This window comes from Novosphingobium kalidii, from assembly GCF_040534015.1.
GTDB classification, from domain to species: Bacteria; Pseudomonadota; Alphaproteobacteria; order Sphingomonadales; family Sphingomonadaceae; genus Novosphingobium; species Novosphingobium kalidii.
In genome coordinates this window covers 1-56,447 of record NZ_JBEWLY010000001.1, presented here as the reverse complement: position 1 = coordinate 56,447, position 56,447 = coordinate 1, and the positions used below count along the sequence as shown (strand labels likewise).

The 56,447-nt window shown below is 63.1% G+C and carries 49 protein-coding genes, 1 tRNA gene and 3 pseudogenes (1 of these 53 running past the window's edge); 24 read left to right on the top strand and 29 right to left on the bottom strand.

Annotation, left to right across the window (positions count from 1 at the left end):
* From ABVV53_RS00275 to pnp, 11 genes are all read left to right on the top strand, one after another.
* Positions 1-831: the 3' portion of an acyltransferase family protein gene (locus ABVV53_RS00275; RefSeq protein ID WP_353982318.1), read on the top strand. The gene continues 219 nt to the left of window position 1, outside the view; 831 of the gene's 1,050 nt are visible here — the last part of the coding sequence; its start codon lies beyond the left edge, outside the window; its stop codon occupies positions 829-831.
* A gap of 222 nt (positions 832-1,053) precedes the next feature.
* Positions 1,054-1,614: a ribosome maturation protein RimP gene (rimP, locus tag ABVV53_RS00270; protein ID WP_353982317.1), complete on the top strand. Its 561-nt coding sequence runs from the start codon at positions 1,054-1,056 to the stop codon at positions 1,612-1,614.
* A 4-nt stretch (positions 1,615-1,618) separates the two neighbouring features.
* The gene (nusA, locus tag ABVV53_RS00265; protein ID WP_353982316.1) at positions 1,619-3,256 is read left to right on the top strand and encodes a transcription termination factor NusA; all 1,638 of its coding nucleotides are present in this window, start codon (positions 1,619-1,621) and stop codon (positions 3,254-3,256) included.
* Positions 3,237-4,025 carry a DUF448 domain-containing protein gene (locus ABVV53_RS00260; protein ID WP_353982314.1) on the top strand — a complete coding sequence of 263 codons (789 nt, stop codon included), beginning with the start codon at positions 3,237-3,239 and terminating at the stop codon, positions 4,023-4,025. Before nusA ends, ABVV53_RS00260 begins: the two co-directional genes overlap by 20 nt.
* Positions 4,026-4,048: 23 nt before the next feature.
* Positions 4,049-6,757, top strand: coding sequence for a translation initiation factor IF-2 (gene infB / locus ABVV53_RS00255; protein ID WP_353982313.1), 2,709 nt, complete (start codon positions 4,049-4,051; stop codon positions 6,755-6,757).
* A 116-nt stretch (positions 6,758-6,873) separates the two neighbouring features.
* Positions 6,874-7,422, top strand: coding sequence for a DUF1697 domain-containing protein (locus ABVV53_RS00250; protein WP_353982312.1), 549 nt, complete (start codon positions 6,874-6,876; stop codon positions 7,420-7,422).
* A gap of 59 nt (positions 7,423-7,481) precedes the next feature.
* A complete protein-coding gene (gene rbfA, locus ABVV53_RS00245; RefSeq protein WP_353982400.1) occupies positions 7,482-7,874 on the top strand; it encodes a 30S ribosome-binding factor RbfA in 393 nt (130 codons plus the stop codon).
* Between the two features lie 71 nt (positions 7,875-7,945).
* Positions 7,946-8,626, top strand: coding sequence for a site-2 protease family protein (locus ABVV53_RS00240; RefSeq protein WP_353982311.1), 681 nt, complete (start codon positions 7,946-7,948; stop codon positions 8,624-8,626).
* Between the two features lie 11 nt (positions 8,627-8,637).
* Positions 8,638-9,564, top strand: a complete 927-nt coding sequence (truB, locus tag ABVV53_RS00235; RefSeq protein WP_353982310.1) for a tRNA pseudouridine(55) synthase TruB — start codon at positions 8,638-8,640, stop codon at positions 9,562-9,564.
* A gap of 5 nt (positions 9,565-9,569) precedes the next feature.
* A complete protein-coding gene (gene rpsO / locus ABVV53_RS00230; RefSeq protein WP_353982309.1) occupies positions 9,570-9,839 on the top strand; it encodes a 30S ribosomal protein S15 in 270 nt (89 codons plus the stop codon).
* Between the two features lie 191 nt (positions 9,840-10,030).
* Positions 10,031-12,364 (top strand): polyribonucleotide nucleotidyltransferase, encoded by a 2,334-nt coding sequence (gene pnp / locus ABVV53_RS00225; RefSeq protein WP_353982308.1) that lies wholly within the window; start codon positions 10,031-10,033, stop codon positions 12,362-12,364.
* 146 nt (positions 12,365-12,510) lie between these two features.
* Here the strand turns inward: pnp and ABVV53_RS00220 are convergent, their stop codons facing one another.
* Positions 12,511-13,785 (bottom strand): sensor domain-containing diguanylate cyclase, encoded by a 1,275-nt coding sequence (locus ABVV53_RS00220; RefSeq protein ID WP_353982307.1) that lies wholly within the window; start codon positions 13,783-13,785, stop codon positions 12,511-12,513.
* A gap of 138 nt (positions 13,786-13,923) precedes the next feature.
* Positions 13,924-15,048: a GGDEF domain-containing protein gene (locus ABVV53_RS00215; RefSeq protein WP_353982306.1), complete on the bottom strand. Its 1,125-nt coding sequence runs from the start codon at positions 15,046-15,048 to the stop codon at positions 13,924-13,926.
* A 180-nt stretch (positions 15,049-15,228) separates the two neighbouring features.
* Here ABVV53_RS00215 and ABVV53_RS00210 point away from each other — a divergent pair, with 180 nt between their 5' ends.
* The gene (locus ABVV53_RS00210; RefSeq protein ID WP_353982305.1) at positions 15,229-16,353 is read left to right on the top strand and encodes a L,D-transpeptidase family protein; all 1,125 of its coding nucleotides are present in this window, start codon (positions 15,229-15,231) and stop codon (positions 16,351-16,353) included.
* A gap of 38 nt (positions 16,354-16,391) precedes the next feature.
* Here ABVV53_RS00210 and ABVV53_RS00205 read toward each other — a convergent pair whose 3' ends face one another.
* Both ABVV53_RS00205 and ABVV53_RS00200 read right to left on the bottom strand, forming a co-directional pair.
* Entirely contained in the window at positions 16,392-17,150 is a 759-nt protein-coding gene (locus ABVV53_RS00205) for a peptidylprolyl isomerase (RefSeq protein WP_353982304.1), read from the bottom strand.
* A gap of 148 nt (positions 17,151-17,298) precedes the next feature.
* Positions 17,299-18,000: a GcrA family cell cycle regulator gene (locus ABVV53_RS00200; RefSeq protein WP_353982303.1), complete on the bottom strand. Its 702-nt coding sequence runs from the start codon at positions 17,998-18,000 to the stop codon at positions 17,299-17,301.
* Positions 18,001-18,100: 100 nt separating this feature from the next.
* Here ABVV53_RS00200 and ABVV53_RS00195 point away from each other — a divergent pair, with 100 nt between their 5' ends.
* Positions 18,101-18,979: an ABC transporter permease gene (locus ABVV53_RS00195; RefSeq protein ID WP_419956723.1), complete on the top strand. Its 879-nt coding sequence runs from the start codon at positions 18,101-18,103 to the stop codon at positions 18,977-18,979.
* Positions 18,980-19,071: 92 nt separating this feature from the next.
* Here the strand turns inward: ABVV53_RS00195 and hspQ are convergent, their stop codons facing one another.
* Complete coding sequence (gene hspQ, locus ABVV53_RS00190) at positions 19,072-19,452, bottom strand: heat shock protein HspQ (RefSeq protein WP_353982302.1); 381 nt, start codon at positions 19,450-19,452, stop codon at positions 19,072-19,074.
* Between the two features lie 153 nt (positions 19,453-19,605).
* On the opposite strand from hspQ, the gene ABVV53_RS00185 reads away from it, so the two are divergent.
* Positions 19,606-19,695: transfer RNA gene (locus tag ABVV53_RS00185), tRNA-Ser, on the top strand.
* Between the two features lie 576 nt (positions 19,696-20,271).
* Here the strand turns inward: ABVV53_RS00185 and ABVV53_RS00180 are convergent.
* The 4 genes and pseudogenes from ABVV53_RS00180 to ABVV53_RS00165 form a co-directional block, all read right to left on the bottom strand.
* Positions 20,272-21,312 (bottom strand): annotated as a pseudogene (locus tag ABVV53_RS00180) (recombinase family protein); the annotation flags it as partial.
* The gene (locus tag ABVV53_RS00175; protein ID WP_353982301.1) at positions 21,309-21,698 is read right to left on the bottom strand and encodes an HVO_A0114 family putative DNA-binding protein; all 390 of its coding nucleotides are present in this window, start codon (positions 21,696-21,698) and stop codon (positions 21,309-21,311) included. The pseudogene ABVV53_RS00180 and the gene ABVV53_RS00175, both read right to left, overlap by 4 nt.
* Positions 21,695-22,048 (bottom strand): toxin-antitoxin system TumE family protein, encoded by a 354-nt coding sequence (locus ABVV53_RS00170; protein ID WP_353982300.1) that lies wholly within the window; start codon positions 22,046-22,048, stop codon positions 21,695-21,697. The genes ABVV53_RS00175 and ABVV53_RS00170 overlap by 4 nt, the downstream gene beginning before the upstream one ends.
* Positions 22,045-22,362 carry a hypothetical protein gene (locus ABVV53_RS00165; RefSeq protein WP_353982299.1) on the bottom strand — a complete coding sequence of 106 codons (318 nt, stop codon included), beginning with the start codon at positions 22,360-22,362 and terminating at the stop codon, positions 22,045-22,047. The genes ABVV53_RS00170 and ABVV53_RS00165 overlap by 4 nt, the downstream gene beginning before the upstream one ends.
* 358 nt (positions 22,363-22,720) lie before the next feature.
* On the opposite strand from ABVV53_RS00165, the gene ABVV53_RS00160 reads away from it, so the two are divergent.
* The gene (locus tag ABVV53_RS00160; RefSeq protein WP_353982298.1) at positions 22,721-23,152 is read left to right on the top strand and encodes a VOC family protein; all 432 of its coding nucleotides are present in this window, start codon (positions 22,721-22,723) and stop codon (positions 23,150-23,152) included.
* An 86-nt stretch (positions 23,153-23,238) separates the two neighbouring features.
* Here the strand turns inward: ABVV53_RS00160 and ABVV53_RS00155 are convergent, their stop codons facing one another.
* The 16 genes and pseudogenes from ABVV53_RS00155 to ABVV53_RS00080 form a co-directional block, all read right to left on the bottom strand.
* Positions 23,239-23,466 carry a DUF2274 domain-containing protein gene (locus ABVV53_RS00155; protein ID WP_353982297.1) on the bottom strand — a complete coding sequence of 76 codons (228 nt, stop codon included), beginning with the start codon at positions 23,464-23,466 and terminating at the stop codon, positions 23,239-23,241.
* Between the two features lie 3 nt (positions 23,467-23,469).
* On the bottom strand, positions 23,470-24,579 hold the full coding sequence (locus tag ABVV53_RS00150) for a TraB/TrbI/VirB10 family type IV secretion system protein (RefSeq protein ID WP_474100907.1): 1,110 nt from the start codon (positions 24,577-24,579) through the stop codon (positions 23,470-23,472).
* 35 nt (positions 24,580-24,614) lie between these two features.
* Positions 24,615-25,607 carry a P-type conjugative transfer protein TrbG gene (trbG, locus tag ABVV53_RS00145; protein WP_353982295.1) on the bottom strand — a complete coding sequence of 331 codons (993 nt, stop codon included), beginning with the start codon at positions 25,605-25,607 and terminating at the stop codon, positions 24,615-24,617.
* On the bottom strand, positions 25,604-26,293 hold the full coding sequence (gene trbF / locus ABVV53_RS00140; RefSeq protein WP_353982294.1) for a conjugal transfer protein TrbF: 690 nt from the start codon (positions 26,291-26,293) through the stop codon (positions 25,604-25,606). The genes trbG and trbF overlap by 4 nt, the downstream gene beginning before the upstream one ends.
* A complete protein-coding gene (gene trbL, locus ABVV53_RS00135) occupies positions 26,290-27,657 on the bottom strand; it encodes a P-type conjugative transfer protein TrbL (RefSeq protein ID WP_353982293.1) in 1,368 nt (455 codons plus the stop codon). Before trbL ends, trbF begins: the two co-directional genes overlap by 4 nt.
* A 2-nt stretch (positions 27,658-27,659) precedes the next feature.
* A complete protein-coding gene (gene trbK-alt, locus ABVV53_RS00130) occupies positions 27,660-27,926 on the bottom strand; it encodes a putative entry exclusion protein TrbK-alt (protein WP_353982292.1) in 267 nt (88 codons plus the stop codon).
* Between the two features lie 14 nt (positions 27,927-27,940).
* Entirely contained in the window at positions 27,941-28,705 is a 765-nt protein-coding gene (trbJ, locus tag ABVV53_RS00125; RefSeq protein WP_353982291.1) for a P-type conjugative transfer protein TrbJ, read from the bottom strand.
* A pseudogene (gene trbE / locus ABVV53_RS00120) lies at positions 28,702-31,183 on the bottom strand (conjugal transfer protein TrbE). The gene trbJ and the pseudogene trbE overlap by 4 nt, the downstream one beginning before the upstream one ends.
* Positions 31,184-31,193: 10 nt before the next feature.
* Positions 31,194-31,475, bottom strand: a complete 282-nt coding sequence (locus tag ABVV53_RS00115) for a VirB3 family type IV secretion system protein (protein ID WP_353982290.1) — start codon at positions 31,473-31,475, stop codon at positions 31,194-31,196.
* Positions 31,475-31,807 (bottom strand): TrbC/VirB2 family type IV secretion system protein, encoded by a 333-nt coding sequence (locus ABVV53_RS00110; protein WP_353982289.1) that lies wholly within the window; start codon positions 31,805-31,807, stop codon positions 31,475-31,477. The genes ABVV53_RS00115 and ABVV53_RS00110 overlap by 1 nt, the downstream gene beginning before the upstream one ends.
* Complete coding sequence (gene trbB, locus ABVV53_RS00105; protein WP_353982288.1) at positions 31,804-32,784, bottom strand: P-type conjugative transfer ATPase TrbB; 981 nt, start codon at positions 32,782-32,784, stop codon at positions 31,804-31,806. The genes ABVV53_RS00110 and trbB overlap by 4 nt, the downstream gene beginning before the upstream one ends.
* A 145-nt stretch (positions 32,785-32,929) precedes the next feature.
* Entirely contained in the window at positions 32,930-33,391 is a 462-nt protein-coding gene (locus ABVV53_RS00100; protein WP_353982287.1) for a ribbon-helix-helix domain-containing protein, read from the bottom strand.
* A 10-nt stretch (positions 33,392-33,401) separates the two neighbouring features.
* Positions 33,402-35,390 carry a conjugal transfer protein TraG gene (locus ABVV53_RS00095; protein ID WP_353982286.1) on the bottom strand — a complete coding sequence of 663 codons (1,989 nt, stop codon included), beginning with the start codon at positions 35,388-35,390 and terminating at the stop codon, positions 33,402-33,404.
* Between the two features lie 183 nt (positions 35,391-35,573).
* Positions 35,574-36,539 (bottom strand): LysR family transcriptional regulator, encoded by a 966-nt coding sequence (locus ABVV53_RS00090; protein WP_353982285.1) that lies wholly within the window; start codon positions 36,537-36,539, stop codon positions 35,574-35,576.
* Between the two features lie 3 nt (positions 36,540-36,542).
* Positions 36,543-37,466, bottom strand: a complete 924-nt coding sequence (locus ABVV53_RS00085) for a LysR family transcriptional regulator (protein ID WP_353982284.1) — start codon at positions 37,464-37,466, stop codon at positions 36,543-36,545.
* Positions 37,459-38,214 (bottom strand): DUF642 domain-containing protein, encoded by a 756-nt coding sequence (locus ABVV53_RS00080; protein WP_353982283.1) that lies wholly within the window; start codon positions 38,212-38,214, stop codon positions 37,459-37,461. Before ABVV53_RS00080 ends, ABVV53_RS00085 begins: the two co-directional genes overlap by 8 nt.
* 32 nt (positions 38,215-38,246) lie before the next feature.
* Here ABVV53_RS00080 and ABVV53_RS00075 point away from each other — a divergent pair, with 32 nt between their 5' ends.
* Positions 38,247-39,671: a phosphotransferase gene (locus ABVV53_RS00075; protein ID WP_353982282.1), complete on the top strand. Its 1,425-nt coding sequence runs from the start codon at positions 38,247-38,249 to the stop codon at positions 39,669-39,671.
* A gap of 460 nt (positions 39,672-40,131) precedes the next feature.
* Here the strand turns inward: ABVV53_RS00075 and ABVV53_RS00070 are convergent, their stop codons facing one another.
* A complete protein-coding gene (locus ABVV53_RS00070; RefSeq protein WP_353982281.1) occupies positions 40,132-40,842 on the bottom strand; it encodes a hypothetical protein in 711 nt (236 codons plus the stop codon).
* 1,103 nt (positions 40,843-41,945) lie between these two features.
* On the opposite strand from ABVV53_RS00070, the gene ABVV53_RS00065 reads away from it, so the two are divergent.
* From ABVV53_RS00065 to ABVV53_RS00055, 3 genes are all read left to right on the top strand, one after another.
* Positions 41,946-44,498, top strand: coding sequence for a sensor domain-containing protein (locus ABVV53_RS00065; RefSeq protein WP_353982280.1), 2,553 nt, complete (start codon positions 41,946-41,948; stop codon positions 44,496-44,498).
* Positions 44,499-44,930: 432 nt separating this feature from the next.
* Positions 44,931-47,069 (top strand): ATP-binding protein, encoded by a 2,139-nt coding sequence (locus ABVV53_RS00060; protein WP_353982279.1) that lies wholly within the window; start codon positions 44,931-44,933, stop codon positions 47,067-47,069.
* A 210-nt stretch (positions 47,070-47,279) separates the two neighbouring features.
* Positions 47,280-48,428, top strand: coding sequence for an AAA family ATPase (locus ABVV53_RS00055; RefSeq protein ID WP_353982278.1), 1,149 nt, complete (start codon positions 47,280-47,282; stop codon positions 48,426-48,428).
* Positions 48,429-48,597: 169 nt separating this feature from the next.
* Here the strand turns inward: ABVV53_RS00055 and ABVV53_RS00050 are convergent, their stop codons facing one another.
* Positions 48,598-49,347, bottom strand: coding sequence for an SDR family oxidoreductase (locus ABVV53_RS00050; protein ID WP_353982277.1), 750 nt, complete (start codon positions 49,345-49,347; stop codon positions 48,598-48,600).
* A gap of 97 nt (positions 49,348-49,444) precedes the next feature.
* Here ABVV53_RS00050 and ABVV53_RS00045 point away from each other — a divergent pair, with 97 nt between their 5' ends.
* Positions 49,445-50,350 (top strand): AraC family transcriptional regulator, encoded by a 906-nt coding sequence (locus tag ABVV53_RS00045; RefSeq protein WP_353982276.1) that lies wholly within the window; start codon positions 49,445-49,447, stop codon positions 50,348-50,350.
* Between the two features lie 139 nt (positions 50,351-50,489).
* Here ABVV53_RS00045 and ABVV53_RS00040 read toward each other — a convergent pair whose 3' ends face one another.
* Together ABVV53_RS00040 and ABVV53_RS17260 are read right to left on the bottom strand one after the other, a co-directional pair.
* Complete coding sequence (locus tag ABVV53_RS00040) at positions 50,490-51,710, bottom strand: PepSY-associated TM helix domain-containing protein (protein ID WP_353982275.1); 1,221 nt, start codon at positions 51,708-51,710, stop codon at positions 50,490-50,492.
* Between the two features lie 2 nt (positions 51,711-51,712).
* Positions 51,713-53,851: pseudogene (locus ABVV53_RS17260) on the bottom strand (IS3 family transposase).
* Between the two features lie 648 nt (positions 53,852-54,499).
* On the opposite strand from ABVV53_RS17260, the gene ABVV53_RS00020 reads away from it, so the two are divergent.
* The 4 genes from ABVV53_RS00020 (at position 54,500) to ABVV53_RS00005 (ending at position 56,355) form a co-directional block, all read left to right on the top strand.
* Entirely contained in the window at positions 54,500-54,724 is a 225-nt protein-coding gene (locus tag ABVV53_RS00020; protein WP_353982274.1) for a helix-turn-helix transcriptional regulator, read from the top strand.
* A 354-nt stretch (positions 54,725-55,078) separates the two neighbouring features.
* On the top strand, positions 55,079-55,672 hold the full coding sequence (locus ABVV53_RS00015; RefSeq protein WP_353982273.1) for a tyrosine-type recombinase/integrase: 594 nt from the start codon (positions 55,079-55,081) through the stop codon (positions 55,670-55,672).
* Between the two features lie 56 nt (positions 55,673-55,728).
* Positions 55,729-56,157, top strand: coding sequence for a site-specific integrase (locus ABVV53_RS00010; protein WP_353982272.1), 429 nt, complete (start codon positions 55,729-55,731; stop codon positions 56,155-56,157).
* Positions 56,158-56,163: 6 nt separating this feature from the next.
* On the top strand, positions 56,164-56,355 hold the full coding sequence (locus tag ABVV53_RS00005; protein ID WP_353982271.1) for a hypothetical protein: 192 nt from the start codon (positions 56,164-56,166) through the stop codon (positions 56,353-56,355).
* The last annotated feature ends 92 nt before the right edge of the window (positions 56,356-56,447 follow it).

Genomic DNA, 56,447 nt, shown 5'->3' with positions numbered 1-56,447 from the left:
CGACTGGCGCCTCTGCTTTACCTCTATGTCATCTGGTCGGTCGTGAAGTGGGCGGCCGTCACGGGCCTGCCTTACCTCCGAGGCCAAGAGGTTGATCTCGCCAACGTTCTACACATCTTCTGGGAGCCGCCGGCTACGCTGTGGTTCATCTATGCGCTCGCGCTCTACTCCTTGTTCGCTTGGTTGCTGAGGAAACTGCCGGTCGCATTTGTCGCGGCAGCGGCCTTCGTGGCCAGCGCCTTGGCATTGTCGGTGGGGCCAGTAACCGATGGTCCTTTCGCCTTGCGTATCGCCCGCTTTTTCCTGTGGTTTTGGCTAGGCTACGCGCTTCGTGACCACACCGCGGCTTTGATAAAGCAGCATTTCCGCTGGCCTTTGCTTCTTGTGGTGCCGCTGTGGGGCTGGACCTGCTATCACCTGTCCACTTCCGGTGCTGATCTCCACATCTGGGCTCTGCCGCTGACCGCTAGCGCTTTGCTGGCAGGGCTGGTGCTGGCGGGAGCCCTGGAACGGACCTCTCTGTCCCGGCCTCTGGCTGCTCTGGGCCGAAATACGCTGCCGATCTACGTGGCCCACTTCTTTCCACTGATGCTGCTGTCGGGCCAGTTTGCTTCGCAGTTCCTTGCGCCCTCCTGGTTTGCGGCGTTGTTCTCGATGATCCTTGCCGTGACTTTCTCATATGCTGCGAAACTGATCGCAGACCAGGTTGGGCTGGGCTGGATCTACGAACTGCCGCAAAGTGCTCGCGAAGGGATCGAGCTGCGCATGGGCGGCATGAAGCGGCGCGCAACGAAAATCACGGACGCAGGGGGGCTAGAGAGCAAGTCTTAATCCCGACGGATCCCTGTGGTGGCCTCGGCACGGGCACGGCAGCACTGTCGCAAGCGGCGATGAGGCCGCTCGGTTCACAGATGCGAGCATCGTTGCACTTGCGTTTTCTCTTGGACAGGGCTATCTCACGCACACCCCGACATTGGTAACGCAAGATCGGGCTGGCGCCGGAAGGGGCCGGCGCTGAAACGCGTTGCCGTGTTTTGCTGTTGGAGCGTTGGATTGATCGACATTGCGCGGATTATCGAGGTTGTCGAGCCGGAGGTGCAAGCCCTCGGTTTCGAGCTCGTGCGCGTGAAGGTCTTCGGCAAGAGCGAAGTCGGCGACGACGAGATCGCGCTGCAGATCATGGCTGAGCGCCCAGAGACGGGACAGCTTCTGCTGGATGACTGCGCGGCGCTATCCCATCGCGTTTCCGATCGTATCGATTCGCTGGAAGAGGCGGGCGAAGTGCTGATCGCAGAGGCTTATCGCCTTGAGGTCAGCTCACCCGGTATCGACCGTCCGCTTGTTCGGCCCAAGGACTACGTCAACTGGGCGGGGCACGAAGCGAAGATCAACCTGACCGAGCCGATTGAGGGTAACCGCAAGTCGCTGCAAGGCGATCTTGTCGGCCTCGACGGTGAAACCGTCCTGCTCGTTGACCGCAAGTCCGGACGAGTGACGTTTCCGCTCGATCATGTCCATTCCGCGCGGCTGGTGCTGACCGACCGCCTGATTGCCGCTACTCGCCCGATCGATGTCGAGGGCGCCGACGAAATCCTTGAGGAACAGGAAGACTAATCCCATGGCCAGTGCGATTTCCGCCAACCGCGCCGAGCTGCTCGCGATCGCCAACTCGGTCGCGTCGGAAAAGATGATCGACAAGGCCATCGTCATCGAGGCGATGGAAGAGGCGATCCAGAAGTCTGCCCGTAACCGCTACGGTGCGGAGAACGACATTCGCGCCAAGCTCGATCCGCGCACGGGCGACTTGCGCTTGTGGCGCGTCGTCGAGGTGGTGGAAGAGGTTGAGGACTACTTCAAGCAGGTTGATCTTAACCAGGCTCAGAAGCTGCAGAAGGACGCCAAGGTTGGCGACTTCATCGTGGACCCGCTGCCACCCGTTGATTTGGGCCGCATTGACGCGCAGTCCGCCAAGCAGGTGATCTTCCAGAAGGTCCGCGACGCAGAGCGTGACCGTCAGTACGAAGAATTCAAGGACCGCGTAGGTGAGGTTATCACCGGCGTCATCAAGTCGGTCGAGTTTGGCCACGTGATCGTCAACCTGGGTCGCGCCGAGGGCGTGATCCGCCGCGATCAGCAGATTCCTCGCGAGGCCGCGCGTGTCGGTGAGCGCGTGCGCGCCATCGTCCTGAAGGTTGAGCGCCAGAACCGTGGGCCGCAGATCTTCCTCAGCCGTGCGCATCCCGAGTTCATGAAGAAGCTCTTCGCGCAGGAAGTGCCCGAGATCTACGATGGCATCATCGAGATCAAGGCCGCTGCTCGTGATCCGGGTTCGCGCGCCAAGATCGGCGTGATCAGCCACGACCACTCGATTGATCCAGTCGGCGCGTGCGTCGGCATGAAGGGCAGTCGCGTGCAGGCTGTCGTTCAGGAGCTGCAGGGCGAGAAGATCGACATCATCCCCTGGAGTGAGGACACTGCGACTTTCGTCGTGAACGGGCTTCAGCCCGCGACTGTCAGCCGCGTCGTCATCGACGAAGAGGAAAGCCGGATCGAAGTCGTGGTTCCCGACGACCAGCTTTCGCTGGCGATCGGGCGCCGCGGGCAGAACGTGCGCCTCGCCAGTCAGCTGACGGGCTCGCAGATCGACATCATGACCGAGCAGGAAGCGAGCGAGAAGCGGCAGAAGGAATTCTCCGAGCGCTCCAAGATGTTCGAGGAAGAGCTGGACGTCGACGAAACGCTTTCCCAGCTGCTTGTCGCTGAAGGCTTCAGCGAGATGGAGGAAGTTGCCTACATCGACGTGAGCGAGCTTGCTGCGATCGAGGGCTTTGACGAGGAACTGGCCGAAGAGCTTCAGAGCCGCGCGCACGAAGCGCTTGACCGGCGTGAGGAAGCTTCGCGTCAGCAGCGCCGCGCGCTGGGCGTCGAGGATGCGCTGGCCGAACTGCCGCACCTTACCGAGGCCATGCTGGTTACTCTCGGCAAGGCCGGCATCAAGACGCTCGACGATCTTGCCGACCTCGCGACGGACGAACTGATCGCCAAGAAGCGCACGGAACAACGTCGTCGTGACGGCTCGGTCAATCGCCGCGCCCGTGACGAGGACAAGGGCGGCGTTCTGGGCGAGTATGGCCTGAACGAAGAGCAGGGCAACGAAATCATCATGGCTGCGCGCGCGCACTGGTTCGACGAAGAACCGAGCGAGGCTGCACAGGCCGAGACCGAGGAGGCCGCCGATGCGGGATCCTCGCAATGAGCAACTAAGCTCCGACAGTACTGGCGCTCCGGATAATTCCGGGGGACCGGAGAGGACCTGCATCCTGTCCGGCGAAGTGGCCGCGCGTGATGCGTTGGTCCGGTTGGCGATCTCGCCTCCGGGGCCGGACGGCGTATGTGTGGTGCTTCCTGACGTCCACGCGCGTGCCCCAGGGCGCGGCGCGTGGATCGGTGTTTCACGGACAGACCTTGAAAAAGCGCAAACGAAGGGCAAACTAAAGGGAGCGCTGCTACGCGCGTTTGGTAAGTCTCTGGGCCCCAAATCGCCGAACGGCGCTACGCTTGCCATCCCCGATGATCTTGCGGACCGGGTCGATAATGCGCTGAGCCGCGCGTTCACCGACCGCCTGGGCCTTGAGCTCAAAGCGGGAAGGCTGCTGCTGGGATCGGACCGCATCGCCGAGCAGGCACGCAGCGGATCGGTACACTGGCTAGCGCATGCCGCTGATGCTGCCGAGGACGGATCGCGCAAGCTAGATCAGGCCTGGCGGGTGGGCAGCGAGGCGGAAGGAACGGGTCTGCGCGGGACAGTCTTGCCACTGGACCGGATGGCGCTGTCTGTGGCATTGGGCCGCGACAACGTCGTTCACCTGGCGCTGGCAGACCGCGGGGCGGCCGATAGAGTTGCCGCGCCGCTCCGGCGCCTGCTGCATTTCCGAGGGCAGGCCGCAGTGAACGAGGCCGCGGCTGAAGCAGACAAGGGCCATGGACGGGTGCAAGCCGAATCCACGGCCACGACGACGAATTAAGACCGAAGGGCGAATAGAGACTTATGAGCGAGACCGACAACAAGCCGACCCTGGGCCGCAAGCCGCTTGGCCTCAAGCGGTCGGTCGAGGCCGGCGAGGTCAAGCAGACCTTCAGCCACGGCCGGACCAACAAGGTCGTGGTCGAGGTGAAGCGCCGCAAGCTGATCGGCAAGCCCGGCGAGACCGCCGATGCCAAGCCTGAGCCAGCCGCAGCTGAGCCTCAGCCAGCGCCCGAGCCTGCGCCCCGTCCGGTTGCTCCGCCACCACCACCGCCGCCTGTAAAGCGTGCGGCCGCGCCCTCGAACGAGACGCCGCAAGAGCGTGTCGCCCGCCTGCAGCGCGAGGCGGAGGAAGATCGCCTGCGTGTGGCCGAGGAAGCGCGCCGCCGCGAAGAGGATGAGCGTGCTCGCGCGCTTGAGGACGAGAAGCGCCGCGCCGAAGAGAACCGCCGGGCCGAGGAAGCCGCTGCGGCTGCCGCAGCCGCAGCTTCCGAACCGCAGGTGGAAGCGCCAGCAGCCGCCGAGGAAGCGGTATCAGCCGAACAACCGGACGCTGCTCCGGCAGAGTCGCCGACGGAGCAGCCCACTGCGCCAGCAGCGTCCGCTCCTGAGCCAGAGGCCGAGGCCGAAGTCGTCCCCGCGCCGCGTCGCTTCACGCCCGTCCAGCGTCCCGAGCCGGTGCGTCGGCCCGATCCGACCCCAGCTGCGGCCGCGAACACCGCCAGTGCCGCTGCCGGGCTTTCCAAGAAGCTCGATATCAAGAAGGGCGCCGCACCGGCTCCGGCTGCTGCGCGTCCCGGCGACCGCAACAAGGGTGCGGTGGGTGACCGTCGCCAGTCCGGCAAGCTGACGGTAACTCGCGCGCTGAACGAGGACGAGGGCGCACGCGCTCGCAGCCTCGCCGCGCTTAAGCGGGCTCGTGAGAAGGAGCGCCGCTCTCACTTTGGCGGACGGTCGCAGCCGCGCGAGAAGCAGGTGCGCGATGTCATCGTGCCCGAGGCGATCACTGTGCAGGAACTCGCCAACCGCATGGCCGAGAAGGGCGCTGACCTCGTCAAGTCGCTGTTCAAGATGGGCATGATGGTCACTGTGAACCAGACGATCGACCAGGATACAGCCGAACTGCTGGTGACCGAGTTCGGCCACAACATTCAGCGTGTTTCCGAGAGCGACATCGACATCGATGCTTCGTTCGACGTGGATGCCGAAGAAACGCTCAAGCCGCGTCCGCCTGTGGTCACGATCATGGGTCATGTCGATCACGGCAAGACCAGCCTGCTAGACGCTCTGCGCGGCACAGATGTGGTGCGCGGCGAAGCCGGTGGCATTACGCAGCACATGGGTGCCTACCAGATCAAGACGAAGAACGGTGACCTCGTCACTTTCCTCGATACGCCCGGCCACGCTGCCTTCACGCAAATGCGTATGCGCGGTGCGAACGTGACGGACTTGGTGGTTCTTGTGGTTGCAGCCGACGACGGCATCATGCCGCAGACGATCGAAGCCATCAATCACACGAAGGCTGCCGGTGTGCCGATGATCGTGGCGATCAACAAGATCGACAAGCCCGAGGCCAATCCGCAACGCGTTCGCGAGCGCCTGCTCGAGCACGAGGTCGTGGTCGAGGCGATGTCGGGTGACGTACAGGACGTGGAAGTCTCGGCGAAAACCGGCGCTGGTTTGGACGAATTGATCGAGAAGATCCTGCTGCAGGCCGAGTTCATGGAACTCAAGGCCAATCCGGATCGCGATGCCGAAGCGACCGTGATCGAAGCCAAGCTCGACAAGGGCAAGGGGCCGCTTGCGACCGTGCTGGTGAAGCGCGGGACGCTCAGGGTCGGCGACATCTTTGTCGTGGGGACGCAGAGCGGCCGCGTGCGCGCCATGCTTGACGACAAGGGACGCCAGGTGAAGGAAGCGCCGCCGGCTTTGCCAGTCGAAGTGCTCGGTATCGGCGGCGTGCCGATGGCGGGTGACTTGCTGAGCGTGGTCGAAAGCGAGCAGCGTGCTCGCGAGGTCTCGGGCTATCGCCAGGAGCAGGCGACCGCCAAGCGTACTGCGACCGCACCTGCCAGCCTCGACACGATGTTCTCCGCGCTTCAGGACAAGCAGAACGTCATCGAGTACCCGGTGGTCATCAAGGCCGACGTCCAGGGCTCGGTCGAGGCGATCAATCAGGCGCTCCATGCCTTGTCCAACGACGAGATCAAGGTGCGCGTGCTGAGCTCCGGCGTAGGTGCGATCACCGAGAGCGACGTGACGTTGGCCGCTGCCAGCGGTGCGCCGATCGTTGGCTTCAACGTCCGCCCGAACGCCAAGGCGCGCGAGCAGGTGGAGAAGACCAAGACGCCGATGATGTACTACGACATCATCTATGAGCTGACCGCCGAAGTCGCCAAGCAGATGGCTGGCATCTGGGGACCGGAACGGATCGAAACCGTTGTCGGACGTGCCGAGGTGAAGCAGGTTTTCCCTGCCGGCAAGAAGGACAAGGCGGCCGGTCTGCTGGTGGTCGAAGGCGTTATTCGCAAGGGCATCCACGCGCGTCTCACCCGCAACGACGTCATCGTCTCGGCTACGCTCATCCAGTCGCTGCGTCGCTTCAAGGACGACGTGGACGAAGTGCGCGCCGGCATGGAGTGCGGCGTGGTCCTGGCCGACACGAACGACATCAAGCCGGGTGACCAGCTCGAAGTCTTTGAGGTCAGCCATCGCGACCGTACGGTCGGGTAACTTTCGGCAGCTGCCCTACAAGGTTCCAGGGGCGGCGAGAGCGAGGTATGTCCTCGTTATCGCCGCCTCTTCCTTGACGTGCGCAGCTTTGCCGAACCGTCGAAGGCCCATATGACATGACCCGCTATGTCGCGCTGTTCGGCAGCATCAATGTCGGCGGCAATCGGCTTACGATGGCGGACCTGCGCTATGCGTTCGAGCGCGAGGAGTTCGAGGAGGTCGAGACGGTGGTCGCCAGCGGCAACGTGCTGTTCTCATTCGATGAGCGGCCTACAGATGGACTGGAAGACTTGTTCGCGCACATGATGCGGGACCGTTTCGACATCGAGAGCTTTGTTGCGGTCCGGACGAAAGAGGAAGTGCGTACGGCGATCGCGGATAATCCTTTTGTCCACAGCGGCGCGGACAATCTCATCCATACGCAGTTTCTCGCGTGCCAGCCCACCGCCGCGCAGTTCGAGGCGCTGGTGGCCAACTACCGTGGGCGTGGACCCGAGCGTCTGGCGCTGGGCGAGCGCTCGCTGTTCATCGACTATGTGGACGGCGTGGGTAACACCAGGTTGACCGGCCCGTTCATTGAGAGGCGGCTGGGCTGTCCCGGCACTGCGCGGAACGTGCGTTCGCTGCAGCGCATTCTCGATAAGATGGAGAGCGCATCAGGGTGATGTCAGCGGCAGCAATGAGTTGTTGCAAAATGCTGCGCTACATCCACATGAGGCTCGCCATGGCACGCCAGCAATCCACGCCCGAACAGCACTCCGTCCGCTTGCTTAAGGTGGGTGAGCGAGTGCGCCACGTCTTGTCTGAAATCCTTTCGCGGCAGCAGGTCCACGACGCCACGCTCAGCGCGCATTCCGTCAGCGTTACCGAAGTGCGCATGTCACCCGATCTGCGACTCGCCACGGCTTATGTGAAGCCGCTGCTGGGTTCGGACGAGGAGGAAGTGCTCACCGCGCTGCGGCAGAACACGGCTTACTTCCAGAAGGAGGTGGCGCGCAGCCTCGGCCTGAAATCAGCCGCCAAGATTCGCTTCCGCCTGGACGAGACTTTCGATGAGGCCGATCGCATTGAGCGACTGTTGTCGGATCCGCGCGTGAGGCGAGATCTGGAGGACTAGGCGCCAGACCTCTGTTCGGTCGTCGTGCGGCTCGCCTTGCGGGCGGGAACGGGACCGCCTAGATCCCACACATGCAAGAGACCTTGCTGCAAGCCGCAGCGCTCATCATTCCTCTCATCGTCGCGATCGTGTTTCACGAGGTCGCGCATGGCTGGGTCGCTCGCGCGCTGGGTGACCCCACTGCGCACCGCCAGCGGCGGCTGAGCCTCAACCCGCTGCGCCACGTCGACCCTGTCGGCACGATCGTGGTTCCCGGTATGTTGGCGCTCGCCAGCGCGCCGGTGTTTGGCTGGGCCAAACCGGTTCCGGTGGTCAAGCAGCGGCTCAACAATCCGCGCTACGGGATGATGGCCGTGGCAGCGGCGGGCCCATTCACCAATTTCGTACTGGCGGCAGTCGGTGCCATAGCGCTGGGGCTGCTCGCCAGAAGCGGTAGCGGTGGTGCGGTGCTTGGATTCCTGGCGCTGAATCTTCAGAATTTCATTCTGATCAACATCTTCCTCGCGCTATTCAATCTCCTGCCGATACCGCCCTTCGACGGGTCGCACATCGTCGAGGGACTGCTTCCGCCTCGCGCCGCACGGACTTACGAGAAGCTGCGGCCTCTCGGCTTCCCGCTGCTGTTCCTGCTACTGCTCGTGATACCCTACCTCTGGCCACAGTTCGGGATAGTCCAGCGGTTCGTCGTGCCCCCCGTGCTCTGGGCAGCTGACCACTACGACGCGCTCGTCCGCTCGATCGCCGGCGTCTGAAAGGAGCTACCATGGCTTCGGGCTGGATCATCCTCGACAAGCCGACCGGGTTGGGATCGACCCAGGCAGTGGCCGCGGTAAAACGCAATCTGCGCGAGGCTGGCTTTGGTAAAGGCGTGAAAGTCGGCCACGGCGGCACGCTCGACCCGCTGGCTTCCGGCGTGTTGCCGATCGCTCTAGGCGAGGGGACAAAGCTGACAGGGCGGCTGCTGGACGCGAGCAAAATCTACACCTTCACTGTCCGTTTCGGCGAGGAGACCGATACACTGGATCTGGAAGGCGCGGTTATCGCCACGAGCGAAGCGCGTCCGATGATATCGGAGGTGGAGGCAGTGCTCCCGCGCTTCACGGGCCCGATCGCGCAAGTGCCTCCAGCTTATTCGGCACTGAAAGTCGACGGCGAGCGGGCTTATGACCTCGCGCGGGCGGGTGAAGCGGTGGAGCTTGCGTCTCGATCGGTGACCATCCATCAACTCAGCATTTCGGCCTTCGACCCGGATGCGGAGCCTGATGTGCCACTGGAATCGCTCACCCTCCTGGCAAATGTCTCCAAGGGCACCTATATTCGGAGCCTGGCCCGAGACATTGCGCATGCGCTCGGCACGTGCGGGACAGTGACCATGCTGCGCCGCACCAAGGCCGGTCCGTTCGATCTGACGCAGGCGATTTCGCTGGACAAATTGAACGAAATCGGCAAGGGCGCACCACTTGAACAGGTACTCTTGCCGCTGGAGGCAGGGCTGGACGACATCCCGGCCCTTGACCTCGATCCGGAGCAGGCAAGGGCGGTCCGACAAGGCCGCGTTCTCACCGGGCTGCCCTGTGACGATGGGCTCCACTGGGCGAGGCTTGGGAACACTCCCGTCGCGTTGATGGATCTCTCGGGCGGCGACGCCCGCGTCGTTCGGGGTTTCAACTTATCCGATGTCGCGGAGTGAATGATATGTCGGTGACTGCCGAAAAGAAGCAGGAAATCATCTCGGACAACGCTCGCCAGTCGGGCGATACCGGTTCGCCGGAAGTGCAGGTCGCGATCCTCACTGAGCGGATCAACAACCTGACCGGGCACTTCAAGTCGCACCACAAGGACAATCACTCGCGTCGCGGCTTGCTGGCCATGGTCAACAAGCGCCGCTCGCTGCTCGACTATCTGAAGAAAAAGGATGTCGCGCGGTACAATGCGCTGATCCAGAAGCTGGGTCTTCGCAAGTAACAAGTTTCACGGCGGCTCCGGGAAACCGGGGCCGCTGCTCTATTGGGCTTCTGAAAAGCAGGAGCGCAGGGCCAAGGCTGCAATTCGGCGGCTGGGCCAGGGAGCCACGAGAGGCTCCGCACCGGACCGGGACGGTATCCCCGGCAGTAAACCCCGCCAGCAATAGGGCTCGCGGGCTGAGGAAAAACTGAATGTTCGACGTAAAGACTGTATCCATGGAGTGGGGCGGAAAGACCCTCACGCTGGAAACCGGCCGCATTGCTCGTCAGGCTGACGGCGCCGTGTTGGCCACCCTGGGCGATACCGTGGTGCTATGCGCCGTGACGGCCGCCAAGTCGGTGAAGGAAGGGCAGGACTTCTTCCCGCTGACTGTTCACTACCAGGAGAAGTTCTCCTCCGCCGGCCGTATCCCGGGCGGTTTCTTCAAGCGTGAGCGCGGTGCGACTGAGAAGGAGACGCTGACCAGCCGTCTCATCGATCGCCCGGTGCGTCCGCTGTTCCCGGAAGGTTTCTACAACGAGATCAACGTCATCGCTCAGGTCATGAGCTACGACGGTGAGAACGAGCCCGACATCGTCGCGATGATTGCCGCCTCGGCTGCGCTCACCATCTCGGGCGTGCCCTTCATGGGCCCGATCGGCGCTGCACGCGTCGGCTTCGTCGATGGCGAGTACACGCTGAACCCGAAGCAGGACGCCGCGCTGACCGACGGTCGCCTCGACCTCGTCGTAGCCGCCACTGGCGACGCCGTGATGATGGTGGAATCGGAAGCCAAGGAGCTGACCGAGGACGAGATGCTCGGCGCTGTCATGTTCGCCCATGACGAGATCAAGAAGGTCGTCGACCTGATCATCGATCTGGCTGAAAAGGCCGCCAAGGATCCTTGGGACGTCGACCTGTCGGACAACACCGCCGACATCAAGAAGAAGCTCAAGGACACCGTCGGCAAGGATGTTGCCGCTGCTTACAAACTGACTGACAAGTCGGCCCGTTCGAACGCGCTCAACGAAGCGCGCGCGAAGGCCAAGGCTGCGTTCGCGGATGAGACTCCGCAGACGCAGATGGTCGCGATGAAGACAATGAAGAAGGTCGAGGCGGACATCGTTCGCGGCGCCATCCTCAAGGACGGTTCGCGCATCGACGGCCGCAAGCTCGACCAGATCCGCCCCATCGAAGCGATGGTCGGCTTCCTGCCGCGCACCCACGGTTCGGCGCTGTTCACCCGCGGTGAAACCCAGGCGATCTGCACCACAACGCTGGGGACCAAGGAAGCTGAGCAGATGATCGACGGCCTGGAAGGGCTCTCGTACTCGTCGTTCATGCTGCACTACAACTTCCCGCCTTACTCGGTTGGCGAAGTGGGACGTTTCGGTGCGCCGGGCCGTCGCGAAGTCGGTCACGGCAAGCTGGCATGGCGCGCGCTGCACCCGGTGCTGCCCGCCAAGGCGGACTTCCCGTACACCATCCGCGTTCTGTCCGACATCACCGAGTCCAACGGCTCATCCTCGATGGCGACTGTCTGCGGCGGCTGCTTGTCGATGATGGACGCAGGCGTTCCGATCGAGCGTCCGGTGGCCGGCATCGCCATGGGTCTCATCCTGGAAGGCAAGGACTTCGCTGTTCTGTCTGACATCCTGGGCGACGAGGATCACCTCGGCGACATGGACTTCAAGGTGGCCGGCACCGAAGCGGGCATCACCACGATGCAGATGGACATCAAGATCGCCGGCATCACCAAGGAGATCATGGGCCAGGCGCTCGAGCAGGCGAAGGCCGGCCGTACCCACATCCTGGGTGAGATGACCAAGGCTCTGGGTTCGGCTCGCACCGAGCTTTCGGCTCATGCTCCGCGCATCGAGACAATCCAGATCGATAAGTCGAAGATCCGTGATGTCATCGGCACGGGCGGCAAGGTCATCCGCGAGATCGTGGCTGAGACCGGCGCCAAGGTCGACATCGACGATGAGGGCACGATCAAGATCTCGTCCTCGGACATCGCGCAGATCGAAGCGGCCAAGAAGTGGATTCTCGGCATCGTCGAGGAAGCGGAAGTCGGCAAGATCTACGACGGCAAGGTCGTCAACATCGTCGACTTCGGCGCTTTCGTGAACTTTATGGGCGGCAAGGACGGTCTCGTCCACGTGTCCGAGATGAAGAACGAGCGTGTCGAGAAGCCGACCGACGTCGTCAAGGAAGGCCAAGAGGTCAAGGTCAAGGTCCTCGAGATCGACAACCGTGGCAAGGTCCGCCTGTCGATGCGCGTCGTCGATCAGGAAACCGGCGAAGAGCTGGAGGACACTCGTCCTGCCCGCGAGCCGCGTGAACCCCGCAGCGGCGGCGGCGATCGTGGTGGTGACCGCGGCGGAGATCGTGGAGGCGACCGTCGTCGTCCGCGCGGTGACCGCGGTGGTGATCGCGGCGGCAACCGGGATCGTGGTCCGCGCCGTGACGGCGGCAACGGGGGCGGCGGAAACGGCGGTGGCGGTGATCCCGATCACATGCCGGCCTTCCTCAAGGAAGATTGATCCTCTGAGATCCTGAAAACGAAAAGGCCGCGTCGGGCATCCGACGTGGCATTTTTCTTGGCGGAGGGTACTCTGCAGTGCTGCAAAGCAGGGGCTTTCCGGAAAGCCCCTGCTTTCCGGAGAGCTAAGGCCTGTGCGCCACCCTCTCAGCCCCTCATGGCGAGACGCGGGCCGGCCTTTTCTTTATGTCCGGCGCGGCGATCTGCCTGTACGATACAGTTCTTGCCGCCCTTCTTAGCGGTATAAAGTGCTGAGTCCGCCATGGGAACGACGTCCGCCGCGCCGGTTGATGTCTCCGGTACAGCCGCCACACCGAAGGAGGCGCTCACGGGGACGCCGTGAACGTCCGACAGGCCCTCGACCCGCATCCGCAGCATTTCTGCTTTGAGCGCCGCGTCCTCCAGGCCGCAGCTAGGCAGAATCACAATGAGTTCCTCGCCGCCATAGCGTGCCACCACGTCCGAGGGCCGGAGCGAGGAAACGAGTTGCCCCGCCACATCACGCAGCACCGCGTCGCCCTTGGCGTGGCCATGCTCGTCGTTCAGCCGCTTGAAGTTATCGAGGTCGATCATCAGGACGGAGGTGGCATCGCCAGACCGCTCCGCGAGACTGACATAGCGTTCGAGCGCATCCTCCATATAGCGGCGGTTGTAGAGACCCGTGAGGGGATCACGCAGCGACTGTGTGCGGAGTTTCTCGCGCAGGGCAATGTTCGACAGCGCGAGTGACATGGAGTCGGCCAGCGCCCGACATACACGGCGCACCTTGTGTAGCTTTGCGAAGGCATCTTCATCGTCCGACGCGAGCACCAGGAGGCCGAATACCTGGCCACGCGCCATCATCGGCACTTCCACAGTCGCCGCGGTGCCGATTTGATGCAGGCAGCACAAAGTATCGGTATGGCTGTCGTTGATGTGTGGTTTGCCACGCTTGAGGGCCCAGCACGTGCTCGGAAGCAGGGAGTGGCCGGGTTGAAAGCCCTCGCATTCGTTCCATGCCTTCGCGAGGTCGAGACGGTCGCGCGAATTGTTGAAGACGTACAGTGCTCCGCCGAACTCCGGCAGCAGGCGCCGCGTGGTAGCCATGAGGATTGCACCAGCGTCTTCATGGTCCTCGGCGGCTTGCAGCATGTCGGTCATCGCGAAGAGTTCTTCGACTTGCTGCTTCGTCTCCTGCGCCGCACGCAGGTGCCTGATCTGGAGCCCGACTTCAGCAAGTGCGCTGCGGCTGAATACCAGCGTCATGGCGAACATGCCTAGTATGGTCAGCAGCGCGATCCCAGCGCCTGCTTTGGCGAGATAACCGGAGCCGAGAAGGGCAAAGCTGCAGGAAACGATGCAGACGAGGTGCAGCAGCGTTATCAGGAGACGGCGCGAGGCCATCGCCTGCATTTCCGTGGTGAGTTCGTCTTGCGCCTGCACTCGCTCCACCTCGACAACTTGTGCGCAAGCTGGAGCAAAGAAGCTAACGAATGTTGAATGGCACTTTATTTGGTCCTGCGTACAAGAAGCGAAGCTACAATAACCTAAATATCTGGCGACACGCGCCGCCAATATTCGTTAGCTTCCTGCCGGACTTGCTACGACCACGCGGTTCCGGCCCGTTCTTTTCGCCTGATACAGGGCGTCGTCAGCAGCACGGAGTGCTTCGCGCACCCCGGTATAGGCGTGAACCTCGGCTATACCGGCTGAAAACGTGATCTGCCCAAACGGGACTTCTGTTGTGCGATTGACCATGTGTCGGCTGGCCAGATCTGCGCGAACCTCATCAATGAGCGCGCGGGTCTCATTCGCATTGCGTCCGCGCAGTACTACGCCAAATTCCTCCCCGCCGTGGCGTGCAACGTGGCATGTGTCATTGCAGATACTGGCGAGTGTTTCGCCGACATGGCGCAGGACGCGGTCACCAGCTTCATGCCCGTGAGCGTCGTTTACGTTCTTGAAATGATCGATGTCACAAAAAGCCACACAAATCGGCTCACCGTTCTGCGCCGCTAGGCCGACTTCTCTTTCGTATATCCGTTCGAATGCGCGGCGGTTCGGAAGGCTGGTGAGAAAATCGATTTCGGCCTCACGACGTGCATCGGCGAGGCGTTTCTCAAGCTTGTTTACTTCTTGTTCGGAACGGTTGAGTTCGCTTTCCAGCACACGAGAATGCGTAAGCACCTCGCGCACCACACGGGTGATTTCCTCCCCGACTTCCGTTTCGTTGCAATCGGAAAGGTCCTCGGCATGCTGCTCCAGCGCCGTGCTGTACTGCGTTGTCGCGGTGCGAGCATCACTTGCGGTGCGCGCGAACGCGCCCATCGTGGTTCCCAACTCCGCTACGAGTTCCTGAAGGCCTTGCTCGCCTTCGTCTCTAGGGGAATGGAGTGCGATATCCTCAAGCCACTCTACCGTGATGGGTTCGCCTGCCGCAACGCGCTCCTCCACCCGCACGGAAAGCTGCTCATCCGTCCCCGTGATGAGATCGAACGCGATCCTCAAAGTCGAGGCGTTCACTTCAAGGTCATGCGTCAGGATAAAGTTCGAGATGTCAGCGAGAAGCTCGCGGCGGATCTGATGATCTTCGCCGTCACGCGCTTGCGTGCCGCCGCGGGCACGCGCCTCATCGCGCCGTCCGGGTGCAAAGCCCAGTCGACTGAAGAGGCCCTTGGCCCGACTGACTCGATCAGCAGGTGTCATGCAGCAAAAAACAGCAAGTTCTCGATGAAGATGATCCCTTCCTAAAAGCCGTGCAGCCAATCGCAAGGTCAAACGTTGACGATCGACCGGGTATCAACGGTTCCACGTGGGAGATGTGCCATCGTGCGCTTGAATGGGTTACTGCTTCCTTTGTCCTTTCTGCTGCTGCCAGCCTGTCAGATGGATTCGAGCAGTGAAGAAAACGGCTCGGAGGAGCAGCAGGCGGCATCTTCGCAAGCGTCCATCAATGGTGCCGACGCGATGGCCTCACGCGACCCTCAGCCGGGCGAGCAGGCGCAGACCTCCGACACTGAACAGCGGCCCGTCATGCAGATCCAGGTCGTGCTCGATAGACTGGGCTTCTCGCCCGGCGTCATAAATGGCGAAGCCAACGAAGCAACCCGCAATGCTCTAAGGGCATTTCAGGAGGCCAACAGCCTTCCAGTCACCGGCACGGCTGATCAGGCTACACGAGGCAAGCTGGCGCAGTGGTCCAACATCGCGGCAACGCGGACCGTCACCATACCCGCTGAATTCGCAGCCGGGCCGTTCCAGCACTTGCCGGAGAACGCCTCGGCCAAAGCTGAGATGGAGCGTCTGGGCTACGCCAGCCTGGAGGAGAAACTGGCCGAACGGTTCCACACGACACCCGAGACCCTGCGGAAGCTCAACTCCGGCAATGGGGCCGCCGCGACCGGGGGGCAGGGCGCAGCCTCGCAGCAAGCGGCGCCGACGGGAACTGCTTCGCCGAGCCAAACTGCGACAATGTTCCGCGCGGGGCAGCAGATCCGGGTGCCCAACACGGGCGGAGATGCGATCGATCCGTCCGCTGTCGACGACCAGGATTGGCTGACGACTTTGCGCAATTTAGGCGTGGGTACACAGCAGCCAAAGGTGGAGCGGATCGTCGTCAGCAAGTCCAAGGGCACGCTCAAGGCTTACGACGGCAGCGGCAAGCTGGTCGCCAGCTACACCGCGACAATGGGATCCGAGCGGGATCCTTTGCCGCTGGGGCAGTGGAAGATCAATGGAGTCGCCCGAAATCCAACGTTCCAATATGATCCGGAACTGTTCTGGGATGTTCCGGACAGCAATCCCAAGGAGACGCTTCCGCCCGGCCCTAACAATCCGGTGGGCGTGGTCTGGATGGATCTGTCGAAGGAGCATTACGGCATCCACGGCACGCCTGAGCCACAGACCATCGGTGAAGCCCAAAGTCATGGCTGCGTGCGGCTGACGAACTGGGATGCGGCGCGGCTGGCCCAGATGGTGCGACCAGGAACCTCAGCCATTTTCGAGGCGTGACTAAGCTGAAGTGCCCCGGCTCGCCTGCACCCCGCATCTTAGCGTGGCGCAGGCGCTTGGGCTGTCGAGGAGGCAGCGGCTGCGGGCGCGACGGGTGCCGGCGAGTTGGGGGCGGAGAGCGCGCCTGAAGGTGTCGCCTCCAGTCGCGTCTCCAGGGCTGGAACCCGTCGAACGCTCACGATCTTGACCGTGGGGTCGAGCATTTGCCCCTTCATGACGCCTTCGCCTTTGGTGGAAGAACGCGGCATTGCCCAGATTCGATCTACTACATCCATTCCAGAGACGACTTTGCCGAAGGCCGCAAAGCCGGCTCTGGCGTCCGGGTCCGTGGCGTCCGGCTGGGCGTCAAGGCCTGGCTGGTCGGAGACGAGGATCGAGAAATCGCCGGTCGCCGTTCCCGGTGCGAAGCGCGCCATCGAGATCGTGCCACGCTTGTGCAGGATTCCGGTCTGCCTGGTCGGCTCATGCGCCACGGCTTGCAAGACGCGCTTCGGGTCGTTGCCGGTACCCCCCTGGATCAATCCGTTGGGCGGGTCACCCCATTCCAGGTGCATGGCGCGGTAGAAGCTGGTGCCGTCGAGGCGCTTCTGATCGACGTACTTGAGGAAGTTGGCGGTGGTGAGCGGCGCTCTCTCGGCATCGAGGTCGAGTGTGATCGTGCCGGCGCTCGTTGTGATCGCGACATGGTCGCTTTCGGCCACTGCGGGCGGCGCTGCAAAGGCCGGCGCGACACCACCAGAAGGAGCGAAGGTGAGGGCGAGCAAGAGGGCGAATCGCTTTGGCATGTCCTTGATCATGCCTTTGGCGCCTTCGGCTGCAACCCTCCGCGGCCAAACCGCTTGTTGTGCGCTGCGCGTAGCGGTCATTCCCGGCCGTGCTCTGTTGCTACTGGCTCGCGAGCCAAGGCTGGCGCCGACCTGAGAGGACCGACACCAGCTTAAGCGGTTAGCGGACGCGAGGGCCGCCGAACGGCATCGGCGGGGGAGGACGGCGCGCACCACGCGGCAGCTGTGCCTGATAGGCCCGACCGCAATGCTCTACGCAGTAGGGGAAGCCGGGGTTCACCTTCTCTCCGCAGAAGTGAAAATCGGGCTCGCCGGGATGGCCCATCGGCCAGCGGCAGATGCGATCGTTGAGGTCGAGCAGGCTTGTCTTGTCTGCGATCTCCGGGCTGGGCTTGGCCGGCACGAGGCGACGGGGCGGCGCAGGAGGGATCGGCTGCTGCTGATCACCCGGACCTTGGCGGAGGAAACCACCTGGCCCCACCGATACGATCCGCGGCTGCGGATTGGCCGGCTTCTCGGCAGTCGGCTCGACGGGAGCGCTGGGCGGAGGCGGCGTAGGAGCGGGAGTCGGTGCAGCGGCGCGTTCCGGCATCGCCGGTGCGGCCTCGGCCTTGGGAGTTTCTTCAATCGTGCCCCCATCGGCAGCCTCGTCGGGCTTTGCCTTACGGGGGGGCGCCGCCGGCCGCGCAGGCTTTTCGTTCGCCTTGACCGGGGAGGGGCGCGCTTTGAGGCCGAGCCTGTGGGCTTTGCCGATGACGGCATTGCGGCTGACGCCGCCCAGCTCTTCGGCGATCTGGCTGGCAGTCGCACCGCCTTCCCACATCTTCCTCAGCTTCTCGATTCGCTCGTCGGTCCAGCTCATCTGCAATCCAATCGTCGTGGCCCCAATGGCCATCCTTAAACTTTACGCCTGCGCCCGGCGGGCCTTGCTTGCGGAGCGGCCAGCCGATAACCCCGGCATCATGGTCGATCAACCCTCTTCGGCGGACATCATAACGCCCGCCGACATCCCGCAACCCCGCAGCTTTCCGGCAATGGGTCAGCCCGTAATCAACCAGGTCAACTGGGTAGGCCTTAAGACCCTGTATATGAAGGAGGTCAGGCGCTTCTTCAAGGTCCAGACGCAGACGATCTGGGCGCCTGCAATCACCACGCTGCTGTTCCTCGTGATTTTCAGCATCGCGCTGGGTCGCGGCGGGCGTGAAGTGCTGGGCGTCAACTTTGCCACGTTCGTTGCACCGGGGCTCATCGTGATGGGGATGATGCAGAACGCGTTCGCGAACGCCAGCTTCTCGTTCCTATCCGGCAAGATCCAGGGAACCATCATCGACTTCCTCATGCCGCCGCTTTCCGAATTGGAGCTTCTGCTCGCAATGACGGCTGCTGCGGTCACCCGGGGAATTCTGGTCGGCTTTGCCTTGGCTTTGGCTATGATGCTGTGGCCCAGTGTGAACCTGTCCGTTGCGCACCCGTGGGCGGTTGTTTGGTTCGGCCTAATGGGAACCTACTTCCTGGCGCTACTCGGCTTCCTTTCGTCCATCTGGGCGGAAAAGTTCGATCACAATGCGGCGATTACCAATTTCGTCATTGCCCCGCTCTCGCTTCTCTCGGGCACGTTTTACGTGATCGACAATCTTTCGCCGATCTTTCAGGCGATCAGTCGGTTCAACCCGTTCTTCTATGTGATTTCGGGCTTCCGCTTCGGCTTCCTGGGAGCAAGTGACATCGGCGACACCAACATGGCCGTGATGCACTCGGCCATAGGTCTTGGAGTGCTCAACGCGGTTTTGAGCATCGTCACTTACCTGGTGCTTCGTTCGGGATGGAAGCTGAAGAGCTGAAGCCGGGATCCTCGGAAAGCGCGTGGCTGATCCCGTGAGGGCAAAACCACGAGCTAATTGAGGTGGCCACTAGCCACCTCAGGTGCCGCTGCTCAGTGAGTCATCCCGCGGCGCATTCGATAATGCCCCTCAGTGTAGTCCTCGAAGATTTGCGGTATAGAAGGGTGGTCCACAGGGCCACACTCGCTGTCGTCCATCAGATTTTGCTGGCTAACGTAAGCGACGTAGCTCGCATCGTCGCTTTCGGCCAGCAGGTGGTAGAACGGCTGCTCGCGCTGAGGCCGCACTTCCGCTGGGATCGACTCGTACCACTCCTCGCTGTTGGCGAAAACCGGATCGATGTCAAAAATGACGCCGCGAAAGTCGTGATGCCGATGGCGGACGATGTCGCCGATGGCAAAACGAGCCCGCGCCGTCCGTGGCGCTTCGATCAGGCGACCCGCCTGGGGCGAAAAGAAGGAGGCTCGGTTCATGGGTTGGATATAGGTCTCATGCACTTGAGTAACAACCGAGTGGCGCGAACGATCCCCCGAAATTGCGCTTTAGGGCTTGGCAAGCCAACGGGACTTCGCTAACCGCCCGCTTCGCTCGACCGGTGGGACTATCCCGCCACAGCATGACCTCGCGGAGAGGTGGCAGAGTGGTCGAATGCGCCGCACTCGAAATGCGGTGTACGGGCAACCGTACCGTGGGTTCGAATCCCACCCTCTCCGCCACTTCGGTATAAAGCCGGGAACGCCGATTCCCGCCGATTTCCCTCCTTTTGATGCCACCAGCGTCCGTAACAGGGTGCTTTTCGTTCCCATGATGCGGATCGCGTCGTCGGCGACCTCGACGCGCTGGGCAAAGGCCCGGACGTGATCCCGCCGATAGCCGCCCTTTCCGAGCCGGAGCCTGCTGCGCGCCTCGGTCGCGAGTTCGCGCACGGCTGCCCCTGTGAGGCCCTGATGCGCCGAACTTTTCAGCATCGCCTCAATCCGCGTGGCATCGTTGCGCGCCTGATTCCGAAGCGCGGTGAGCCCCGCGATCCGCTCGCCAAGGGCGGATTCGGCCGGGTCGAGCGAACCCGCCTCAATAGCGTCGTAGAGCCGCTTGAGGCGCATATCGGCCTCGGCCGCGCGCTGGTTCAACTCGGCGATATGCTGGCTGCGACGCTCGACGCTCTCCTGCCGGCGGTCGAGCAGCGAGGCGAGCACGTCTTCGATCCGCTCGGGGTCGAGCAGCCTTTCCTCGATATGGTTGACCACCATTTGGTCGAGTTTGTCCATGGGGATCGCGCGGCCCTTGCAGCCGGTGTCGCCCTGCCGCGCCCGGATCGAGCAGGCATAATAGCGGTAGCGGCCGTTTTTGCCGGTGCGCAGCGTCATGGCCCCGCCGCAGTTTCCACAATGGCAGATGCCCGTCAGCAGGTTCGGGCCGCTGACCACGCGCGGCGGCGTCACCTTCGGATTGTTGGCCTTCAAACGCTTCTGGACGGCTTCGAAGGTCTCAATGTCGATCAGCGGCGGAACCGCGACGATGACGATCTCGTCATCGGGTTTCAGCTCCTTGGCCTTGGACCGCTTGTTGAACTGATGCTCGCCGATATAGGTGCGGCGGGTCAGGATGCGGTGAAGCTGGCCGATGCCCCAACGCCCGCCGTTGCGGGTGAACATGCGATTTTTGCTCAGATGGTTGACGATGGCCTTCACGCCCAAGGGGCCGGACGTGCCATCGCCCTCCAGCGCAAGCCGATAGATCAGCCGCACCGTGTCGGCGTGCAGCGGGTCGATCTCCAGCTTCTTCTTCATCTTCGCGCCGCGCTGCTCAGCATCGACCACGCGATAGCCGATAGGCGGGAGCGAGCCGTTCCAGAAGCCTTGCCGCGCATTCTCCTTCAAGGCGCGCAGGACGTGTTTGGCGTTCTCCTTGGACTGATACTCGTCGAACAGCGCCATGATCTGCCGCATCATGACGTGCATGGGATCGTCGCCCATCTCCTGCGTAATGGAGACGAGGCGAACGCCGTTCTTGGCGAGCCTCCTGACGTTGAACTCCAACTCGAAATGATCGCGGAAGAAGCGCGAGAAGCTGTGAACCACCACCACGTCAAACGGCGCGGGCTTGGACGTGCCCGCTTCGATCATCCGTTGAAACTCCGGGCGGCGGTCGTTGGTGGCGGAGGCTCCGGCCTCCACGAAGGTCTCGACAAGCTGGTAGCCGCGCGAAGCGCAATAAGCCTCGCCCTGTTTGCGCTGGTCGGGGATCGACACGTCATGCTCTGCCTGCCGCGCCGTGGAGACGCGGAGGTAGAGCGCGGCGCGCAACGCTACATTGGGGGTTTGTGCGTTCATTTGCGGCCTCCTTTCGCTTCGTGGCGTTCGAGCAAGGGCAACTCCAGCTCCACACGGTCATGCAGCACCCTGGGAACGACCTTCTGGCCTTCGCCGGGGTCCATCCTGATGAGGCCGTAGCTCACCATCTTCTTGAGGGTTCGGGACAGGTTGGACTTGGCGCGTCCCGTGATCCGCGACAGTTCCTCCAGCGAGCCAGGGGCCTGCTCGTCGATGACGCGCAGCAATTCGCGGTTCCCACTGGAGAGGATTTGCGCGAAGGACTCGGTTGACGTGAACCAGACCTTGGGATCGCCGGCAGCGGGCTTTTCCTCGCCCTTTGCGATCCGCATGGTGCGGGCCTTCATTGCTTCGTAGTCGGCGATCCCGACTTTCAGGGTGGTCATGTTACGCCTCGCTCCTTCAACACCGCGTCCACCGCCTGCCAGAAGTCGGCCAGCAGCGTGGCCGCGTCCTCGTAGGCGTAAGGCTTCACGGTCTTGAGGCGGTGGTGATGGTCCATCGGCTCGCCGCGTCTGCCTCGGCCGACCGGATGGGCGTTGTCGAAGCCGACCAGCCGTTCGCCCGAAGGCCCATGAAGCGTGAGCGAGTAATCGAGACCGTGCGGCTTTTCCGGCGATGCCGGAACGCGGGTGACTATAAACTTCACCCAATGGCCGCCTTCGGGATCGACGACGAGCACCTGACCGTCGAGGTCCAGTAGCGTGTCGAGGCTCGGGTCACGATCCTCGCTCATGGCTTACTGTTATCATCTAAAGATAACGATTGAAAGCCCTCATTCTCGAGCTCGATGGGGCCGAACAGCCGGTCGAGCACGTCGCCGAAATACCGCTCGAAGATTTCTAGCTCGGCCTCGGTGATCGGCACCTTCTCCGGCCAATCGTCGAAGACAGGCAGCGTCTCCACATCGAGGATGCGAAGCGGCGACCTGCGGCGTTCCCGACCGTCCGGCGTGGGTTCGTCTGCATAGTCGAAAAGATCGTCGGGCAGCGTTTCCGGGATCGGCTGTCGCGGTCGCCCTTTGCGGGCGCGGCGGCGCTCTGCGCACATGGAATCCTCCGTGGTTCGGTGGTGGATTCCGGGGCGCTGTAGGCCCCGGAATTAAGCGAACCATGGAGGGCTGTCGGCGGCCTGTAGCGTGCCGCATTTGCGTCTATGCGCTGGCGGCACCCCTCACGTTGACGTTTGCTGGGAAACGGTCGTCACCTACTAGGTTTCGCAACGCCAGCAATTCGGGGGAAGCTGACATTGGCGCTACCTGTTCAGACGGTTAGATTTTCCCCGTCTAAAACAGGTTAGGTTCGGGAAGGTTGGCCCGGCCCCCGTTCGAGCGGGTCCTTCTGCTGCCCTTGGTAGCGGCCCAAGACTATCAAGGCGTATGCATGGTGCGTGCGCCGATAGAAAGGGTATGGACATGAAGCCTCGAATTTCCGTTCTCACGCTCGGCGTCGCTGATCTCGAACAATCGCTTGCCTTCTATCGTGACGGCCTTGGCCTTCCAACAGAGGGCATTGTTGGCCGCGAGTTTGAGCATGGCGCGGTTGCCTTCTTCGACCTGTCGGGCGGGCTAAAACTCGCAATCTGGGCACAGGACGATGTTTCCTATGACACCGGCCTGCCGAAATCCCCGATCAGTCCGACTGCCTTTACTATCGGGCACAACGTCATGCGCAGGGAAGAAGTTGATACGATAATGGACGGTGCGGAGCGTGCAGGTGCGGAGATCGTCAAGACTGCCCAAGACACATTCTATGGCGGTTATGCCGGATATTTCCGCGATCCGAATGGGCATCTGTGGGAAATCGTCTGGAATCCTCAAATACTGCCTGAGGATGACTGACACTCTCGTTCAGCGACTGCTAACGAGGAAGCGAACGTTTTCGCGGATCGCTGCAAAGTCTGCAAACGAGAGCAAGCTGTCAGACCTCAGCGGTGCGAAGGCTCCCGCCGTGCCTTGGCGAAGCCGCGATCCGTGGCGATGAAGCGCTCCAGCATCGGAACGATCAGCTTCACGGGATCGGCGACGGGCTGGCCGGTCTCACGGGCCAGGACTTCGGCATAGGCGACCAGATCGCGGTGGAGCGGCGCAGGCAGCTCCACCGTCAGTTTCACGGGCTTGTCGTCGGGGAGCGGCCCCAGCTTCAACTTCGCCATCGGTCAGCCTCCGTAGGATTCGAGCACAAGGTCGCGGGTGACGATGACCCTGACCGGGAAGCCCGGCCGGATGGTCAGCGTAGGCGCGACCTGCAGCTGGCGCTGGATGATCTGTTGGCCGGCCTGGTTGATGGTGTCCTGCGCGCCGTCGCGGATGGCGCGGATCAGGCGATCCTCGTCGCTGGTCGCCAGCTCCGTGCCAACGCCAAGCAAGGTCGAGAGCCCGGCGGCTTTCATCAGATCCCACCAGTGATAGTCGACGCCGTCCTCAAGCCCGGCATAGCCGCTGGCGTCCACGCCGGGCTGGCGTTCCAGCACGATGGAGCGGCCGTTGGGCAGGATCAGGCGGTTCCAGACAAACAGGACGCGGCGCTGGCCAAAGGTCACGCCGGCATCGTATTGGCCGATGATGCGCGTGCCCTGCGGGATCAGGAGCAGGCTGCCGGTCGGACTGTCGTAGACGTTCTCTGTGACCTGCGCGGTGATCTGGCCGGGCAGATCGGAACGGATGCCAGTTATCATCGCGGCCGGGATCACGGCCCCGGCCTGAAGGATGTAGGGCGAGGCCGGCGGCATGACGCGATCAGAGGCAACGGTCTGCCGGTCCACCGGCCCGTTAAGGAATGCCGTGTGCCGGTCCTGCGTGCCTGTTGCGCCGGGTTGGCCGGCGAGGCCGAAACCGGCAAGGCCGGGCGCGGCGATTCCGGTTGCCGTCCCCGTGCCGGGCGCGGTCTGGAAGAAGACCCGGCTGAGGCGCGCGGCCTCTTCCTCGGCGAGACGGCGCTGTTCCTCGGGATCGACGGCGGGCGTCGCCATCGCGGGCGGCGCGACCGGCTGGCCCCGGTTCTGCGCGTCGAGGATCGGGCGGCCAAGGTCGCCGGGCAGCGGCGGGCCAAGCACCGGGCCGGTATAGTCGCGCGGCAGGCCGGACAGACCGTCCGCTGTGGGCCGGTTCTCGGTCGAATAGAGTTCTTCGCCGCCCGGTCCCGCGTCACGGGTCTGGAGGGCGTAGATCAGCGCGCCGCCGATGCCGAACAAGGCGACGGCGCCCACGCCCGCCAGCATCTTGCGGGACAGGCGGGTGACGCGGGGCGGTTCGGCGCGCAGCCGCATCGGCGCGGCGGATTCCGGGCTAGCGACGGTCTCCGTCATGACGATGATCCTTCGTGCGCGGTGGCGGGCTGCGGGGCAGCCGCCTGGGTGGGGTTGATGCGAACGATCCTGACCGTCTGCTGGCGGTCCCCGCTGCCAAGGCGCAGTTCGGCCGCGCCGAACAGGCGGTCTACGATCAGGATGTTCTGGTGAATGCGGCTGTTGACGATCTGCGGCTCGCCATCGGAGCCAAGCACGAAGATCGGCGGCATCTCGCCTTGAACGATCCCGCGCGGGAAGACGACATAGACGCGGCGGCCGTCGTCGAAGACCGAGATCGGCCGCCATGGCGGGCTGTCGCCGGTCAGGCCGTAGCGATGGTTGCGGGCGGCCTCGGCCGGAATGATCGGTGCGGCGTGCACAGTCTGGCGCTGGCCGGCCGGCAGCGCAGGATAGGCCCAGGCCACGGCCGGCATGTAAAGCGCTTCGCGGGCGCGCAGCTCGACCATGTAGATGCGCCGGTCAGTAGTGATGACGAGGTTGGTGGAGATGTCGGGCCGCGTCGGCTTGACCAGCACATGAACCCGCCGGGTTGTCCCTCTGCCGCTCTCGGTATCGCCGATGATCCAGCGGGCGGTGTCGCCGGCTGCGATCGGTCCCGCGCCGGTCAGGCTCTCGCCGGGCTCGAGCGCGATGTTGGTGATCTGCCCCGGCGCGGCATAGACCTGATAGAGCGCGCCTTCCGACCAGGGATAAATCTGGATGGCGTTGTGATAGCCCTCGCGGCGCGGTTCGACGCGCGCGGCGGCATTGGCGTTCTCGACGCGGTCGGTTGGCGTGCCGGCGGCTTGCCCGCCGCGTGCGACGCTCCAGGCCGGCGGCGTATGCAGGGGCCGGGGCGTGTCGTCGGTGACGGAGGCCTGCACCACGGGCAGCGGCGGCACGTCGGCATCGTAGCTGAACTGCGGCGTCCGGTTGGTGGCGCAGCCGCCCAGCATGGTCGCGCAGAGCAAAGCGGCGGCGAAGGGCTTTTTGGCGAGCGGCGTCATTGGCTCACCTCCCGCGACCAGTTGACGGCGTTGACGTAGATGCCGAGCGGATTGGCGCGCAGGCGCTCGGCGTCGCGCGGCGTCTGGATCACGATGGTCAGGATCGCGGTCCAGCGTTCGGTTCGCGAGAGCTGGCCGTTCTCGTAGTGGCGCTCGGTCCAGGCGACGCGGAAGGAATCCGGGGACGCCCGGATCACGCTCGAGACCTCGACCGCAACCTGCTGGCGGCCGACGCGGGTGAACGGGTCGTTCGAGCGGGCATAGTCGTTGAGCGCCGCCGCGCCGCGATCCGTCGTCCACTCATAGGCGCGCAGCCAATTCTGCCTCACGACGATGGCATCGGCCGGGATGGCGCGGACCTGCTCGATGAAGCGGCCGAGATGCCATGCGATCTGCGGATCGGTGGGGCGATAGTCGGCCACGGCCGGCGCGACGGTCTGGGCCTGGCCGATATTGTCGACCTGCACCACCCAGGGCACCACGGTCCCGCGCGCCGACTGCCAGACAAGGGCGGAGGCGAAGCCTGCCGACAGCATCAGGGAGCCGAAGGCCATGAGCCGCCAGTTCCTGGCCTGCACGCGGGCCGAGCCGATGCGCTCGTCCCAGACTTGAGCGGCCTTCTGATAGGGCGTCTCGGGTTCGGCGGACTTGCCGTAGTGGGTGGATGGTCGTTTGAAGAGGCTCATGAGCGGTCACTTTCGGAAAGGTTGACGGAAGAGCCGCCGCCGTGGCTGTCGCCGGAGCGCACCGCATGGGCGGCCATGGTGGCGCCGTGGCTCACTGCCTGACCGCGCCGCATGCGCTGCGCCCAGGCCGGCGGCGTGTTGGTGGAGGGAGCGGCGGTAGGGGCAGCGCTTGCACCGCCGATCGTGCCCATGGAGGACGTGCCGCCGGTCGCACCGAGGCCGGCGCGCGCGCCCTCGGTGAAGCTGGATTTGACGGACTGGGAGGCGCTCGAAGCGGCCCGCTTCAGAGGCGAGATGGCGGCCGAGCCTGCGGCGCGCGCGACGCCGCCAAGGCCGGAGGCAACGCTTGCCGCGCCGCTCTGGCCGAGCGAACCGATGCTATAGGCGCTGCTGGCCGCGCCTGCAGCGGCGGCGCCTCCGCGAACGGCTGCCGCGCCACCGGACAGCGCGGCAGCGCCGCCCTTCGCGGCCAGCATCGCGCCGCCGCCCATCGCCGCGCCGCCCGCGAGCACCATGCCGCCAGCGGCAAGGCCGGTTCCGACTGCTGCGCCCGCGCCGAGCTGCGGACCGCCCGAGACGAGGCCGTTGGCGATGCCGGGGCCGAAGATACCGAGGCCGAGCAGCGAGAGCGCGGCGAGCACGATCGCCATGGCGTCGTCGATGCTTGGCGTCTGGCCGCCAAAGCCGGCAGTGAACTGCGCGAACAGCGTCGAGCCGATGCCGATGATGACGGCGAGCACCAGTACCTTGATGCCCGAGGAAATGACGTTGCCGAGCACGCGTTCGGCCATGAAGGCGGTCTTGCCGAACAGGCCGAAGGGGATCAGCACGAAGCCGGCGAGCGTGGTCAGCTTGAACTCGATCAAGGTGACGAAAAGCTGGATGGCGAGGATGAAGAAGGCGAGCACCACCAGCGCCCAAGCGAACAGCAGGCACGCGATCTGGATGAAGTTCTCGAAGAACGCGATCCAGCCCATCAGGTCGGAAATGGAATCGAGCAGCGGACGGCCGGCGTCGAGCCCGGTTTGCGCAACACGGCCGGGCCGCATCAAATCCTCGACGGAAAAGCCGGTGCCGGACGCCATCAGGCCGAGGCCGGCGAAACTCTCGAAGACGATCCGCGCAAGGTTGTTCCAGTTGCCAATGATGTAGGCGAAGGCGCCGACGAACAGGGTCTTCTTGACCAGCCGGGCGATGATGTCGTCGTCCGCGCCCCAGCTCCAGAACAGCGCCGCCAAGGTCACGTCGATGACGATCAGGGTGGTGGCGATGAACGCCACCTCGCCGCCGAGCAGGCCGAAGCCGGAGTCGATGTAGCGGGTGAAAACACCCAGGAAATTGTCGATGACGCCCGTGTTTCCCATGGTCAGCGCGCCTCGCTGTGGTCGCGGCCCAGGAAACGGTCGCGAGACTCGGCCCAGGTTGCCAAGCAATCGGGATCGCTTGCGGCAGCCTGTCCGAGCTGCTGGCAGCGGCGCAGGCTTTCGCGCAGCGGATCGGCCGGCGGCTGGAGGGCTGGCGCGGCGGGCGGCGCGGAAGGTTCGTCCTTCCGCGCCATGTCGATTGCAGTCGCCGTGACGGCGATGGCGATGAACACTACGGCCCCGAGCCGGGCCAGCATCTTGCCGTCCATGGCGAGCCTCCTGGTCAGTTGTTGCCGTTGTTGAACATCTGCGCGTTGCCGGGCTGGTAGCCGGTGCCGGGCGTCAGGAAGCGGCGGCGCTGTTCGCGGCCCTGTTCGGCGGCCGTCGCCCGCTCGGCCTCGGTCAACGCATCCGCGCGGCCGTTCGCCGCCATCATCGCGATCAGGTCGGAAAGCTGTTGCGACTGGAGTGCAAGAAGCTGGTTGCCGGCCTGCGTGGCTTGCAGCGCCCCGGCCGCGCCCTGGCTCTGGCCGACGAGTGTTGCCATCTCCGCACGGTTGCTGTCGATATTGCCGACAGCGCCGGCCTGCACGCGCATGGCGTCCTGAAGGCCGCCGACGGTGTTCTGCCAGCGCGTGCGCGCATCGGCGACGAGTTGCTGATCAGTGGCCGACAGCGAGACGTTGCCGTATTGCTGCTGGAACGCCTGGTCGATCCGCTGCACGTCGAAGGCGATGTTCTGCGCCTGGCTCAAGAGCTGCTGCGTGCGCTGGACGCTCTGCTGGAGCTGCTGGAGCGAGGAATGCGGCAGGCTCGCCAGATTGCGGGCCTGATTGATGAGCATCTGCGCTTCGTTCTGGAGGCTCTGAATTTGGTTGTTGATCTGCTCCAGGGTGCGCGCGGCCGTGAGCACGTTTTGCACGTAGTTGGTCGGGTCATAGACGATCCATTGCGCATGGGCCGGACTCGCCAGCATGGGCGAAAGCGCGACGGGCACGGCGAGCGCCAGCGCAAGGGCCGAAGCCCCGACGATCTTGCAGTAGGTCATGGAAGGGTCTCCTTAGTTTGGGGGCTATCCGGCGCGGCGGTTTCCGGCCGGTCGGCAAGATTGGTGAGGTTCGGGATCAGGTCGGCCGCCCACTCGACGCCGCGAAGACGCAGCCAGGCGGCGAGGAAGCCATCGCTTCCATGCTCGGCGTGGATGCGCTCGATGGTGGTCTGGTCGGATTTTGAGGACGCGGCGCAGAGCGCGAGGCCGACTTCGGACAGGCCCAGCTCGAACAGGCGGTTTCCTCTGCGGCTCTGGCAGTAGTAGTCCCGCTTGGGCGTGGCCCTCGCCAAAATCTCAATCTGGGTCGTTCAAGCCGAAGCGGCGATAGATGGCCGTGATCTGCGGTTCAATGGCGCGCTCGTTCGGCAGGAGCAGCCGTGTCGGGCAGCTCTCGATGATGGCGGGCGCGATATTGCTGCCGTCGATGTCGCTGAGCGATTGCGTGGCGAAGATGACGCTGGCGTTCTTCTTCCTGAGAGTCTTCAGCCATTCGCGGAGCTGGCCGGCGAACCCCTCGTCGTCCAGCGCAAGCCAGCCCTCGTCGATGATGAGCATCGTCGGGCGGCCGTCGAGCCGGTCGCCGATGCGATGGAACAGGTAGGCCAGCACGGCCGGGGCCGCCCCGGTCCCGACCAACCCCTCGATCTCGAAAGCCTGAACGTCCGCCGATCCCAAATGCTCGGTCTCGGCGTCGAGCAGCCGGCCAAAGGCACCGCCGACGCAGAAGGGCCGAAGGGCCTGTTTCAGATCGTTGGATTGCAGCAGAACCGCGAGGCCGGTGATGGTGCGTTCCTCGACCGGCGCGGAGGCGAGCGAGGTCAGCGCCGTCCAGATATGCTCCTTCACCTCGGGCGTGATCGCGACGCCCTCGCGCATGAGGATGGCGGCGATCCAGCCGCCGGCCCAGGCGCGTTCATAGGTGTCGTGGATGCGGGCGAGCGGCTGGAGCGAGACGGAGGTTTCCGAGCCTTCGGTCAGACCACCGCCGAGGTCGTGCCAGTCGCCGCCCATGGCGAGCGACGCGGCGCGGATCGAGCCGCCGAAGTCGAAGGCAAAGACCTGTGAGTTGGCATAGCGGCGGAACTGCAAGGCCATGAGCGCCAGCAGCACGGACTTGCCCGCGCCGGTCGGGCCGACGACGAGGGTGTGCCCCACGTCGCCGACATGCAAAGACAACCGGAACGGGGTTGAGCCTTCGGTCTGTCCAAAGAGCAAGGGGGGTGCACCGAAATGCTCGTCCCGTTCCGGCCCCGCCCACACCGCCGATAACGGGATCATGTGGGCGAGATTCAAAGTGCTGATGGGCGGCTGGCGCACGTTCGCGTAGGCGTGGCCGGGCAGAGAGCCGAGCCATGCGTCCACCGCGTTGACGGTCTCGGCCATGGCGGTGAAGTCGCGGCCCTGGATGACCTTCTCGACCAGCCGTAGCTTCTCGTCGGCGATGCGGGGATCGGCATCCCAGACCGTCACCGTCGCGGTGACGTAGGCCATGCCCGCCACGTCGGCGCCGAGTTCCTGCAGGGCCATGTCGGCGTCGAGCGCCTTGTTCGCCGCGTCGGTGTCCACGAGCGCGGACGCCTCGTTGGTCATCACCTCCTTGAGGATCGCCGCAATGCTTTTGCGCTTGGCGAACCATTGCCGCCTGATCTTGGTGAGCAGCCGCGTGGCGTCGGTCTTGTCGAGCAGGATCGCACGCGTGCTCCACCGATAGGGAAACGGGAGCCGGTTCATCTCATCGAGCAGGCCGGGCGTCGTCGCGGTGGGAAATCCGACGATGGTCAGGACGCGCAGATTCTGATCGCCAAGGCGCGGCTCCAGCCCGCCGGTCAGCGGCTGGTCGGCCAGCAGCGCGTCGAGGTGCATCGGCACCTCGGGCACGCGCACGCGATGCCGGTTCGTCGAAACCGTTGAATGCAGGTAGGTCAGCGTCTCGGTATCGTCGAGCCAGCGGCATTCGGGCATGAAGCCGTCGAGCAGCGCCAGCACGCGGTCGGTGCGATCGGCAAAGGCGCGCAGGGCTTCCCACGGGTTCACGCCGGATTGCTCACGGCCCTCGTAGAGCCAGGTTTCGGCGCGGGCGGCTTCCTCGGCCGGCGGCAGATAGAGGAAAGTCAGGAAGTAGCCCGACACGAAATGGGTGCCGGCTTCCTCGAACCCGGCCTTCCGCTCGGCATCGGCCAGCGCGGACGCGGGGTCGGGAAAGGTGCTGTCGGGATAGGTCGCCGCTTCGCTGCGCTGCGCCTCGACGAAGATGCTCCAGCCGGAGCCGAGACGGCGGAAGGCGTTGTTGATGCGGCCGGCGACCGCGACCAGCTCGGCGGCGACGGCGGAATCCAGATCGGGACCGCGAAACTTCGCCGTCCTCTGGAATGCGCCGTCCTTGTTGAGCACGACGCCGGAGCCGACCAGCGCCGCCCAGGGCAGATAGTCGGCGAGGCGGGCGGCGGTGCGGCGGTATTCGGCAAGGTTCATCATGGCCGTCCCCTCACGCCGACAGATGACCGGGGATGCGCAGATGCCGGCGGCCGACCTCGACGAAGAGCGGATCGCGCTTTGCCGCCCAGACCGCCGCGAAGTGGCCGATGGCCCAGATGGCGAGGCCCACCAGCCAGAGGCGCAGGCCGAGACCCATGGCCCCGGCCAGCGTGCCGTTCATGATGGCGAGGGAGCGCGGGGCGCCGCCGAGCAGGATATGCTCGGTCAGCGCCCGGTGGACCGGAACGGTGAAGCCCGGCACCGCGTCGAGTTGTTCGAAGCCAGCCGCCATCAGACCAGAGCCCCGCCGCCGAAGCTGAAGAAGCTGAGGAAGAAGGAGCTGGCCGCGAAGGCGATCGACAGACCGAAGACGATCTGGATCAGGCGGCGGAAGCCGCCCGACGTATCGCCGAAGGCCAGCGTCAGGCCGGTGACGATGATGATGATGACGGCGATGATCTTGGCGACCGGCCCCTCGATGGATTCGAGGATGGATTGCAGCGGGGTTTCCCACGGCATCGACGAACCGGAAGCGTGGGCGGCCGGAGCCAGGAACAGGCTGACATAGGTGACGGCAGCGGCCGTCATGACGTGACGGCGAATGCGCAGGGCATGGCGGATCATGAGGGGTCTCCTTTGGGGCTGGTTGCGGGTGTGATGCGGTAGTCGCCGTCCGGGCCGAGCCCTTCGACGCGGGCGAGTTCGGCCAGCCGGCGCGCGGAGCCGCGCCCGGAAAGGACGGCGACGATGTCGATGGTCTCGGCGATCAGCGCACGCGGGACCGTGACGACGGCCTCCTGGATGAGCTGTTCGAGGCGGCGCAGCGCGCCGATGCCGGAGCCGGCGTGGATGGTGCCGATGCCACCCGGATGCCCGGTGCCCCAGGCTTTGAGCAGGTCGAGCGCTTCGGCGCCGCGCACCTCGCCGATCGGGATGCGATCAGGGCGCAGGCGCAGCGACGAGCGGACCAGATCGGAAAGCGTCGCGACGCCATCCTTCGTCCGCATGGCGACGAGGTTGGGCGCGGCGCATTGCAGCTCGCGCGTATCCTCGATGATGACGACGCGATCCGTGCCCTTGGCGACCTCGGCGAGCAGCGCGTTGGTCAGCGTCGTCTTGCCGGTGGAGGTGCCGCCCGCCACGAGGATGTTGGCGCGGGACGCGACGGCTTCGCGCAGGCTCAAAGCCTGATCGCCGGTCATGATGCCGGCGGCCACATAGTCGTCCAGCGTGAATACCGCGACGGCGGGCTTGCGGATGGCGAAGGCAGGCGCCGCGACCACCGGCGGCAACAGCCCCTCGAACCGCTCGCCGCTCTCGGGCAGCTCGGCGGACACACGGGGGGAATGGGCGTGAACCTCGGCGCCGACATGGTGCGCGACTAGGCGGACGATGCGTTCGCCATCGGCGGCCGACAGCCGCTCGCCGGTATCGGCGAGCCCTTCGGAAAGACGGTCGATCCACAACCGCCCGTCCGGATTCAGCATCACCTCGACCACCACCGGGTCTTCCAGAAACCGGGCGATGGCGGGTCCGAGCGCGGTGCGCAGCATGCGCGCGCCGCGCTGGATCGCTTCCGGTTTGTGGTGAGTGGCTGTCATGTCGTCCCCGTTCTGGTGGGGACGCGAAAGACGATCCCCGGATCGGGGTCGATTAAGAGAGCCCTAAATCGGGCCTGTTCAACAAGTATCTAAGCGTAGGCGGGCATCGGCGGTGAACGGCGGCAAATAGGATGGGTTCGAATACTCACACCTGATCGCCGTTGGGCTCGAACTGATCTGCCTGCGGCGTGTCATCAAACGAATCGACATCGCGCGACAGCTCTTTCAGGAACCGGTCGCCCGTCGCCAGACGGCGCCCGAGGCTCTGCATGAAGCCCTCGAACCGCTCCGCGCCCTTCGCGCGGGCGGAGGCTTGCGCGCTCTCCGGCAGCGGCGGTGTGGAAGAAAGCCAGATGCGGATGAACAGCGAGACGGTCTCGCCGAGCACGGCGAGATCTTCGTCGAGCGTGTCGATCTGCCGGCCGAGCCTGTCCATGCGGCGCGACATGGCCGCCTCCAGCTTCTCGGCGGAATCCCCGGTCAGGAAGGACGCGACGGCCGCCTCGACGACAGCGGACTTCGAGACCTTCTGGCGCAACGCCAGGGCCTCCACCCGCTTGAGCAATTCGGGATCGAAATAGACGTTCATGCGGGTCCGGGCGATCATGGGCGGCTCCTCACAGTTCGATGCCGTCGTCGGGGTTCATCGACGCCTGCCGCGCCACCATCGTCATGCGCTGGCGCATGGCACGGGCCTTGGCCGCGTCCACGTCGGGCTCGTCGTCCAGAAACTCGAACTCCTGTTCGGGTGGTGGCGGCGGGATGATCTCTTCATGCTCGGGCAATTCCGGCTCGCGGCGGATGCCCGCGTTGGCAGGGTCGCCCTCGGTCCCGCTGGCGGCATTCGTCGCGGCATCGCCTGCCGCCGCGACCACGCGGTTCGACCAGTCATCGGAAGATGCATAGCGGGTGTCGGCCGACGCGGACGCCATATCGGGCGGTGTCAGGATGCGCTCCTGAAACCGCCCGTCCGCATAGTAGCGGGCCTTGGCGGCGCGGATCGGCGGCGTGCCCGCGACCATGACGATTTCGTCGGTGGGCGGAAGCTGCATGATCTCGCCGGGCGTCATCAACGGCCGCGCGGTCTCCTGCCGCGACACCATCAGATGCCCGAGCCACGGCGCGAGGCGATGGCCGGCATAGTTGGTGGAATCGCGCATCTCGGTCGCGGTGCCGAGCGCGTCGCTGATCCGCTTGGCGGTGCGCTCGTCGTTGGTGGCGAAGGCGACGCGGACATGGCAGTTGTCGAGGATGGCGTTGTTCTGGCCGTAGGCGCGCTCGATCTGGTTGAGCGACTGCGCGATCAGGAAGGACTTCAGGCCATAGCCGGCCATGAAGGCGAGCGCGGATTCAAAGAAGTCGAGACGGCCGAGCGCGGGAAACTCGTCCAGCATCAAGAGCAGGCGATGGCGCTGGCCGGATGCCTTCAATTCCTCGGTCAGCCTGCGGCCGATCTGATTGAGCACGAGCCGGATCAGCGGCTTGGTGCGGTTGATGTCGGAGGGCGGCACGACAAGGTAGAGGCTGACCGCCTCCCGGCTTCCCACCAGATCGGCGATGCGCCAGTCGCAACGCGCCGTCACCCGCGCCACGACAGGATCGCGATACAGGCCCAGGAACGACATGGTCGTCGAGAGCACGCCTGACCGTTCGTTCTCGCTCTTGTTCAGCAGTTCGCGGGCCGATGATGCGATGACGGGATGAACGCCGGCGTCCCCGAGATGCGGCGTGGTCATCATGGCGCGCAACGTGGCTTCCACCGGGCGGCGCGGATCGGACAGGAAGTTCGCGACACCAGCCAGCGTCTTGTCGGGCTCGGCATAGAGGACGTGCAGGATCGCGCCGACCAGCAGCGCATGGCTGGTCTTTTCCCAATGATTGCGCTTGTCGAGGCTGCCTTCGGGATCGACCAATATGTCCGCGATGTTCTGCACGTCGCGGACTTCCCATTCGCCCTGCCGCACTTCGAGCAACGGGTTGTAGGCCGAGGATCTGGCGTTGGTCGGATCGAACAGCAGGACGCGGCCGTGTTTCGCCCGGAAGCCGGCCGTCAGCGTCCAGTTCTCGCCCTTGATGTCATGGACGATGCAGCTTCCCGGCCAGGTCAGCAGTGTCGGCACGACAAGGCCGACGCCCTTGCCGCTGCGGGTCGGCGCGAAGCAAAGGACATGCTCCGGCCCGTCATGTCGCAGATAGTCCCGGTCGTAACGGCCGAGCACGACGCCATCCGGACCGAGCAGGCCGGCGGTGCGGATTTCCCTGTCCTCCGCCCATCGGGCCGAGCCGTAGGTGGCGACGTTCCGGGCTTCCCGCGCGCGGATGATCGACATCAGAATCGCGGCGGCGATGGCGATGAAGCCGCCAGACGTGGCGATGATGCCGCCCTCCACGAAGATCGCGGGCGCGTAGGCGTCGAAGGAAAACCACCACCAGAAGAAGGCCGGCGGATAATAGACTGGCCAGCCGGCCAGCTCGAACCACGGATTGCCAAGTTGGGACTGGAAGCCGAGCCGCCATGCCGTCCATTGCGTCGCGGCCCACACCATCACCAGAATGATGGTGAAGACGACAGTGATCTGGCCCCAAAGGATTCGGCCTCCCCGCAATGCAGGCTCCAGTCGGCAAAAGAGACGGAGCCCATCAGAGAGTAGGCAAAATCGGGACGGGCAACAGGAAAGAGGATGCCGGAGGGCTGCCGGATACTATCGGCGGCAAATAGGACGGGTTCCCTCGGGTCGTCGCGTATGTTGGGGCCTATGCTGGCAGGCCGAAACGAATCGCTGCGAAATTCAGTCCGTGCGGGCCAGGCGCCCCATGTCGTTTGCGAGTGTCAGCAGGTTGCTCAGCACGGCGCTGCGGTTGGACGGCGACCAGACCGCCGAGAAGGCGACCGGCTCTGGTTCGTCCGCGAAGGGCAACAAGACGATGCCGGTTGTTGGCAGCAGAGCCGTGGCGGCCCCGACGATGGTGATGCCGAAGCCCTGTCCGACCATGGACAGCAGCGCGCCGCGCCCCACGTCGAAGCGCAGGATTGACGGCGCGGGCCAGCGACCGGCATGGCGTAGCACGATGTGGCTATGAACCTGTGGGCCGGTGCCGCCATACCGGACAAGGAACGTCTCGCCCGCCAGATCGGCCCATGTGACAGCCGACTGCCCGGCGAGCGGATGCCGCTCCGGTAGCACCGACAAGAGCGGTTCGGTCCATATGCGACGGGAATGACAGTCAGGTAGTTCGGGCGTGCCCGCGACGAACGCCACGTCCAGCCGGTCGGCGCGAAGCTGCATGAACGCATCGCGGGCCGTGCTTTCGGTCATTTCGACTTCGACGCCGGGGTGGTCTTCGCGATATTGACCGATCAGCTTTGCTAGGAAACTGCGAGGGATCAGGGCATGGATACCGATGCGCAGCCGGCCGCTTTCTCCGGCTGCCGCCATGCCGGCAGTCTTTACTGCATGATCGAGTTGGTCGATGCCTGCCGCTATCCCCTCGACGAAATGGCGTCCGGCCTCGGTCAACCTGACGCCGCGTGCATGACGCTCGAATAGGAGGATGCCGAGGTCTTCCTCCAGCGCCTTCACCCGCGCGCTGACGCTTGATTGCGCCACGCCGAGCGCACTGGCGGCGTGGCGGAAGTTCAGATATTCGGCGACGGCAAGCGTTTGGATCAGCGACGCCAAGGGAATACGTGAACCCAGCAAGGTCGCTACTCCGGACTGGCGGTCAACCATCGGTGTTGAACGCAGCCGTCGCATGATTCAGTTCCCGCCCGTTCTTCCTGCGGCCGATCTCGAACGATGTTGGGGCCGTGCGGTGGTTTTCAGGAATTGTGCAAGGGCCGGATTGGAGACAGGTTCACGAAAACAGAATGACAGGTCGAATGAGGCATCATCACCGGCGATGGAGCGATAGACAATCCGGTCATTTCGGAAGCCCGTCATGCTCTCTGGCACTATCGAAATCCCGACCTCGACTGCGACGAGGGACAGAACCGCGTGCATCCCATGCGCTTCCTGAACGACCATCGGGACAAAGCCGGCGTCGGCACATAGTCGGATCACTTGGACATGGAAGCTACGCCCCTCGACAGCAGGCCATAAAACGAAGTTCTCGTTCGCAAGGTCGCTCAACGATATTTTCTTGATGCCCGCCAGCGGGTGCGAGTGAGGTAGCGCGATGCAAAGGCGGTCTGTGTCGAAAGGCTGGAACGAAAGGTCTCCCGCATCGGGAACGGATGGAATAACGAGTCCGATATCCATTCCGCCCTCGCGGATTCGCTCCACTTGCTGGGCGGTGGTCGCCTCCAGCAATTCGAGTCGGACTTCCGGGTGAGTTTCGCGAAACGTCCGGATAGCATCCGGGAGGCGCCCATAGAGAGAGCTACCGATATAGCCGAGACGCACGAGTCCAGTTCGCCCAGCCGCCGTTTCTCTTGCAGCAGAGACGGAACGCTCCGCTTGCAAGAGTGTTTGTCTGGCCTCTTCAAGAAATACGCAACCGGCAGCCGTCAACCCCAAGGTCCGGTTGCCGCGCTCGATAAGCTCGATGCCAATTTCTTCTTCCAGCTTACGGATTGCCATCGTCAAAGGTGGCTGCGACATGTTCAAACGCGCAGCAGCACGATGGAAATGAAGTTCCTCCGCAACTGCAATGAATTGCCGTAATTGACGGAGATCAACCATCGTGTTCGCCTCCGTGCTCTTGACGATAGGGAAGCATCAGCGGCGTGATCGCGGCATTACTGCGGTGAGTTGGAGGCGCGCCAAGGCCGATACGAGGCGCGTCGCCGACAATTTTCCGGCTCTCGCGCGAGCGATCGAGGTCGGCTTGGCTATCAGTCGCTTCGACTTCAACGTCATCTATGAGCGGGCCGGCTTCGTTCCCGGTGGTGCTCGCCATGGTGATGCGCGTCACCTTGGCACCGGCGGCACCCTCGAACCGTAAGGTTTCCCGGCGATATCCGTTTTGCCCGAGACGGACCTCGTAGTCGGCGCGCTCTGCGCCAGCAGTCACGGTCAGCGTCGCGGGGCCAACCGCATCCGACTCCGTCGAGAAGTAGAAGACCAAGCGATAGATCGAGCCCGGAACGGTCGGAATGTCCTGGGAGATCGCGCCATTCCCATTCAGTGCCAATAGCTGCTTTCCCGAACGCGCCTGAAAGCCGTGGCCGTAGGCTTCGTTGATGATTTCGATCCTGTCTCGGCTGACGCTCCACCCTGGAATGCGGTCATCGTAAAGACGATAGGTGTCGACCGAGGGCTCTTCAAAACTCCCATTGACGATCATGGTGTCGGTCTTACTGGCCCGATCGAAACGGCTTTCGAGATCGGAAACTCGACGAAGAAGGATCACATCGGCTTCGGCTTGGCTATCGCCCGGCAGGCGGTGGAAACGATGATTGGCTCGCTCATCCTTGAACCAGCGAAGCATGGCGGTGCCCTCTACACCGCGCGGTGGCGCAAGTGACGGCGCACATTCTGGTCGTCGAGGACGACGAAAGCTTCATCGAAGAGCTGAAGCAGATTATCGCAGCGTCCGGCGGTCCGACGATACCGACGTTCGTGAGCAATCGCGAGGACGCGGTGGCGAAACTGGAGAGCGGCTTCTTCGACTTCGCGATCCTGGATCTGAAGATACCCACCGCAGCTGGCACGACGGACTTCGATCCCGAGCACGGAAAGTATGTGTTCCAGCACGTGCGCAAAGTGTCGCCGGGGACGAAGATCCTCGTGCTCACGGGGTCGCCGTCGGATGATTTCATCGCGCCGCTCCTCGCTCACAAGCATGACGCCGATATCTGGAGCGAGGGTGGCAAGGTCGGTACCGTCGAATTTCTGAAAAAGATCGAACTCGACCAGGCGCCGGAAAAGATCAGCCGGGTCGTGACCGCGATCCATGCGTTGGCCGAGATCGAGCTTCACACCAACGGGCTGAACCTGTCGACGGGTGAGGATCGGCTTGTCCGCATTTTTTCCAAGACTTTCAAAGCAGTCGTCTGCTCCGTTCACCCGATTGGCACGGGCAAATCCGGTGCCCGGCCTCTTCGACTTCAGATGTATGATCAGACCGGTGCGCCCATCCGGGACGTCGTCGCCAAGCTGAGCGAACTTGCAAAAATGCAGGATGAAGACGCGCGATACGAAGAGCACGTCACGCTCCTCGATGGAGCCGCGACGCCACGAAAGATGAAGCTATTGGAATTCGGCGCAGGGGCCATGGCAGGACTCTTCTACCAGCTGGCAAACGGTCACGACGCCTCCATGTTCAAGACTATGGCTGAGGAAGACGCGCTGGCGGCAAAGGCTGTTGCGGCTACGGCTGATGCTCTTGCCGGATGGTCGGACGGCAAGAACCAGGAACGTCGGTCAATCGCCTCGATCCGCGGGCAATGGGTGTCGGACGAGAGGGCTGCCAAACTTCAGGCGGAGTATGGGCTCGACTGGGCGGCGGAGTTCGAGAACCGCATGATACAGACGCGCTGGTGCTGCGTGCACGGCGATCTGCACGGCGAGAACATCCTCGTGTCGCCCGAAGGCGGCGTGCTGGTCATCGACTACGGCGATGTCGGGTTCGGTGCTGCGGCCTACGATCCGATGACGCTGGAACTCAGCGCGGTTCTGCAGGCCAATCCAACGCTTGGGCCCGCCTGGCCGACCGCTGATGCCTGTCGCCAATGGCACGACCTCGAAGCATATCTGATGGGCTGCCCCATTCCGGAGTTCATTCGGGCGTGCCGAGCGTGGTCAGAGAAGCTCATGGTCGGCCGGCGGGAGCTGGCGGCGTGTGCGTACAGTTACTTGCTGCGCCAGTTAAAATACCCCGACACTGACAAGGACAGGATCCTTGCTCTGCTTGAGGGCGTCCATGGGTGCTGGGGGGACTCTTAGGCTTGATCGGAAAGCCGTGCATCCCGCCGGATAGTTCGCGCTGGTCACTCTGGCTCGACGCTATGCACTCGCCGAAGACGGATGGGGCAAACCTGAGCGTGAGGCCTAAGCCGTCCGCAACGTCCGCTTCCTAGGCTTGGCCACTCGGCCACTCCAAACCGGACGGAGCACAAAGTCCCAAGACCCTCCGGAGGCAGTCGACCAGTCCGAGACACTTAGTAATCGACGATTGAACGTCTGCTCATGCCAGAACTGATTATCGCCTGCCCTCTAGCAGTCCGTCGGCAGCGGCCTCCCATTCGGGGCACCCAAAGCTAGCGATCTCGATCTTTTAAGCACTCGTTTGCTCAAAAGCACCGATTGCGCAGCCTTACGCAAGGCCTCGTCTTCGGCCGTGCATCCTTGCTTCACGGCACTGGCGTATCGCCGATCGGCGTGAAGCGAGCCTCGCCCCTCAGTTCTAGGCCTTCGGTGGATCAGCGGAAGTCGATGTCGGATCCGGGCCCGGTTGCTGCTGCGCTCCTTTGAAGCGCTCCCTCTGCTCGTTCCGAAGCCGTCGCTCTTCTTGACGATCAGCCCCATTGAAAGTGTCGACTTTCAGGCGCTGAATGCCTGTAACTGACTTTAACGTGTCGGCGATGTCCTTGAGCATTCGGGCAACATCATCGATCCCATATATACGCCAGTTGCCATGGCCGGTGACGCTTTCAATCTTGAGAGTGTCGTCGAAAGTGAATTTGCGGCCATCTAGGCTCTCGAACGCAATGTGCGCCCGGAACACGGCGGCTTCGTCGCCTCGGAAGAGGTCCGGTCCCGAACCTAGATCAAAGCGCAAGACCTCATCTGGTCTTAGAAACTTGAGGTCTCGCAACAGCTTGGAGTTCTCAAGGTCAAACCGTAGCGGCCACTCTGTGATCCTCTCAATCGAGGCCGTAACACCGGCGGCAGCAGCCCCAGACAGGTTGGCGACGCAAAGCTGCACCATGTTCGTATGAACCTCGTGAACACGAAGGTAGGCAACGACTCGCGGCTCCCCGGCCATCAGGCGCGTCTTTTCAGCCTCCCGCAGTAAAGCGCGTGTCGTCCATGCGTACCAGCCGGTTACTATCAGCAAGGCGATCGTGGCAAGCGCTGTCACAGCACCGGCATTTGAGTTGAGGAATTGGATCATCGGGTTGCTATAGTGACCCGCGACAAGGGTCGGAACCCAGCTGTCGTAGTTTACAAACGGTATTTCTCGCGGCTGCTCCAAATAAAAGCCAGAGAGGTCGAGACGCAAATGGCCGCCTCGGCTATGCGACTTTTTAAAGAGCAGCCGGTCCTAAATAGGCCAGCTTTGTTCGCACCCCGTCGCAGGAGGGCCAAGCGACGAATGTCTGGTTCTGACGGAAGCTGCCGCTGGTCGGCACCGAATCGAACGGCGGCTCTGTCCCAAACTTAGGCATTCAGCGCTTTCAATCGATCTAACTGGCTATGACCGCTTCAGGCGAACACCACCATTGCTGCTCGCAGAGGGGAATGGCGGCTTAGTCCCAAGCCCCGTCATTTGGACGCTTGCTCTTGGAGATGAACGAACGGCGGGTTTCTGGTATCGCAATCAGGACGCTGAACGACGTGGATGTCGGCGCGAGCTGCCGGTCCGCTTTTGGATGATGCTCCGCTGCTGTGAATGGCTCAACGTGGGTGGAGAACGGACTGTCCGGAATCGGAGCGGGCACGAAGATAGCGGACCTCTCGCCGGCCTATTCCGATCGTCCGCTCGCACCAGGGAGCACCATATTAATTTTCAGAGCCTATCGGGAATAGGCTGTATCGGTCGGAAGCGGTACTTGGCTACACTCCGCTCCCATCATACGACAGGCGAGACGCCGTGATCGCTCCCAACCTCAAGACCCCGACAAGATCGGTCGTGATCTCGCGCGCGCACTCTAGGTTGGCTTCAGGGTGAGCGTGAAACCGAGTCGCGCCGTTAACCTCAAAGGGCGTGCTGTCGCGCCAGCTCGACCCGAATCCGGCCCAAATCAGCCACTCGCCCGCTACAACTAGGAGCCGTCAGACCGACGACGGTTGGTGCCTTTCGTTGCGGCCTTTTGCTTGCCCGGACACTGCTAGTCGCAACGGCTACCATTGTGACCGATACGTTCCGGCCAATTTACATCAAATGCTACATTCTTCAAAAGGCGGGGGCTAAAACGATATGGCGTCACGCTATGACATCCGGCGCTAAACAAAGAATATTAACCGGGGAAGCCTACGCTTTCTTTCTTGGGGCAAATGGACGTGTCGGAGTGGGGGATGGATCTGGGGAAGGGCAGCGATCCCTTTCTGCATCGGGTTGTTGCGCTGGAGCACCCGGATTTTCAGCTCGGCACTATTGAATTCTTGGCGAAAGCCCTCGCCGGGGCTGGGGTCGGCACCTGGCAGCACGACCTCGTCACCGGACTTATCAGCTGGGATGCTGTCACAAGTCAGATCTTCGGACGTGATCCTGTTCCCGGGTGTGGCGCGGGCTTTTCAATCCATGAAGATGACCGCGAGCGAGTGCGGCTGAGCCTTGTGCATTGCATTGACAACAACAAGCCGTTTGACGTCGAGTGTCGCGCCCTTCGTGCAGATGGCATCGTTCGATGGATACATGCGAAAGCAACTGCCATCGAGGCGGGTCACGGGCCAAAACGTTACCTCGCGGGTATCGTCACGGACATCAACGAGAGGAAGGTAGCGGAGGCGAGGCTTCGGGAAGCCGAGGAACGCTATAGGCTGATCGCTCGTGCTACCATGGACTTTGTCTACGAGTGGGACTTCAAGACCGATAACCTCAGCTGGAATGACGCTTTTGACCGATGCTTCGGCCATGCCCCGCATGAGCTTGAGAGCTTGAGATCTCTTTACGACAAGATCCATCCTGACGATGCCGAGATGGTGCTTGGCGAGATGCGGAGCCTGGCAGCAGGCGATCAGTCTCAGGCTGCGGTCGAGTACAGGCTCCGTAAGCCAGATGGGACTTACGCGAACGTTTATGCTTGCTCACACATGGTTCGCGACTCGTCAGGGCAACCTAGTCGGCTCGTCGGGTCTTTGCTGGACTTGAGCGCGCGAAAGCTCACGGATGTTGCCCTTCAGCAAAGCGAGGCGTTGAACCGGAGCATCGTGGAAGCTGTCACAGAGTGCGTCATGTTGATCGGTCTCGACGGAAAATTCGAGTTCATAAATGGTCCTGGAGCGCGGGCGGTTGGCCTAGTGGACCCTTCGGCTCTCTATGGATTTGACTGGATTTCCTTTTGGCCCCGAGAGGCGCGGGAGACCGTCTCTGCTGCGATGTCGAAGGCGCTTTCTGGCGGCACGGGCAGCTTTTCAGAAGCCACGCCGACTAGGCTCGGGGTGGTCAAGCTGTGGGACGTTGTGATTTCCGCTGTGCTGACGGACGGAACACTCACGAAGCTAGTCGCAATAGCTCGCGACGTTACGGGACGTAAGGAGGCACAAGAGGCCCTGGTCCGGGCCGCCACCCGCGACGCTCTGACAGGGCTGATGAACAGAGCGACCTTCCAGGAGGTCTTGTCAAGGCGGGTCACAGCGATCCGGGAAGGCGGCAGCCAGCTTGGCCTCATGTTGCTCGACCTCGACAACTTCAAGCAGGTCAACGACATCGAAGGGCATGATGTTGGGGATCACCTTCTCGCTACCGTCGCGAGACGTATGCGGGAGGTCGCGCCATCCAGTGCAAAGCTCGCCCGGCTCGGCGGAGACGAGTTCGCTGTTCTCATGCCGAGCATCACCTCGGCGGATGAACTAGATACGCTCGCATGCCGACTGTTAGAGAGCATTCGCGCTCCGCTGGACCATGAGGGACGCAGGCTTGATTGCAGCGCAACAATCGGCGCCGCTGTTTTCCCGCAACATGGCGCCACCCCGCAGGAGCTGCTGAAGAGCGCCGACATCGCGCTCTATGTTGCAAAAAACCAGGGTCGAGGAAGGGCGATGGTCTTCCAAGCTGAACATCGGGCCGAAATCAAGGCGCGGCAGTCGATGCTGAATTTGGCATGTGGCGCTATTCGCAACGAAAGGATTGTACCCTACTACCAGCCCAAGGTCGAACTTGAGACCCGCCGGGTCTATGGCTTCGAGGCTTTACTGCGATGGCGCGACAGCCATAGCGGTGTTCAGCTCCCCTCCACGATCGCAGCCGCCTTCGACGACCTTGATCTCGCTGCCAAGATCAGTGACCAAATGGTAGCGCAGGTGATCTTGGATATGCGCAATTGGCTGGACCAGGGGCTCGATTTTCACCACGTCGCCGTTAACGCGTCCGCAGCGGAGTTTCGCCGTAACAACTTCGCCGAAGGTGTGCTGGAATGCCTCGATCGCGCCGGCGTGCCGCCAAACCGGTTCCAGCTTGAGGTGACCGAAACGGTCTTCTTGGGGCGGGGCTCCGAGTATGTCGATCGCGCGCTCAAGCTTCTAAGTCAGGAAGGCGTCAGCATTGCCCTCGATGATTTCGGGACAGGCTATGCCTCCCTGCGTCACCTGAAAGACTTTCCAGTCGACGTGATCAAGATTGATCAGAGCTTCGTTCGAGACATGGAGACGGATCCCGACAATGCGGCGATCGTCGGCGCGGTTCTCAATCTGGGGCGCAGCCTTGACATCGAGGTCATTGCGGAGGGTGTAGAAACCCGGGAGCAAGAGCAACATCTCCGCGAGCTTGGCTGCCGGTATGGACAGGGCTTCCTGTATTCCAAAGCGGTCACAGCCGAGGTCGCCGCAGAGATAGTAAAGGGGAGAACGCTCGCGTTATCTCCTCGCCATCGCGTGCAGGATGAATGAACGGCGGCTTATGAGCATTGCCACCAGGCTCTGTGACCGGCTCTCATTGGCCGCTTGCTGACGAGTGGCTTCCGACGTGAACTGGTGGCAGGCTGTCCGGCAGCTTTAGGCCAGCAGTCCCGGGTAAGTGGTCGTTCTATCAGCTCACTTTACATCAGCGAAGCGTGGCGCACCGAGCAGCGATCGCTGCTCTGCTGGACTGAATCGACAGATCCACGATCCTCGCGAAAGCTTCTCGCCTTTCCAAACTGCTCGGGTGGGGGGGCGGTGAGAGGATGTCCGGAATCGTACGCTAAGCCTCGGCGGAGAGGAACGGCAATAGGTGGTGGAGGCTGTGTGGAAACGCGTTGGAAGGCGTTTTTTGATGACCCGTTAAACCTTGTCCTTCACAGGCGAGGAGCAGACGCCCGACTGCAGCAGAGGTAGACACAAATGGCTTCGGTCTCAGCGCTCTTGAATGATCCGGTTCGCCGTTACCAAGCGATCGTGAACAATACGACCATGGCCATTTTCGTCATGGATGAAAAACAGCAATGCGTCTTTGCAAATAGGGGCGCTGAGCGGCTCACCGGGTTCAGCCTCGCCGAACTGCAAGGCCGGCCGCTGCACGATGTGATCCACAACAAGTACCCGGACGGGCGGCACTACCCCTTGGAGGACTGCCCGATCGATCGAGCCTTCCCAGAACGGGCGCAGATGCAGGGTGAAGAAGTATTCGTCCACAAGGACGGCAGCTTCTATCCCGTGGCGTTTACGGCAAGTCCGATTGAGAACGATGACGGCATTCCGATCGGGACGATCATCGAAGCCAGGCCGATCTCCGCAGAACAGGAGCAACGTCGCACTCTCGAAACCCTGAACCAAACCGGGCAGGCGCTTGCAGCCGAAATCGAGCTGGAGCGGATCGTGCAAATGGTCACGGACGCGGGCGTCCAGCTTACCGGTGCACACTTTGGGGCGTTCTTTTACAACCGCGTCGGAGAGGATGGTGAGAAGTACGCTCTGTATACGCTCTCTGGCGCCGAGAGGTCACAATTCGAGCGCTTCGGCATGCCGCGAGCCACTGATGTCTTTGGCCCCACCTTCAAGGGCGAGGGAGTAATTCGGTCCGACGACATCCTCCTCCACAGTAGGTACGGCAAGAACGACCCACACAAGGGAATGCCTAACGGGCATTTGCCGGTTCGCAGCTATCTCGCAGTCCCGGTCCAGTTACGCTCTGGTGAAGTGATCGGGGGACTGTTCTTCGGGCACCCGGAACCGTGCCAATTTTCGAAACACCATGAGGAACTCATGGTAGGGATCGCAGCGCACGCGGCAATCGCCGTCGACAACGCTCGTCTTTATAGCGAGCTGAAGCAACTGAACGAAACTTTGGAGCAGCGGGTGCAGGAAGCCGTTGCAGAGCGAGCTCGTGTGGAGGAAGCTCTTCGCCAGGCGCAAAAGATGGAAGCAATCGGCCAACTGACTGGCGGCATTGCTCACGACTTTAACAACCTGCTTGCCGGGATCTCGGGTAGTTTGGAAATCATTGAGCGCAAGCTCTCCCAAGGCCGAACGCAGGGCATCGACAAGTTCATTGCGGGTGCGCAAACCTCAGCGCAACGCGCCGCGGCCTTGACGCAGCGCCTATTGGCCTTCTCGCGCCGTCAGACGCTTGACCCCAAGCCCACCGACGTGAACCGACTTGTGCTGGGAATGGAAGACTTGATCCGACGAACGATCGGACCCTCGGTTAGACTGGAGGTGGTCGGTGCGGCCGGCCTCTGGCCGGCGAAGGTCGATGCCGCCCAGCTTGAAAGTGCGTTGCTAAACCTGGCTATCAATGCCCGAGACGCCATGCCTGTGGGCGGATTGATCACGATTGAAACCGCTAACAAGTGGCTGGATGGGCGCGCCGGCCTCGAACGCGATCTACCCCCCGGTCAGTACATCTCGATCTGCGTGACCGACAGCGGAACCGGGATCCCGAAGGGTATAGTTGAGCGGATTTTCGACCCGTTCTTTACAACCAAGCCTATCGGTCAGGGGACTGGGCTTGGCCTCTCCATGATCCACGGATTCGTCCGGCAGTCGGGGGGGCAGGTCCGGGTCTACACCGAGGATGGTCACGGTACGACGATGTGCCTCTATTTACCCCGGTACACCGGGGCGTTGGACCAGGAGCCGGTGGAGGACGGCGGGCCGATACAGGAGACTGGCGCCGGAGAGACGGTGCTGGTCATCGATGACGAGCCCACGGTCCGCATGCTCATCGTCGAGGTGCTGGAAGAAGCTGGCTATCGAGCGCTTGAGGCAGAGGACGGACCGTCAGGCTTGAAGATCTTGGCGAGCGATGCACGGCTCGATCTGCTGATCACGGACGTTGGACTGCCTGGCGGCATGAACGGCCGTCAGGTGGCGGACGCCGCGAGGATCATGCGTCCGGATCTAAAGGTGCTTTTCGTCACGGGATATGCTGAGAATGCTGCCGTGGGCAACGGCCATCTTGAACCCGGAATGGAGGTGCTCACAAAACCGTTCGTGATGGCGGACCTTGCAGACAAGATCACTGTAATGATCGAGGAATGAAAAAGCGGGAAAGCGTGGATCCGAGGGAGGCCTTCGTCACGATCTTACCTACCAAGTGCGATTCCGATTTGCCCTGTCAATTTCGTTGGCGTCGCTTCTGAAGATGGGGTCCGGTGAGAGAATGTCCGGAATCGTACGCTAGGCACTCGGCGAACGGGAACGGCAATAAGGGGGTGGAAAGCGGCCCTTTGGCTGGGTAGCAACGGTCGCATGATTAACTGCCTCGCTGTCTCCGGGTATCGCTCCCTGCGCGAGGTGAGGCTCGCGCTAGGGCGGCTCAACGTCATTACGGGCGCAAATGGAAGCGGTAAGTCCAGCCTTTACCGAGCGCTGAGATTGCTCTCCGACGTGGCTCAGGGCCGCGCCATTGCTTCCCTGGCTGCTGAAGGTGGTTTGGTTTCGACACTCTGGGCAGGACCGCAAAAGTTCAGCCGAGAGATGCGTACCGGTGCACAACCCGTTCAAGGAACCGTGCGAAGTGGGCCTGTAAGCCTCAAGTTGGGCTTTTCTTCCGAGGATTTCGGCTACGCGATCGATCTTGGATTGCCCATTCCGTCGGGCACCCGGTTCGGGCATGATCCGGAGATCAAGGTAGAAGCCGTTTGGACAGGGACGGTCCTTGGACGGGCGAACGTGGTGGCGGATCGGCATGGCCAGCTCGTCCGCGTACGCAATAGCGAAACGGGTGCTTGGCGCGACAGCTTCCGTGACCTGCCCGCGTTTGACAGCATGATGACTCACTGCGCCGATGCCAGCGACGGCCTGGAGCTGTTGCTTCTGCGCGGACGAATGAGCGCCTGGCGCTTCTACGACGACCTGCGCACGGATCGAGGCGCCCCCTCACGGCAACCCCAGGTCGGGACGTTCACGCCCGTCCTCGCCAGCGACGGATCGGACATTGGCGCTGCCGTCCAGACGATCATCGAGATCGGCGACGCTGAGACGCTCAGAAATACTGTCGCCGATGCGTTCGATGGCGCGACGCTGTCCGTCGGCGACCGCTTCGAGGTCAGGATGCAGCAGCACGGCCTTCTTCGCCCGTTGGCTGCATCCGAACTTTCGGATGGCACGCTCCGTTACCTGCTGCTGGCTGCCGCCCTGCTCTCGCCGCGGCCGCCGGAGCTGATGATCCTGAACGAGCCGGAAGCCAGTCTCCATCCGAACCTTCTCGATCCGCTTGCGCGGCTGCTCATCAAGGCTTCGGAACGGTGCCAGATCGTGGTCGTGTCGCACGCCTCCAGGTTAGTCACCGCTCTTGAACGATACGCCGAAAGCACCCTGATCGAGCTTCGAAAAGAACTTGGCGAGACCGTTGTTTCCCAGGCCGATTGCCCAAGCTGGAAATGGCCATCGCGATGATCGGCAGCATCAACGCTTCGGGATCAGCAACGAACGCTGAGGGCGTCCGCTCCTGGGAAGCCGTCACGATAGCTGAACGGCGAAAACTGGGCGGCACCCGCCCAGCGGCTGTGCGGCTCCGGGGACACTGGTTTAACGCAGCATCCCCGGCAATCACATAGGCGTCGGCTCAGCATGCTTGCGCGAGCGCGACAGCATCCGCACCCACTGGAAAGTGCAATTGTCCGCTACCGTCATGCAGGGCGTTCCAGACGCCGACGGCGACGTCGCTCTCCTTCGTCGTCAGGGCCACGGTGCCGAACGCCTCCATGATCGGCTGCGCGAACGAAGCATAGTCCTCCGGGATAAGCTGATCGACCGGGATGATGGCATTGGCGGCAAACCGCGTGGTGGGCGCATAACCGGGTTCGACCAGCTTCGTGCGGATGCCGAAATGCGCAAGTTCCAGCGCCAGCGAGCCAGTGAAGCCCTCAATGGCCTGCTTGCTCGCGGTATAGGCTGCCGCCAGCGGGAAGGCGCCGAGCGTCACGCTGGAGGTGACGTTGACTATGGTACCCGCGTGACGTGCGCGCATCTGCGGGATGACCGCCTGGCACATCGCCATCACGCCGATCGTATTGGTCTCGAAGAGCTGGCGTACCAGCGCCATAGGAGTCGCCTCGAATGCGCCGACCGCGCCGACGCCGGCATTGTTTACCAGCACGTCGATCGGTCCCGCCTCCTCGATCAGCGCCGCGATGCTAGCGGCGTCGGTCACGTCGAGCGGCAATACGCGCAGGCGGCTCCGATCACCTTCGAACGCGGCAGTTTCGGGGCGGCGCATTGTCGCGATGACGTTCCAGCCCTGTTTCAGGAAGTGCTCGGCGATGGCCTTGCCATAGCCCGACGAGGTGCCGGTGATGAGGATCGTGTCGGTCATTGCCTGTCTCCATTGGTTGGTCGATGAGCGACAGATAGACAGGCAGGATGATACGATCTATAATTCATAGTCTGAATATTATTATGGATCGTATATTATGGACCCGTTGAGTGACGTGATCGCTCTGTTGCGGCCCGGCGCGGCGGTCTCGAAGCCGATCTCCGGCAAGGGAATGTGGGGCGTGCGCTATGCGGCCCATGATGCGCCGGGCTTCACAATCGTCCTTGCCGGTGAAGCCTGGCTGACCTTTGACGGAGAGGAACCGCTTCGTCTCGTCCAGGGCGATTTCCTGTTGCTGCCCGCTACGCCTGCCTTTTCGCTGAGCAGCGCACTTGACGTGCAGTGCGAGCCGGTCGAACCACGCGGCGAGGCGGTCCGCCATGGCGAGCAGGAGGGTGATCCTGATTTCGTGGCGCTGGGCGGCAGTTTCGCGTTCGAGCGAGTGAACGCGCCGCTGCTCCTCTCCCTATTGCCCGACCGCATTCATATCCCCACCTCGGCGGGTAAGGCCACGCGCTTCGGTCGACTGATCGACCTGCTTGCCGAAGAATGCGCCGACGACCATCCCGGCAGGGATTTGTTCCTGCAACGGATGCTGGAAGCGCTCCTTATAGAGGCCTTGCGGTGGCAAGGCGTTGGGACTGATGGAAGTGCGGTTGCAGGTTTGCTCAGCGGCATGCGAGACCCGGCGATCGCCCGGGCGCTTCGGGCTATCCATGCTGACGTGCGCGCTGGCTGGACCGTCGCCGGGCTCGCCGGCATCAGCGGCATGTCACGCTCGGCCTTTTCGGATCGGTTCGGCGCGCTAATCGGCTGCGCGCCGATCGAGTATCTCGCGCGCTGGCGGATGGCGCTGGCGAAGGAGGCGCTGGCGCGAGGATCCAAGTCGCTGGACCGGATCGCCGAGGAAATTGGCTATGAATCGGCCAGCGCCTTCAGCACCGCTTTCCGCAAACGGCTAGGCTGCCCGCCGGGCAGATTTGCGCGAGAGGCGGCCGCATAGACAGACACGCAATTGAAGCGCAGGCAAGCCCGCATGAATGAACGGCAGTTATAGAAACGACAGCCAATGCCGGTGAATGTCGGCTTTGTTGGCGACAGCTGCGCTAATCTACCAGTTGCAGGTCAGTATGGTTGATCGACTAACTGGCGCCTACGATTGCTCCCGGCGTAAGTGCTAGGGCGAGCAGGACGAGCGCGGTGCAGACGTAGGCCCAGGCGCCCATTCCCGTCCACGCGACCCTGAGGTTGCGCTCGACCGCCTGCCCTTCCTTGGCGAGGCGCAGGGTGTAGATTGTCGCGCCGGTTACGGCGAGGGCGGTCAAGAGGGCGCCGAAGACGAACCAGATGATCTTGGTCGCTATACCGCCCAAAGTGCCGAAGTGGAGGGGGTCCGCCATCTCGGAGATTCGCTGGTGTACACTGAGGTCGCGGCCGTCGAGGGACATGGCCACGCGGCCGGTGGACGGATCGATCGCCACGCCATTGGCGCGGTCGCGCACCAGCCACGCTTGGTCCTGGCCCAGGAAGATCAAGCCATTGTCCTGAGTGAAGCGGATCTCGCGGATCTGCAGCGTCGGCCGTTGGCGTTGCACCAATTCCACCATCCGATCGAGCGCAGGGCCGGTGGGGAGTGGCGCCGGTGTGGTGAGTTGCGGCAGCTTGGGCACCGGGGCGTGGCCGCCGAGCGTCTCGACCAGATACCAGATGCCCGTCACCGCGATCAGGGCCACGAACCACATGCTCCACAGGCCGCCGAGCCGATGGAGATCGCCTGTCAGCCTCCGCGCATCGCCTCCGCGTGGCCTTCGCAGGAAGCCGCGCCACCACTTTTTGTAGGTGACGATGCCGGTCACCAGCGAAGTCGCCAGCAGCAGGGCCAGCGAGCAGACGATGGGAATGCCGATCCTGGTGGGCAGCATGAGGTGGCGGTGCACCTGGCGCAGAAAGCGATGCACGTTGGCCCACCCGTGCGTGCCGGTGACCTGCGCCGTCCAGGGATCGATGTACACGCGCGAGGGGGCGCCTTTGCCGTGATCCATCCAGGCTTCGACCGCGAACCACGGGTCGATCGGCGCGTAGAGCGTCTGCAGCCGGGCGCTGGGATCGGTGCGGGCGGCCGCCTGCGCCAGCTTGCCCCACGAGGCTTGCGGGGCATCCTGGGGCGTGACCTGCATCGCCGGGGTCACCAACCAATCGATCTCATGCGCGAAGACGGCCAACGTACCGGTCAGCAGGATGAAGCTGAGGAAGATGGAGAGCTTCAGCCCCAGCCAGCTATGCACGATCCACCAGAGCGAGCGGCCCTTCTTCCGCTTCGCCGGACTGGCCGCCAGCTTCGATGCCTCGCTTGCCCGCACCATTGTCAGAAGCCGAAGCGCAGCTCCGCCAGGAAGGTCCGCGGCTCGCCGGGGAAGTGGCCGCTGCGATCGGAGAAGCCGGAGGCGGCGTAAACCTTGTCGAAGATGTTATCGACGCGCAGCAGCAGTTCGGCGAAGCCCAGCCCCTTGGTCAGTGACGCATCGAAGATGGTGTAGGGCTTTACCTGCTGGCCCGAGATGCTGATCCGACGCGAGACATGCTCACCGCCAAAGCCGATCGCGGTGCTGATCGCCGGAAACTGGTAGCGCGTCCAGAAGCCCAGCTTGTGCTTGGGGGCGTTGGCGAAGCGGTTGCCCACGGCGTTCGTCACTGCCTGCCCGGCCACGGTGTCGGTGATCTTGGTGTCGTTGTAGGCGTAGTTCGCCAGCAGCACCCAGTCGGGCGTAATGTCGGTGGCAAGGTCCAGCTCGACGCCCTTGCTTGTCACTTCCCCGATCGGGCGAAGCTGGTCCTGGCCATTCACCGGGGGCAGAGTCACGTCGGCCTGAAGGATGTTGCGGCGTACGATCCGGTAGACCGCAAGGTTCGCCTGCAGGCGGCCCGCGAACAGGTTCGACTTGATGCCCGCCTCGATCTGCTTGCCGGTGACGGGCGCGAAGGGTCCGCCCACGTCCGTGCTCTGGCTTGCGGCCTCCTGCGGCTCGAAACTGCCCGACCAGCTGAGATAGAGCGAGGCATCGGGGCGCGGCTTGAACACGGCGCCCGCACGATAGGTGACGTCGCTGTCGCTGTAGGAAGACTGCGCGTCGACGCGGCCGCCGGTGCCGGTGGTCACGCCATCGTCGAACTTGTCGTAGCGCACGCCGCCCACCAGCAGCAGCGCCTCGGTAAGGCTGACCTGATCCTGCAGATAGGCGCCCTTGCGCTTGGTGCGGGTGTCGGTGGTGGTGAACGGCAAGGCGGCGGCGCGCGTCACATCGCGGGCCGAGGTGAAGGCCTCGAGCTGCGCCTCCAGATCCCCCGGCAGATAGTAGTTTTCCAGCAGGATGCGGTTTTTCAGCGTCTGGTGCCAGCGCTCGATCTTGCCCTGGGTCTGGGGATGATAGGGCGCACCGCGGACGTGGGTCATCTTCCTGTCGTCGAGCCAGTCGGCGGGGTCGCCGGCAATGTAGCTCGACCCGTTGTCCGACAGCAGGCGCGGCTTGTGGAGGACGTGCGCCTGGTCGCAGCCTGAGGCCTCCAGCGCCATTTCCAGCGTTGCGGTGACGTCCTCCGCCTTCCTGGTCGTGCACAGCTTCCAGGCGATGATGTAGCGCGAGAAGTCGTCGAGGATGGTCGACAGGTACATCCAACCCCAACCGATGACCTTGAGGTACGTGAAGTCGGTTTGCCAAATCTCGTTCGGCCGGGTGGTCTTGTCGGTGAACTTGCTTGCGGCCTTCATCACGATGAAGGCGGGGCTGGTGATCAGATCGTGGGCTCTGAGCAGACGATAAACCGTGGCTGTCGACACGAAATAGCCGGTCGCGTCGGTGAAGCGCCCCGCCAGCTCGCGGGGCGAGAGCTCCGTCTCCTCCAAGGCGAGCGCCAGGATCTGCTGGCGGATGTCGTTGCGGGATCCGGTTCCAGACGCGGCTCGGCCGGGAAGGCCGGTCCTCCAGCGCCTCTCGCCCGCCGGTCTGATACCGATTGTACCAGCGATAGAAGGTGGGGCGCGACACGCCGATCTGCTCCAGCGTGCGCCGAACCGACAGGTGGGATTGCTCCACGAGCCGGATGATCTTGGCCTTTTCGGATGCGGGGTACGTCATTCCAGGTCTCCCCCATCCGCGATCATGCCTTTTTTCAGAAGGCGCAGCTCGAGCGCCTGCTCGGCAACGACCTCCTTCAGCACGCCGGCTTCCCGGCGCAGATCCTTCACCTCGTCGCTGGTAGCGGCACGCGCGGTATCGCCCGCCAGCCGCCGCTTGCCGGCCTCCAAGAACTCCTTCGACCAGCCATAATACATGGACTGAGCGATGCCCTCGCGGCGGCACAGCTCGGCGATGCTGTCCTCGCCACGCAAGCCGTCGAGCACGATCCGGATCTTGTCCTCGGCAGAATAGTGCTTCCGCGTTGCGCGACGGATGTCCTTCACCACCTTCTCGCCGGGCGTCTTCAAGCTTGAGGATTTTGGTCTCATCTTCGTTCCTTCGTCACTGCGACGAGACCAAAATCCTCCTCTATCTGAAACCCTCAGTCTGTCTCACGAGACCTGACGCCGGACACGCTAAGTCGAGCGGGGGTAGGGGGGGCGCTAAGCCGGCAGCTGAGGCCTCTCCCGCCTCGAATCTGGCTGCTGATGAGCAGAACGTGGAAGCGCCCGTGCAGAAGCCGAAGCGTCGCTCCAGGCCTGGCGGGTTCAAGAAGTCGGACGCCAAGGCAGATGCGGCTGCGCAGGGGACTAGCGCCGAGGGCACAGATTCTTCGCCACAGGCTCAAGAGCCTGCGGGTGCAGCGCCTGCTGCGGACGTCAGGACGCCTGCGAAGCGCAAGAGCCCTAGGCGTATGGCCCGTGGCGCCTAAGGGTCCGGCGGATGCTCAGCCGAACAGATCGAGCCTTCGATGCTCAAACTCAAACTTCCCCGCATACTGGACCGCGTGCCGGTGAAGCTGACGTCATGGCGATGCCTGACCTGCACCTCGTCCAGCGACTATGCCCGCATCTAGACCGACACCTACGGCCCCGAGGAACTGGTCGCCGAGTTGATCCCGGCCGTATTGTCCGCCTTCCTCGACAGTGATCGCGGCTTCGTCCCTGCCCGCGGGGCACTGCCCGCGAGAAGGCAAAATGACACCCTCGTCCGAGGACTGCGACCGGCTCCTGCGGATCGACAAGGTGAAACTCCTCGTCGTACTCGGAAAGACGATGATCTACCGCCTCATCCAGCAGCAGGAATTTCCCGCACCCAATGGCTCCTTGGCTGAGTCACAATCCGTTTTCGGCGGGCAAATCGCGACTGCAATGAAGATTGATAATCGACGAATCGCAGGTCGATGGGCAAAGGCGTCGTAATTTCGAGACTCGGCCTTTATGGGATTCCCGTGAGTTCGAATGCCAGAGCGGGAATCGAACGCTTCGTCTTACGCATTGAAAGATCTGCCGATTATACGGTGAGGTAGATCATGAGGCACGGATCAAATCTCCGTGCAGATGAACCATTGAAAATCAGAGACTTACCCGCATCAGTCGAATCCCACCCTCTCCGCCAGCTACCTTTCTCAGTAGATCCGATAACGTCTTTTAAGCCGCAGAAATGCGGTTGTTCTTGCGTATCCAGCGTCTCATTGTATCTCATATGTTCCTGTAAGTGCTTAGGCGAAAAGGGGGCATTGTGGGGGCATCAATTTGCACGATCGGGGGCACTCGATGCTAACCGATTTGCAGTGCAAGAGAGCGAAAGCGGGCGAGAAGGATTACAAGCTCGCCGATGCGCGCGGCCTCTACCTGTTCGTGACCAAGTCTGGCTTTCGCTCCTTGCGCTGGAAATTTCGCTTTGCGGGCAAGGGAAAGCGGCTGGTTCTGGGCAGCTATCCGGAGATGAGCCTTGGCTCGGCCCGCGAAGCGCGGGAGAACGCGGCGCGGCTGCTCAAGAGCGGCGTGGATCCCAGCTTGCAGGCGAAGCAGCTGGCTTCCATTGGGCTGGAGGAAGCGGCGGCGACTTTCGAGGCTGTGGCGCGGGAGTGGCACGGTCAACAAGTGAGCGGCTGGGGGCCACGCCATGCTGCCAATGTGCTCAAAAGCCTGGAGCAGGACGTGTTCCCCAAGATTGGAGCTCTGCCGATCAAGGGGATCACATCTCCCATGGTTCTGGAGGTGGTGCGTGCGATCGAGGATCGTCCCTCGATCGAAACGGCGCGGCGTGTGCGCCAGCGGATCTCCGCGGTCTACTCTTATGCGATCGCCTCGGTCTTGCCGTTGCCGATCCGGCAGCACCGATCCGGGCGGCCCTCAAGCCGCTGATCAAGGGACGGCAACCAGCCCTCGCGACGCTCGAGGAGGCACGCGCGCTGCTGCGAATGGTCGAAGCTGCTCCTGCGCATCCCATAACCAAGCTCGCTTCGCGCATGCTGGCGCTCACGGCGTTACGGCAAGGCGTGCTGCGAACGACAATGTGGTTAGAGCTGGAAGCAATAGATCGGGAGGAGCCAATCTGGCGTATTCCTGCCGCACGTATGAAGCTCAAGCTCGACGGCAAGCTCGACGGCAAGCTCGACTGCAAGCTCGACTGCAAGCTCGACGCTCGATTCGACTTCATGCTGCCGTTATCCAGCCAGGCGCTAGAGGTGCTGGATGCCGCTCGTGCCTTTGCACCTTACAGCCGCCTTGTGTTCCCTAGCCAGCGGCATGCCCACAAGCCGATCAGCGAGAATGCTGTCGGCTACCTCTACAATCGCCTTGTCACTCATGGGCGGCATGTGCCGCATGGCTGGCGCTCGACCTTCTAGACGATCATGAACGAACGCGCCCAGTCACAAGGACTTGCCGGCGATCGGGCGATCATCGATCTGATGCTGGCGCACATCCCAGATGGTGTGGAGGCGAGCTACAACAGGGCTGCTTATCTGCCTCGCCGGCGCGAGATCGCGCAGGAGTGGGCAGACATGCTGCTCAAGGACATGCCGCCGGCTATGGCGCTGCTGTGACGTCCTCCCTATTTTTTTCATCCACTTTGAGTGAGATTTTCCGGCGCTTTAGAGCCATCAGGCAAGGAGCTGGGAAATGAAGAAGTCGAGGT

What these genes read in the sequence shown, in the direction of transcription:
- nusA (WP_353982316.1), top strand. Translation starts at nt 1,619, where the DNA reads ATGGCCAGTGCGATTTCCGCCAACCGCGCCGAGCTGCTCGCGATCGCC.
- ABVV53_RS00260 (WP_353982314.1), top strand. Translation starts at nt 3,237, where the DNA reads ATGCGGGATCCTCGCAATGAGCAACTAAGCTCCGACAGTACTGGCGCT.
- infB (WP_353982313.1), top strand. Translation starts at nt 4,049, where the DNA reads ATGAGCGAGACCGACAACAAGCCGACCCTGGGCCGCAAGCCGCTTGGC.
- ABVV53_RS00250 (WP_353982312.1), top strand. Translation starts at nt 6,874, where the DNA reads ATGACCCGCTATGTCGCGCTGTTCGGCAGCATCAATGTCGGCGGCAAT.
- rbfA (WP_353982400.1), top strand. Translation starts at nt 7,482, where the DNA reads ATGGCACGCCAGCAATCCACGCCCGAACAGCACTCCGTCCGCTTGCTT.
- ABVV53_RS00240 (WP_353982311.1), top strand. Translation starts at nt 7,946, where the DNA reads ATGCAAGAGACCTTGCTGCAAGCCGCAGCGCTCATCATTCCTCTCATC.
- truB (WP_353982310.1), top strand. Translation starts at nt 8,638, where the DNA reads ATGGCTTCGGGCTGGATCATCCTCGACAAGCCGACCGGGTTGGGATCG.
- rpsO (WP_353982309.1), top strand. Translation starts at nt 9,570, where the DNA reads ATGTCGGTGACTGCCGAAAAGAAGCAGGAAATCATCTCGGACAACGCT.
- pnp (WP_353982308.1), top strand. Translation starts at nt 10,031, where the DNA reads ATGTTCGACGTAAAGACTGTATCCATGGAGTGGGGCGGAAAGACCCTC.
- ABVV53_RS00215 (WP_353982306.1), bottom strand. Translation starts at nt 15,048, where the DNA reads ATGACACCTGCTGATCGAGTCAGTCGGGCCAAGGGCCTCTTCAGTCGA.
- ABVV53_RS00210 (WP_353982305.1), top strand. Translation starts at nt 15,229, where the DNA reads ATGGATTCGAGCAGTGAAGAAAACGGCTCGGAGGAGCAGCAGGCGGCA.
- ABVV53_RS00205 (WP_353982304.1), bottom strand. Translation starts at nt 17,150, where the DNA reads ATGATCAAGGACATGCCAAAGCGATTCGCCCTCTTGCTCGCCCTCACC.
- ABVV53_RS00200 (WP_353982303.1), bottom strand. Translation starts at nt 18,000, where the DNA reads ATGAGCTGGACCGACGAGCGAATCGAGAAGCTGAGGAAGATGTGGGAA.
- ABVV53_RS00195 (WP_419956723.1), top strand. Translation starts at nt 18,101, where the DNA reads ATGGTCGATCAACCCTCTTCGGCGGACATCATAACGCCCGCCGACATC.
- hspQ (WP_353982302.1), bottom strand. Translation starts at nt 19,452, where the DNA reads ATGAACCGAGCCTCCTTCTTTTCGCCCCAGGCGGGTCGCCTGATCGAA.
- ABVV53_RS00175 (WP_353982301.1), bottom strand. Translation starts at nt 21,698, where the DNA reads ATGACCACCCTGAAAGTCGGGATCGCCGACTACGAAGCAATGAAGGCC.
- ABVV53_RS00170 (WP_353982300.1), bottom strand. Translation starts at nt 22,048, where the DNA reads ATGAGCGAGGATCGTGACCCGAGCCTCGACACGCTACTGGACCTCGAC.
- ABVV53_RS00165 (WP_353982299.1), bottom strand. Translation starts at nt 22,362, where the DNA reads ATGTGCGCAGAGCGCCGCCGCGCCCGCAAAGGGCGACCGCGACAGCCG.
- ABVV53_RS00160 (WP_353982298.1), top strand. Translation starts at nt 22,721, where the DNA reads ATGGACATGAAGCCTCGAATTTCCGTTCTCACGCTCGGCGTCGCTGAT.
- ABVV53_RS00155 (WP_353982297.1), bottom strand. Translation starts at nt 23,466, where the DNA reads ATGGCGAAGTTGAAGCTGGGGCCGCTCCCCGACGACAAGCCCGTGAAA.
- ABVV53_RS00150 (WP_474100907.1), bottom strand. Translation starts at nt 24,579, where the DNA reads ATGCGGCTGCGCGCCGAACCGCCCCGCGTCACCCGCCTGTCCCGCAAG.
- trbG (WP_353982295.1), bottom strand. Translation starts at nt 25,607, where the DNA reads ATGACGCCGCTCGCCAAAAAGCCCTTCGCCGCCGCTTTGCTCTGCGCG.
- trbF (WP_353982294.1), bottom strand. Translation starts at nt 26,293, where the DNA reads ATGAGCCTCTTCAAACGACCATCCACCCACTACGGCAAGTCCGCCGAA.
- trbL (WP_353982293.1), bottom strand. Translation starts at nt 27,657, where the DNA reads ATGGGAAACACGGGCGTCATCGACAATTTCCTGGGTGTTTTCACCCGC.
- trbK-alt (WP_353982292.1), bottom strand. Translation starts at nt 27,926, where the DNA reads ATGGACGGCAAGATGCTGGCCCGGCTCGGGGCCGTAGTGTTCATCGCC.
- trbJ (WP_353982291.1), bottom strand. Translation starts at nt 28,705, where the DNA reads ATGACCTACTGCAAGATCGTCGGGGCTTCGGCCCTTGCGCTGGCGCTC.
- ABVV53_RS00115 (WP_353982290.1), bottom strand. Translation starts at nt 31,475, where the DNA reads ATGGCGGCTGGCTTCGAACAACTCGACGCGGTGCCGGGCTTCACCGTT.
- ABVV53_RS00110 (WP_353982289.1), bottom strand. Translation starts at nt 31,807, where the DNA reads ATGATCCGCCATGCCCTGCGCATTCGCCGTCACGTCATGACGGCCGCT.
- trbB (WP_353982288.1), bottom strand. Translation starts at nt 32,784, where the DNA reads ATGACAGCCACTCACCACAAACCGGAAGCGATCCAGCGCGGCGCGCGC.
- ABVV53_RS00100 (WP_353982287.1), bottom strand. Translation starts at nt 33,391, where the DNA reads ATGATCGCCCGGACCCGCATGAACGTCTATTTCGATCCCGAATTGCTC.
- ABVV53_RS00090 (WP_353982285.1), bottom strand. Translation starts at nt 36,539, where the DNA reads ATGCGACGGCTGCGTTCAACACCGATGGTTGACCGCCAGTCCGGAGTA.
- ABVV53_RS00085 (WP_353982284.1), bottom strand. Translation starts at nt 37,466, where the DNA reads ATGGTTGATCTCCGTCAATTACGGCAATTCATTGCAGTTGCGGAGGAA.
- ABVV53_RS00080 (WP_353982283.1), bottom strand. Translation starts at nt 38,214, where the DNA reads ATGCTTCGCTGGTTCAAGGATGAGCGAGCCAATCATCGTTTCCACCGC.
- ABVV53_RS00070 (WP_353982281.1), bottom strand. Translation starts at nt 40,842, where the DNA reads ATGATCCAATTCCTCAACTCAAATGCCGGTGCTGTGACAGCGCTTGCC.
- ABVV53_RS00065 (WP_353982280.1), top strand. Translation starts at nt 41,946, where the DNA reads ATGGACGTGTCGGAGTGGGGGATGGATCTGGGGAAGGGCAGCGATCCC.
- ABVV53_RS00060 (WP_353982279.1), top strand. Translation starts at nt 44,931, where the DNA reads ATGGCTTCGGTCTCAGCGCTCTTGAATGATCCGGTTCGCCGTTACCAA.
- ABVV53_RS00055 (WP_353982278.1), top strand. Translation starts at nt 47,280, where the DNA reads ATGATTAACTGCCTCGCTGTCTCCGGGTATCGCTCCCTGCGCGAGGTG.
- ABVV53_RS00050 (WP_353982277.1), bottom strand. Translation starts at nt 49,347, where the DNA reads ATGACCGACACGATCCTCATCACCGGCACCTCGTCGGGCTATGGCAAG.
- ABVV53_RS00045 (WP_353982276.1), top strand. Translation starts at nt 49,445, where the DNA reads ATGGACCCGTTGAGTGACGTGATCGCTCTGTTGCGGCCCGGCGCGGCG.
- ABVV53_RS00040 (WP_353982275.1), bottom strand. Translation starts at nt 51,710, where the DNA reads ATGGTGCGGGCAAGCGAGGCATCGAAGCTGGCGGCCAGTCCGGCGAAG.
- ABVV53_RS00020 (WP_353982274.1), top strand. Translation starts at nt 54,500, where the DNA reads ATGACACCCTCGTCCGAGGACTGCGACCGGCTCCTGCGGATCGACAAG.
- ABVV53_RS00015 (WP_353982273.1), top strand. Translation starts at nt 55,079, where the DNA reads ATGCTAACCGATTTGCAGTGCAAGAGAGCGAAAGCGGGCGAGAAGGAT.
- ABVV53_RS00010 (WP_353982272.1), top strand. Translation starts at nt 55,729, where the DNA reads ATGGTCGAAGCTGCTCCTGCGCATCCCATAACCAAGCTCGCTTCGCGC.
- ABVV53_RS00005 (WP_353982271.1), top strand. Translation starts at nt 56,164, where the DNA reads ATGAACGAACGCGCCCAGTCACAAGGACTTGCCGGCGATCGGGCGATC.